Origin of the sequence: Streptomyces sp. MB09-01 (genome assembly GCF_033794505.1) — a bacterium.
Lineage (GTDB): Bacteria > Actinomycetota > Actinomycetes > Streptomycetales > Streptomycetaceae > Streptomyces.
In genome coordinates this window covers 1-43048 of sequence record NZ_JARAYQ010000036.1, presented here as the reverse complement: position 1 = coordinate 43048, position 43048 = coordinate 1, and the positions used below count along the sequence as shown (strand labels likewise).

Genomic DNA, 43048 nt, shown 5'->3' with positions numbered 1-43048 from the left:
GCTACGATTTTTCTGCCTTTTTTGTTGGCTGGGAGATGTGTATAAGCGACAGTGCGCAGGTTGCTTCTTACTCACTCCAGCAGGGTAGCGGCGGGCCCCCTCCGGGGCCCGGGGCCCGCCGCTACCCTGCTGGAGTGAGTAAGAAGCAGCCTGCGCAGGCCCCCGCCCCCACCGCCGCACCGCCCGCCGGGCTGCCCGGCCGGCTGACCGCCGCCGCCGCGCTCACCGCGCTGGAAGGCCTGGCACTGGCCGGCCTCGGTGTCTACATGCTCTTCGTGGGCATCGCCGGCGACCCCGACTCCCCGCAGCAGGCCGAGACGGGCGGGCTCACCCTGCTCGCCCTCGCCGCGCTGCCCCTGATCGCGGCCCGCGGGCTGCGCCTGGGCCGACGCTGGAGTCGCGGCCCGGCGCTGATCACGCAGCTGTTGGCGCTGCCGGTGGCCTGGACCCTGTACAGCACCGGCGGTGCGATGATCGCCGCCGCGGTGGCGCTGGCCGTGGCCGCGGTGGCCGTCGTGGCGCTCCTGGTGAACCCGACGGCGACCGAGGCGCTCGGTATCGGGCCCGACGGGCAGGCCCGATAACCGGACGTCCGGCGTCTGGTCCTACTCCTCCACCAGCAGCTTCTCGCGGAGCTGGGCCAGGGTGCGGGCCAGCAGCCGGGAGACGTGCATCTGGGAGATGCCGACCTCCTGGGCGATCTGGGACTGGGTCATGTTGCCGAAGAACCGGAGCAGCAGGATCCGCTTCTCCCTCGGCGGCAGCCCCTCCAGCAGCGGCTTGAGCGACTCGCGGTATTCGACGCCCTCCAGGGCCTCGTCCTCCGCGCCCAGGGTGTCCGCGACCGCCGGCGACTCGTCGTCGGTGTCCGGGACGTCCAGTGAGAGCGTGCTGTAGGCATTGGCCGATTCCAGCCCCTCCAGCACCTCCTCCTCGGAGATCCCCAGCCGTTCGGCCAGTTCGTGCACCGTGGGGGAGCGGCCGTGCTGCTGGGAGAGCTCGGCCGTGGCCGTCGTCAGCGAGAGCCGCAGCTCCTGCAGGCGCCGGGGCACCCGAACGGCCCACCCCTTGTCACGGAAGTGACGCTTGATCTCGCCGACCACCGTGGGCGTGGCGTACGTGGAGAACTCGACTCCGCGGTCGGGGTCGAACCGGTCCACCGATTTGATGAGGCCGATCGTGGCGACCTGGGTCAGGTCGTCCAGCGGCTCGCCGCGGTTGCGGAAGCGCCTGGCCAGGTGTTCGACCAGCGGCAGGTGCATCCGTACGAGCCGGTTGCGCAGCTCCGCCTTCTCCGCCGACCCGTCGGGCAGCGCCCGCAGCTCGATGAAGAGGGCCCGTGCGCCGCTGCGGTCGCGCGGATCCGGCAGCGCCGGGGTCACCGGGAACACCGGCGCCGCCGGCGCCACGGGGGCCGTGGCCTCCGGTGGCTGTGGTTGGTCGTGCTGGTTCTCGCTCATAGGGCCCGCCCGTCGCTCCGCCGAGTCCAAAAAGCCGTCTTCCGCATCCGCGTCAGCCGGGTGCGGCCGGGCGTGCTGCTGCTCCGGGATGCCACCGTCGACCTCGTGCCGTACCGGGGGCCGATCCCCGCCCCGCACCGGGATCTCCCCGCCGCTCACGCCGGGCCTGGTCCCGCGCCGCGCTGTTTGTAGAGGCTGATGCTCACCGTCCGGTTCTCCTCGACCGTGGCCTCGACCTTGCCGGCCAGCGCCGACAGGACCGTCCACGCGAACGTGTCACGCTCCGGTGCGCGCCCGTCGGTGGTCGGCGCCGAGACGGTCACCTCCAGCGAATCGTCGATCAGCCGGAACACGCAGCTGAGGACGGAGCCCGGCACGGCCTGCTGGAGCAGGATCGCGCAGGCCTCGTCCACCGCGATGCGGAGGTCCTCGATCTCGTCGAGGGTGAAGTCCAAACGTGCTGCGAGACCGGCCGTGGCCGTGCGCAACACCGACAGGTAGGCACCCGCAGCGGGCAGCCGGACTTCCACGAAGTCCTGAGTCCCGGGCTCGCCTGCGATCTGGGACACCCTCACCTCCAAGGTGGTACGAGCTCTGTTCGCCGGTGACGCTATCGCGATCCGGGCGATCGTGTCGCGGCACCCCTCTTGGCGCCCGCTTGGACACCCGCCTACGGCCAGTGACTGATGGTAAGCCCATGGGTACGCACAGTGGCTAGGGGTCTGCGGGGCCCAAATCAGGGGAACCGGCGGAGGGTTGACCTACCCCGCCTCAGACGATCGAACCGTCGACAAAACACCATCGCCAGGTCTCGCCCGGTTCGAAGCTCCGCATCACCGGGTGACCGGTCTCCTGATGGTGCGCGGTGGCGTGCCGGAAGGGGGAGGAGTCGCAGCAGGCCACGTGTCCGCACCCGAGACACATCCGCAGTTGCACGGGATGGCTGCCGAGCGCCAGACATTCGGGACAGGTCTGTGCAGAGGGGACCGGCTCGGGGCGCGGCAGTTCGGCAACATGGATGCACTCGCTCATGATGACCAGCGTAGAGCCGCGCTGCGGGCACGCGACGGATGAGGTGGATCTTCGATGGAGGTATTGCCGCTGGTGGCGCTCGTCGCGGGCAGCGCGGCCGTCGCGGGGCTGGCCCGCCGTACGCCCGTGCCCGCGCCGTTGCTGCTCGTCGCCGCCGGCCTGCTGGCCGCGTACCTCCCGGGCGTGCCCTCGTACGCCCTCGACCCGCACATCGTGCTGCCGCTGCTGCTGCCGCCCCTGCTGCACACGGCCGCCGTCGACAGCTCGTACCTGGACCTGCGTGCCAACATCCGGCCGATCGCGATGCTCTCGGTGGGTTACGTGCTCTTCGCGACGCTCGCCGTCGGGTACGCCGCGTACCTGCTGGTGCCGGGGCTGTCCATGCCGGTGGCCCTGGTCCTGGGCGCGGTGATCGCGCCGCCCGACGCGGTCGCCGCGACCGCGATCGCCCGCAAGCTCCGGCTGCCGAACCGGATCACGACGATCCTGCAGGGCGAGTCCCTGGTGAACGACGCCACCGCGATCACCGCCTACAAGGTGGCGCTGGCCGCCGCGGTCGGGGTGGGCGCAGGCTGGGCGGGCGGGATCGCGGAGTTCCTGCTGGCCTCGGTGGGCGGGATCGGCGTGGGCCTGCTGCTGATGGTGCCGATCCACCACCTGCGCACGCGGCTCAAGGAGCCGCTGCTCCAGAACACCCTCTCGCTGCTGATCCCCTTCGTGGCGTACGCGGCGGCCGAGCGGGTGCACGCCTCCGGAGTGCTGGCCGTGGTCGTGGTCGCGCTGTACCTCGGACACCGGAACTGGCAGGTCGACTTCGCCACCCGCCTCCAGGAGGAGGCGGTGTGGAAGGTGGTCGCCTTCGTGCTGGAGTCGGTGGTCTTCGCGCTGATCGGGCTCCAGCTGCCGGTGGTCCTGAAGGGACTGGGGGAGTACGAGGGACTGCACGCGGCCTGGTACGCGATCGCCGTGTTCCTCGCGGTGGTGGTGTCCCGGTTCCTGTGGGTGTTCCCGGCGACCTTCGTGCCGCGCTGGATCTCCCCGCGGATCCGGTCGAGGGAGCCGGACACCGACTGGAAGGCCCCGGTGATCGTGGGGTGGGCCGGGATGCGCGGAGTGGTCTCGCTCGCCATCGCCTTCTCCGTGCCGATCTCGGTGCCGCACCGGAACCTGATCCTCTTCCTGACCTTCACGACCGTCATCGGGACCCTGGTGGTGCAGGGGCTGACGCTGCCGCCCCTCATCAGGCTGCTGAAGCTGCCGCCCAAGGACGTGCAGGCCGAGACGCTGGCGGAGGCGCAGGCCCAGAGCGAGGCCTCGCGGGCGGCGGAGGAGCGGCTGGCGGAGCTGCTGGAGGAACCGGAGAACAGCACCCTGCCGCCGCCGCTGGCGGATCGGCTGCGGACGGTGCTGGAGCGGCGGCGCAACGCGGTGTGGGAACGGCTGGGCGAGGTCAACCCGCTCACGGGGGAGTCGGCGGACGACGTCTACCGCAGGCTCGCGCGGGAGATGATCGAGGCGGAGCGGGAGGTCTTCGTCGCGCTGCGGGACCGCCGGCGGATCGACGACGAGATGCTGCGGGCCCTGCTGCGCAGGCTGGACCTGGAGGAGGCGGCGGCGTACCGCGAGGCGACCTGACGCGTCCCCCGCCGGCCCCGTGCGGCTCCCGTGCCGGGTTGCCCGGCGGGGTGCGGGCCCGCTGAGCCCCGCACCCCCTGCGGCGGCGGCCGCCCGGTCCCGTGTGGGGCCGGCCCTCGGGGAGAGGGTCCGCCCGGTCCCGTGCGGGGCGGCCTCTGCAGACGGCCCGCCCGGTCCCGTGCGAGGCCGGCTGCGCCCCTTCTCCGCGGGCCGGGCTCCGCCCGGAGCGGCATGGGGCGCCGGCGGTGCGCAGCGGCTAAGGGCGGCCGGTGATCACCGCGGCCAGGGTGGTGCCGTGCGGGAAGGTGCCGGAGGCGGTGAGGGCGGTGAGGGCCCACAGGAGCTTGGCCACGTAGATCCGCTCGACCGGGAGGCCGTGCCGGGCCTCGAAGTCGGCCGCGAAGGCCTCCAGGGCGGCCGGGACGCGGGCGTAGCCGCCGTGGTGGAAGTCCTCGGCCAGGGACCAGTCGCCGACCGGGCGGCCGTAGGCCTCGGTCTGGAGGGAACGTATCTCCTCCGACAGGAAGCCGCCCGCCAGGACCGGGACGCCCAGCGCCCGCTGGCCGGGGGCGAGGCCCGCGGCCAGGCCCGCCAGGGTCCCGCCGGTGCCGCAGGCCACGGCCACCACGTCGGCCGCGCCCCGCAGCTCGTGACCCAGCTCCGCGCAGCCCGCCAGGGCGAGGGCGTTGCTGCCGCCCTCCGGGACGACGTACGCCCCGCTCGCGCCCGCCTCGTCCAGCAGCAGCGCCAGCGCCTGCGGGTCGGCCTTGGCGCGGTAGCGCGACCGGGACACGAAGTGCAGCCGCATGCCGTCCGCCGCGCAGCGGGCGAGGGAGTCGTTCAGGGGCCGGCCGGCGAGCTCGTCGCCGCGCACGACGCCGACGGTCCGCAGGCCCAGCAGCCGCCCGGCGGCCGCGGTGGCCCGCAGGTGGTTCGAGTACGCCCCGCCGAAGGTGACCAGCGTGTCGTGCCCCGCCTCCACCGCGGCCCGGAGGTTCGGCGCGAGCTTGCGCCACTTGTTGCCGGGCAGCTCCGGATGGACGAGGTCGTCCCGCTTCAGGAGAAGCTGCACGCCGTGCGCCGCGAACCGCTCGTCCGCCGCCCCGACGAGCGGGGACGGCGGGCGCGGCTGCAGGAGCACGTCGAGGTTCGCGGGCCGGTTCACCCGTCCATTGTGGGGCGCCCCTCCCCGCGCCGCCGCGTGTCACGGCACGGCCGGGCGCGCTCCGGCGCCGAGAGGTTCTTCACGTGCCGTGGGCGATCGGTGATGATGGGTCGTCATATCCGTGCTGACGGTGGGGGATTCATGGGCAGCAGCAGTGATGCGATTCCGTTCGGCGTGGTGGGGCTGTTGGTCATCGTCCTGGCCTATTTCATTCCGACTGCTGTCGCGTTCGGCCGGGGGGTGCCCAACAAGGGCTCCGTCCTGGTGGTCAACCTGTTCCTCGGCTGGTCCGTGGTGGGGTGGGTGGTCGCCCTCGCCATGGCCGCGCGCAGCAGGTAGCCACGCTCCGCCGTCGCCCCGGCACGGCGCCGGGGACGACGGCCGGGAGCCGCGCCCGGGGCCGGCTACTTCAGGCGCTCGCCGATGCGCCGGCGCAGGGATTCCATCGTGAAGCCCCGGGGGTCGACCTTGCCCGGCTGCCATTCGCGGTGGCCGATCACCGAGCGGGCGGTCCACCCGTGTACCCGGCAGAGGGCCGCCGCCGCGCGGGTGACGGCTTCCAGCTGGACCGCCGGCCAGGGGTCCTCGCCGTCGCCGAGGTTCTCGCACTCGAAGCCGTAGAAGTGGCGGTTGCCGTCGGTGTCGGCCTGGTTGTCCGGCGGGAGCCGCTTCTCCGCGATCACCGCCGCCAGGACGTCGGAGTCGCCGAGGCCGGCGTGGTTGGCGCGGCCGTAGCCGACCAGGTGGACCCGGCCGTCCTTGGCGATCACGCCGTGGCAGAGCGGGCCCGGCAGGGCGCTGTGGCCCTCCCGGCAGAGCTGGACGGTGTACGGGGTGCCCCGGGTGACGGTGTGGTGGATCATCACCCCGTGCACCGGGCCCCAGGGCCCCTTGTGGTTGCGGTTGTGGGTGCGCCAGGCGCCGACCTCGACGACGGTCAGACCCTCGCGCCGCAGTGCGTCGATGAACCGGTCCGCGGACATGGGTGCGGCCATGGCCGCCTCCTTCGTTGCGGTGCGGGACGGGCACCCTGCGTGGCCGTCCCATCACGCTACGGTTTAGTGGAGGCGACCCTTCCGCGCTAGTGCTTTCGTACGGCGAGCGAGCCGATTCGGACACGGCTCACGCGGAAGCGAGCCACAGGTCGGGTCCGAACACCTCGTAGTGGATGTCGGCCGCCGGCACGCCCCTGGCGATCAGCTGCTCGCGCACGGACCGCATGAACGGCAGCGGCCCGCACAGGTAGGCGTGGGTGCCGGGGGCGATCGGGAGGGCCGAGAGGTCCATGCGGCCCTCGCCGTCGCCCGGCTCCGCCTCCTCCTCGTACCAGAACCGGGCCGAGGCGTCGGCCAGTTTGTGCGTCAGGGCCCGGTGGTCGTCCCGCAGCGGGTGGTCGGCGGGGGAGCGGTCGGCGTGCAGCACCGTCACCGGAGCGGCGTGCCCGGTGTCGGCCAGGTGCTCCAGCACCGAGAGCATCGGGGTGCAGCCGATCCCGGCCGAGGCGAGCAGGACAGGGGCCGCCGAGTCCCGCAGGACCAGGTCGCCGTACGGGGCCGAGACCCGCAGGGTGTCGCCGGTGCGGACGCGGGCGTGCAGGTGGTTGGAGACCTCGCCGTCGGGGCCCGCGGCGGCCGGGCCGTGGACCCGCTTGACGGTGATCGCGCGGGTGGGGGAGCCGGGCGCGCTCGACAGGCTGTACTGGCGGATCTGGCGGGCGCCGTCCGGGAGTTCGACCTGGACGGACACGTACTGCCCAGCCTTGAACCCGGGTGCGGGGGCGCCGTCAGCGGGGGCCAGCCGGAAGGTGGTGCAGTCGGCCGTCTCCTCCACCCGGCCGGTGACGGTCCACTCGCGCCACACGTCCCCGGCGGTGACCTGCTGCTCCGCGTAGAGGCGCTCCTCGACGGCGACGAGGGCGCCGGCCATCAGCCAGTAGACCTCGTCCCAGGCCCGGGCGACCTCGGCGGTGACGGCCTCGCCGAGGATCTCGGCGATGGCCGCGAAGAGGTGCTCGTGGACGACCTCGTACTGCTCGCGGGTGACGCCCAGGCTGGCGTGCTTGTGGGCGATGCGGCCGAGCATCGCGTCGGGGCGGGTGTCCGGGTGCTCCACGAGGTGGACGGCGAAGGCGGCGATGGACCCGGCGAGGGCCTGCTTCTGGAGGCCGGCGTTCTGGTTGCCGCGGTTGAAGAGGTCCCGGATCAGCGCGGGGTGGGCGGCGAAGAGCTTCGTGTAGAAGAGCTCCGTGATCTCGCCGATCGCCGCCCCGACGGCGGGCAGGGTGGCGCGTACGGTCGCGGTCGACTTCTCGGAAAGCATCGTGGCTCCTCGCCTGAGTGAATTGGTATGTGAGATGCGTATTTATGGTCGCGGAAATGTGCTGCCGGTGGGGGCGTGAGTTCGTGCGGACTTCTGTTCGGAGGTTCGGCGGGGCCGGCCCGTCGGGTCGCCCGTGCGGCGGGAACCGGCCATCCGGCCGGGGTGGTCAGGGTCCGTCGGCCCCCGTCGGCGCCCGGCCGGAAATGCCCAGCAGGAGCGGTCCGGTCGGGGCCGCCACCAGGTCGTTCACCGTCAGCGGGTCCAGTGCGGCGAAGAAGGCCTCCTGGGCCCTGCGCAGCGCCCCGCGCAGCAGGCAGGCCCCGCGCAGCGGGCAGGGAGTGGTGCCGTCGCAGTCCACGACGTCGCCCGCGCCCTCCAGCTCGCGCACCACCCCGCCCACCGAGGCGGCCCGCCCGGCGGAGGTCAGGGCGAGTCCGCCGCCGCGGCCGCGCCGCGCCTCGACCAGCCCGAGATGCTGCAGCCTGGCGACCACTTTGGCCGTGTGCGTGTAGGGGACCTCCATGGTCGCCGCCACGTCACGGGTGGTCGGGAGTTCGCTCTCCTCGACCGCCAGGCGCATCAGGACGCGCAGCGCCAGGTCGGTGAATCGGGTCAACCGCATGGGCGCACCGTAGAAAACTTGCATCGCAAGTGCAAGTTAAGCGTGCGTGCGGGCTGGCTGTGGCCGAAATGGGTGGGGTGCGTGGGGCTCGCGGGACGCCTGGGAGAGGGGGGAGACCCGAAAGGGTGCCCCGCGCTCGGACGGAGTAGTCCCACCCTTTTGTGTAATGGTCCCATCGCGTTCTGTGCTGAAAGGCTGATCCCGCAGATCCATGGAGTGATCGAAAGGGAAATACATGTCGGTCCAGGCAGGTTCCGAATCCGAGGCCCAGGCGCCACAGCGCAGTCTCGGGACCACGGCCGCGCGGAACTTGGCAACCACGACCAAGTCCGCGCCGCAGATGCAGGAGATCACCTCGCGGTGGCTCCTGAAGATGCTGCCGTGGGTGTCGGTCCAGGGCGGCACGTACCGCGTCAACCGCCGGCTGAGCTACTCGGTCGGCAACGGCGTCGTCGAGTTCATCAAGACCGGTACCCAGGTCCAGGTGATTCCCGCCGAGCTCGGTGAACTCCCGCTGCTGCGCGACTACGAGGACCTCGACGTCCTCGGCGAACTGGCCCAGCGGTGCCGCCAGATCGACTTCGAGGCCGGCCAGGAGCTGACCGCCTTCGGCAGCCCCGCCGACGAGGTGTTCCTGCTCGCACACGGCCGCATCGACCATATCGGCCCGGGCCCCTACGGCGACGACGCGGTCCTGCAGACCGTGGCCGACGGCGCGTACTTCGGCGAGGACTCCCTCGTCGATGAAGAATCGATTTGGGAGTACACCGCCCGCGCCGCCACCGCCGGCACAGCACTGGTCCTCACCCGCCAGGACTTCCAGCTGCTCGCCGACCGGGTCGACTCGCTGCGCGAGCACCTGGAGAACGTACGGACGCTGCCCGCCCAGCGCACCAACAAGTACGGCGAGGCCGCGATCGACCTCTCCGCCGGCCACCAGGGCGAGGCCGTCCTCCCCGGCACCTTCGTGGACTACGAGGCGCGCCCGCGCGAGTACGAGCTCTCCATTGCACAAACGGTCCTGCGGGTGCACAGCCGCGTCGCGGACCTCTACAACCACCCGATGAACCAGACCGAGCAGCAGTTGCGGCTCACGGTCGAGGCGCTGCGCGAGCGCCAGGAGCACGAGATGCTCAACAACCGCGACTTCGGCCTGCTCCACAACGCCGACTACGACCAGCGCATCCAGCCCCACGACGGCGCGCCCAGCCCCGACGACATGGACCAGCTGCTCAGCATGCGGCGCGGCTCCAAGCTCTTCCTGGCCCACCCCAAGGCGATCGCCGCCTTCGGCCGCGAGTGCAACAAGCGGGGGCTCTACCCGGAGTCGGTGGAGGTCAACGGCAACCGGGTGCCGTCCTGGCGCGGGGTGCCGATCTTCCCGAGCAACAAGATCCCGATCAGCGACGCCCGCACCACGTCCATCCTGTGCATGCGCACCGGCGAGGACGAGCAGGGCGTGATCGGCCTGCACCAGCCGGGCATCCCGGACGAGATCGAGCCGAGCCTGTCGGTCCGCTTCATGGGGATCAGCGAGCAGGCGATCATCTCGTACCTGGTCACCGCCTACTTCTCCGCCGCTGTGCTGGTGCCGGACGCGCTCGGCGTGCTGGAGAACGTCGAGATCGGCCGCTGGCGCTGAGTACGGTGAACGCCACGGCGACCGGTGAGGGCCAGGAGGCCGCCGCACTCCTGGAACGGACGAGGGAAACGGTCAACCCGGAGCTGCGCCGGACGGTCGAGAGCCTGCCCGGGGGGATGCGCCGCGTGGCGATGTACCACTTCGGCTGGGAGTGCGAGGACGGATCCCCGACCGAGGGCAACGCCGGCAAGGCCATCCGGCCGGCCCTGGTCCTGGCGGCGGCCCAGGCCCTTGCCGGGCCGGGGAGGGGCAAGGGCGACGAAGCAGTGCGGGCGGCGGTGGCCGTGGAGCTGGCGCACAACTTCACGCTGCTGCACGACGACGTCATCGACAACGACGTCCGGCGGCGCGGCCGCGCCACCGCCTGGACCGTCTTCGGCATTCCGGACGCGATCATCACGGGCGACGCCATGATGGCGCTCGCGCTGCGGCAGCTCGCGGAGGATCCGCATCCGGCCTCGGCGGCGGCCTCGTCCCGGCTCGCCGCGTGCGTCATCGAGCTGTGTGCCGGCCAGCAGGCGGACTGTGCCTTCGAGCAGCGTCCGGACGTCTCGCTCGACGAGTGCCTGGCCATGGCCACGGCCAAGACCGGAGCGCTGCTGGGCTGCGCGTGCGCGCTCGGCGCGCTCTACGCAGGGGCCGGGCCGGACGAGGTCGATGCCATGGACGCCTTCGGCCGGGAGGCCGGGCTGGCCTTCCAGCTGATCGACGACCTGATCGGCATCTGGGGGGATCCGGGGCACACCGGCAAGCCCGCCGGGGCCGATCTGATCGCCCGCAAGAAGTCCCTCCCGGTCGTGGCCGCCCTGACCTCGGGCACCGCGGCGGGGGAGGAGCTGGCCGCCCTGTACGCGGGCCCCATGACCGGGGACGACGTGCGCGACGCGGCGGACGCGGTGGACCGGGCCGGCGGGCGCGACTGGGCGCAGGCCCACGCCGCGGACCGGATGGGGCGGGCGGTCCAGCAGCTGTCCCGCGCCGTACCGGACCTCGCGGCGGCGGGCGGGCTGCTGGCACTCGCGGAGTTCGTGACGCGCCGCACGCGGTGAGCCCGGAGCGATCGGCAGGACACGACCGAGGCCTGTTCCGGCACGATGCCGGAACGGGCCTTACCGCGGCTCGGCGTCAACTCTAGGATCGCTCAAGGTTGTTGACGCGTGAGCGAAGGGTGTGACCAGTGGCGCTGGAGATACGTCAGGCGGATCAGTCGGACCGGGACGCGGTGGCACGGCTGCTCGACGAGGCCTTCCGCACGGACCCGGTGAGCAGCTGGGTCTTCCCGGACCCGGAGCACCGGGCCGCGGTGCACGGGAAGTTCCTCGGCGTCTTCGTGGACGTGGCGCTGGCCGAGGGCCGGATCGACTACGCGGTGGACGGCTCGGCGGCCGCGCTGTGGCTGCGGATCCCGGCCGGCGAGCCCGAGGGGGAGGACGAGGTTCCTGCGCGGATGCGCGCGGTGGCCGACCCGGACAACGAGCGGTGCGAGCTGGTCGGCCGGCTGACGGGCGCGGTGCACCCGACGGCGGAGGAGCACGAGTACCTGCTGATGATCGCGGTGGCCCCGGGCCGGCAGGGGCAGGGGCTGGGCGGCGAGCTGATGCGGCCGGTGCTGGAGCGCTGCGACCGCGAGGGCGTGCCGGCGTACCTGGAGGCGAGCAGCGAGCGCAGCAAGGGGCTGTACGAGCGGCTCGGGTGGGAGTTCACGGGGGAGGCGGTGCGGCTGCCGGACGGGCCCCTGATGTGGCCGATGTGGCGCAAGCCGCGCGGGTAGGCGGGCCGGGGCGCGCGGGGATCGTCCCGGAAGCGCGCCGGATCGCACCCGAGGCGCGTGGAGGCTTGCATAACCACTTCAGATGAAGTACTTTCCTTGACGTGTCTCCGGGGCGGGGGCACGGTCGAACGGAAGAGAATCGCTTGCGCAAGCTCACGTACTTCATCGCCACGTCGGTCGACGGCTTCATCGGGGCCCCGGACGGCGACGGCGATTTCTTCTACGCACACCTCGATGCCGAGTTCATCGACTTCCTCAAGGTCGAGTACCCGGAGACCATCTCGGCCCAGGGTCGTGCGGCACTGGGGCTGGCCGATGCCGAGCCGAAGCGCTTCGACGCGGTGCTCATGGGGCGCAACACGTACGAGCCCGGCGTCAAGCAGGGCATGACCAGCCCCTACGGCCACCTGCCCGGGCAGTACGTCGTCTCCCGCACCCTGACCACCCCGCCGGACCCGACGGTCGAGCTGATCTCCGGGGACCTCGCGGCCGAGGTGCGCGAGCTCAAGGCCCGGGACGGGCTCGACATCTGGCTCTGTGGCGGGGCCGACCTCGCCGCCCAGCTGATCGACGAGATCGACGAGTTCATCGTCAAGACCTATCCGATCTTCCTGGGCACCGGCATGCCGATGTCGCGGGCCGGATTCGGGGTGCGCCCCCTGGAGCTCACCGGGGTCAAGGTCCTCGGCGGCGGCCAGACCGTCACCTCGTACGCCGTCAAGCGCTGACCCCCGTCGGCCCGGGCCTCTCCGGCCCCAAAAGCGCCGAACCGGCCTACCGTGGAGGTATGGCCGGTGAACAGCAGCAGCGCGCACACGAGACGGTCGCCCCGCAGGCCGGGCACGAACAGCAGACGTGCCCGGCGTGCGGGCGCCGCGTAGACACGGTGGTCCGACGGCGCAAGTCGCTCGGGATCTTCATTCCGGTGTGGGGCCGCGGCCCCTGCCGCAATCCGGAATGCCCCGATTACGTGGACCCCGAGGAGCGGTGACTCAGCTCTTGGAGGCGAGTTCCTTCGCGCCCAGGCCGGAGGCGAACCCGTTGGCCCAGAGCTGGTTGACGCGCGCCCGCTCGGTGGAGTTCGGGGTGGCGTTCTGGCACGAGGTGCCCGGTCCGCCGCCCGACATCAGCTCGGAGCACGGGCCCGAGTAGTGGTCCGGAAGGCCCAGCACGTGGCCGGTCTCGTGCGCGGTCACCCGGGTGGAGTTGTACTGCTGGTTCTGCCGGTAGTCGAGGAAGATGTAGCCCCGTCCGTGCCCGTCCGTGCTCGCGTACGAGCCGCGCGAGTCGTTGCCCTCGCGGTACGAGAAGTTCCCGCCGGAGGACACCTCCTGCAGTCTGACGTTGGTCACCGAGCTGTTCCAGATCTGCGTGGAGCGGGCTATCTGGCTGCGGAAGCTGGGCGCGTTGCGGGTGTTGTAGGTGACGGTCACGGCCAGGACGCCGGGGTTCGCGGCGCGCTGCTCGGCGACCGAACGCTGCACGGCCTCGAAGAAGGCGCGGTTGGCGGCCTGGTTCTCCTGCGAGCCCGCGTACGCGGCGTAGCCGGCGGCATTGCCGACGGGGGCGGGGGCGGCGCTGGCGGCGGGGGTGACACCGAGGGCGGCGGCGAGGCCGAGGCCGACGGTCGTGGCCAGAACGGCCTTACGGGAGTGGCGCATGTGGGGGAGCTCCTACTCGTCCGGTGCGGTGGGGGGTGGGTCGTTCGGTACCGGAGTCTGCGGGAGTTCACTGGCCCGGCGGATGATGTCACTCCCCGATAGCGCCGGCCTATCGGGAAGATTTCGACAGCCCAACTAGCGTGAGAATGGCGGGATTCGGGGGGCTATCAGTGGCTGGTGCGGTCCACCGGGACCGGCCTACTCTCGGGTCATGGAGCTTGAGGTCAGGCACCTGCGCGCGCTGTGCGCCATCGCCGACGCCGGCAGCCTGCACAAGGCCGCCCGGCAACTCGGCGTGAGCCAGCCCTCCTTGACGACCCAGCTGCGCCGCATCGAACGGGCCCTGGACGGCGAGCTGTTCCTGCGCGAGCGGACCGGCTGCCGGCCCACCCCCTTCGGCCGGACCGTACTGGGCCGGGCCCGGCCGCTGCTCGCCGAGATGGCCGCGCTGGTGGCCGAGGCCCGGGCGCAGGCCCGCGGACCGCGGCTGCGCATCGGCTCCACGGCCAGCCGGGCGCTGCCGGGGTGGCTGAGGCGGCTGCACCGGCGGATGCCGGACACCGAGACCTCGCTGGTGGTGGACGTGTCCGCCAACGCGCTCCTGCGGATGGTGGCCTCGGGGCAGCTCGACGTGGCGTTCGTGCACGAGGTGGAGGGCAGCCCGCTGCGGGTGCCGCCCGGGCTGCAGATGCACGTGCTGATGGAGCGGGAGCCGCAGTTCGTCTCGATGTCCCGGGACCATCCGGCCGCCGGGCAGTCGGTGGTCTCCTTACGGGACCTGGCCGCCGACCGGTGGATGGTGGACCCCTCGGTCGACGGCGAGTGGGACGGGCTGCGGCGGGTCTTCGCCGGAGCCGGGCTCGACCCGCCGGTCCTGCACGCCGACTACCACACGGCGACCTCGCTGATCATCTCCGGTGAGGCGGTCGCGCCCTGCCAGCCGACGTCGGGGCCGCGCGAGGACATGGCGATCCGGCCGCTGTCGGGGGACCCCCTCGCCGTCCGCCTGCTGCTGGCGACCCGGCCCGGCGCCCACGCGGAGGTCTACGAGGACCTCCGCGCCGCCTATCGCGAGGCGGCCCTGCGCACGCCCTGGTACCGCGACTGGCTCCACCACCACGCCAGCCCCCTGCTGGCGGCCTGACGGACCCCGGGGCTCCGCTCCGACCGGCCCCCGGACTCCGTCCGGGGGCTCCGCCCCCGCCGAACGCCGGCGCAGCCGAACACCCGGCCGCGCCGGCGTTTCTGCGTGCCCGCGCACGCGCTTGACTTCCCTTGGCCGCGATATATCGTGTTCTTCAGAAGACGCGATATGTTGCGTGCGTCGAGCCCGGTCCGTGAACGCACGAGGAGGATCAGCACCATGGCAGAGCAGTCGTCCCGGCCGTCGCCTTCGCAGTCGACCTGGCACATCACCGAACCGCGGAAAGTCGCCTTCGAGGCGCCGGTGACCGAGCTGCGCGTTCGCGTCGTGAGCGGCACGGTGAACGTGGTCGCCGCCGAGGAGGGCCCGGCCCGCCTGGAGGTGACCGAGGTCGACGGACCGCCGCTGTACGTGGTGCAGGACGGCGACACCCTCACCGTCTCCTACGAGGACGTGCCCTGGAACGGCTCCCAGGGCCTCAAGCAGTGGTTCGAGTCCAAGCCCTGGAAGGCCTGGTCCTCCGGTTCCGCCGCCGGCCGCAAGGCCTGGGAGCGCAGCGCCGCGATCACCCTCACCGTCCCCGCCGCCACCCGGGTCCATGTGGCCGCGGTCGACGCAGTCGTCTTCGTCTCCGGCGTATCCGGCGGCACCGATGTCGCGGGGGTCTCCGGCGACGCCACGCTGGTCGGGCTCTCCGGCCGGGTCAGGGCGCAGACCGTCTCCGGCGGCGTCGAGGCCCAGTCGGTCACCGGTGACCTCCGCTTCCACTCGGTGTCCGGCGGCCTGACGGTCGTCGACGGCGCGGGCGTGAGCGTACGGGCCGACTCGGTCAGCGGTGACATGCTCCTCGACCTGGACCTCGGCCCGGCGGCCGCGCGCCCCGTGGACATCGCGCTGAACTCCGTGTCCGGCCAGGTCGCGATCCGCCTCCCGCACCCCGCCGACGCCCGCGTGGAGGCCAACACCGCCACCGGCGGCGTCTCCAACGCCTTCGAGGACCTGCGGGTCTCCGGCCAGCTGGGCGCCAAGCGGATCACCGGCACGCTCGGCTCCGGCACCGGCACCCTGCGGGCCACCACCGTCTCCGGCGGCATCGCGCTGCTGCGCCGCCCCCAGACCGACGCAGGCGCCGACGCCCCCGCACCCGCCGCTCCCCTCACGCTCGACAAGAAGGTGCTCTGACATGCCGCCCGTCTTCGCCCACGGCCGCCTCCGCCTCTACCTCCTCAAGCTGCTGGACGAGGCCCCGCGCCACGGGTACGAGGTGATCCGGCTGCTGGAGGAGCGCTTCCAGGGCCTGTACGCCCCCTCCGCGGGCACCGTGTACCCGCGGCTGGCCAAGCTGGAGGCCGAGGGCCTCGTCACGTACGCCACCGAGGGCGGGCGCAAGGTGTACTCCATCACCGAGGCCGGCCGCGCCGAGCTGGCCGACCGCAGCGGCGAACTCGCCGACCTGGAGCTGGAGATCCGCGACTCGGTCACCGAACTGGCCGCGGAGATCCGCAACGACGTCCGGGGCGCGGCGGGGGACCTGCGGCGCGAGATGCGGGCGCAGGCCTCGGCGTCCGCGACCCAGGTCGAGGACGAGTCCTGGAAGGCGGCCAAGGAGGAGCTGCGCAAGGCGAGGCAGGAGTGGAAGGAACAGGCGCGCCGGGCGAAGGACGAGAGCCGCCGGGCCCGCGAGGAGGCGCAGCAGGCCCGCCGCCAGGCCAAGGAGGCCCAGGAACGGGCCCGCGAGGAGGTCCAGCGCATAGCGGTCCAGCTGCAGGAGCAGTTCGCCAAGTCCGGCGGCGTCCTGGGCAGCCTGGCCGGTGCGTGGCTCGGGGGCGGTGCGACGCAGGCCGGGCCGTCGGCCGCGCCCGCCGCCGAGCCCGCCGCCGGGCCCTCGGCCGCGCCGTCGGCCCCGGCGGCGGATGCCGAGGCCGATGCGCACTGGGCCGAGGATCTGGCGCCCAGCGGTGATCCGGCGCGCGATCTGGACCGGCTGCTGGACCGCTTCCGCGACGAGGTGCGGGATGCTGCGCGGGACTACGGGGTGAGCTCGGCGCAGGTGGCCGGGGCCCGTGTGGATCTGGCGGCCGCGGTGGCTCGGCTGAGGGCGACGCTGCGGGCCGGGTAGGGGGCTCGGCTGACGCGCCCCCCGGGGGGCGCGTCAGCCGAGCCCCCGGAAGGATCGGGGCTCCGCCCCCGGCCCCGCGCCTCAAACGCCGGCGGGGCTGGATGGTGCGGTGGGGCTGGGTTGTTCCTGCCGGGCCGGGTGTGTCAGGCGGCCAGGCCCGTTTCGGCTGTTCCGTAGGTGATGCCGTGGTCCATCAGGACCTCGGACACCGTGCCGGGGCGGGAGAGGAGGGCCAGCAGGAGGTGCAGGGTGCCGATGTGGTTGTCCTTGCGGGCCAGGGCGATGCGGAGCGACTGTTCCAGGATCTTCTTCGAGCCCTCGGTGAAGGGGACCCGGTAGCTGCCGGCGCGGTCGTCCGGCTCGGCGCGGCCGAGGACCGAGCGGAGCGAGGCGCGCAGGGCCCGCCTGCGCGGCCCCGGGGTGGCGAGCGCACCCTGGCCATGGGTCTCCTCGATGCGGGAGACGATCTCCGTGAGGTCGATGCCGAGTCCGGCCAGTGCCTCCTCGTCCGCCCGGGACATGCCGCCCCGGCGGCGGGCCGCCGCCAGGTCGGCTGCCACCGCCGCGCGGTCCACCCGCAGCCGGTCCAAGGCCCCCAGGTCCAGCAGGGAGAGCAGCAGGTGCTCCTCGGTGACGGTCGCGGCCCCGGCCCGCCGGGCCTCGGTCACCGCCCCCGTCACGGTGTTCCGGGCGTCGGTCGTGAAGCGTTCGAACATCAAAGCCTCCCGTATTTCTTGTGCACGGCCTGCCGGCTCACGCCCAGCTCGGCCGCGATGTCCTGCCAGGACCACCCCTGCGCGCGGGCACTGCGTACCTGTACCGCCTCCAGCTGCTCCAGCAGCCTGCGGAGGGCGGCCACGGCACGCAGGCCCACGCGCGGGTCGCGGTCACCGGCCCGCTCGGCGAGATCGGTTGCTTCCGTCATGACTGTCAATTTAGGTTGACGCGGGAGGTGTTGTCAACCTTGATTGACGCATGCGTGCCTACGGTTTGAGGACGATCTTCCCGAAGAGGTCGCCCGCCGCGAGCTTCTCGAAGCCCTCGCGCGCCCGGTCCAGCGGCAGCACCTCGTCGATGACCGGCCGGAGCCCGGTCGTGGCACAGAACGACAGCAGGTCCTCCAGCTCGTCCTTCGAGCCCATGGTCGAGCCGACCACTTTCAGCTCCAGGAAGAAGATCCGGGTCAGCTCGGCGTGCGCCGGGCGGTCGCCGCTCGTGGCGCCGGAGATCACCAGGGTGCCGCCGGGGCGCAGGGACTTCACCGAGTGGGACCAGGTGGCCGCGCCCACCGTCTCGATCACCGCGTCCACCCGCTGCGGCAGCCGCGCGCCCGGCTCGTACGCCTCCACCGCACCCAGTTCCACGGCCCGCTTGCGCTTGGCCTCGTCCCGGCTGGTGGCGAAGACCCGCAGGCCCGCCGCCTTGCCGAGGGCGATCGCGGCGGTCGCCACCCCGCCGCCGGCGCCCTGGACGAGCACGGAGTCCCCGGGGCGGACCCCGGCATTGGTGAACAGCATCCGGTACGCCGTCAGCCAGGCCGTCGGCAGGCAGGCGGCCTCCTCGAAGGTCAGCTCGGCGGGCTTGCGCAGGACGTTCCACGCGGGGACGGTCACCTGCTCGGCGAAGGTGCCCTGGTAGCGCTCGGTCAGGATCGAACGGGGCTCGTCGGGACCGACCCCGTGGCCGCTCTGGCCGATCACGGAGTGCAGGACGACCTCGTTGCCGTCCTGGTCGATCCCGGCGGCGTCGCAGCCGAGGATCATCGGGAGTCTTTCCTCGCCGAGGCCCACCCCGCGCAGCGACCAGAGGTCGTGGTGGTTGAGGGAGGCGGCCTTGACGTTCACGGTCACCCAGCCGGGCCGGGCCTGCGGTGCCGGGCGGTCGCCCAGTACAAGGCCGTTCAGCGGCTGGTCACGGTTGATTCGGGCGGCGTAGGCAGCGAACATGCCGCGACGCTACCGCTCGGTAGGGCCGGGTTCCAGCCCTCTCGCGGCCGTGATGGTGAGGCCTTCGTCGCACCGTCGCGGCAAAAGGAAAGGCCCGGCCGGAGGGATCCGGCCGGGCCTCTGCCCGTACAGCTCGCGCGGCGGTCAGGCCAGGCGGGCCACGCCGTCGGCCTTCGCGGCGGCGGCGACGGCCGTGGCGACGGCCTCCGCGACGCGCTCGTCGAACGGCGACGGGATCACGTAGTCGGCGGCGAGCTCGTCACCCACGACGCCGGCGATGGCGTCGGCGGCGGCGATCTTCATGCCTTCGGTGATCCGGGTGGCGCGCACCTTGAGGGCGCCCGCGAAGATGCCCGGGAACGCCAGCACGTTGTTGATCTGGTTCGGGAAGTCCGAGCGGCCCGTGGCCACGACCGCCGCGTACTTGTGCGCGACGTCCGGGTGGACCTCCGGGTTCGGGTTGGCCATGGCGAAGACGAAGGCGTCCTTCGCCATCGAGGCCACCGCCTCCTCCGGGACCGTACCGCCGGAGACGCCGATGAAGACGTCCGCGCCGGCGAGGGCCTGCTCCAGGGAACCGGTCTGGCCGGTCTTGTTGGTCAGGCCCGCGATCTCCGCCTTGACGTCCGTCAGGTCGGAACGGTCCGCCGACACGACGCCCTTGCGGTCGGTGACGCACACGTCGCCGATGCCCGCGTCCACCAGGATCTTGGCGATGGCGATGCCCGCCGCGCCCGCGCCCGAGATCACGGCGCGCAGGTCGCCGAGGGTGCGACCCGTGAGCTTCGCGGCGTTGCGCAGCGCGGCCAGCGTCACGATGGCCGTGCCGTGCTGGTCGTCGTGGAAGATCGGGATGTCCAGCGCCTCCTGGAGGCGCCGCTCGATCTCGAAGCAGCGGGGGGCCGAGATGTCCTCCAGGTTGACCCCGCCGAAGGACGGGGCGAGCCGGATGACCGTCTCGATGATCTCGTCCGTGTCCTTGGTGGCGAGCGCGATCGGAACCGCGTCCACACCACCGAACTGCTTGAAGAGAATGGCCTTGCCCTCCATGACGGGGAGGGAGGCCTCGGGGCCGATGTCACCGAGTCCGAGCACGGCCGTGCCGTCGGTGACGACGGCGACCACGTTGGACTTCCAGGTGTACTCGTTCACCAGCTCCGGCTGCTCGGCGATGGCGCTGCACACCTTCGCCACGCCGGGCGTGTACGCGAGGGACAGGTCGTCCTTGTTGGTGACGGGCACCGTGGCCTGGATGGCCATCTTGCCGCCCCGGTGCAGCGCGAACACCGCGTCCGGGTTGTTGTCCGTGACGCTGTCGCTGCGAGGGTTGATGATCTCCGCTGCCACTGTGTGTGACCCCTTAAGTCCTTTGAATCGTTGAGGGTGGCCACTCCTGGTTAAGGGGTGGGCGGGCACCGCGTCCGTACTCCGCATCGACGGTTGGCCCGTCTCCGCGGAGGGGAGGTTCGTACGCGCGGGCGCGCCGCACGCGCGCCCTGAGCCCCGGATGAGGGGTGTAAGGATCTGTTCTACCCGAAGAACGCTCGCCCAGACGAGTCGATTCCCGCTCAATCGTAGGTCGCTTGCCCCGCTTTTGGCGAAAAGTCCAAACCTTGTCGTCCGATGGGCGAGACGCCCCGGAGAAACTGCGGTGAAAAGGCCAGGTCACGGCAGTATCTGCGGCATCGAACCCGCTTCTCCGCAGTCCTGTTGGGTCACCCCCGCCGCCCGTTATGCGATTTTGACCTGACGGGCACCCTGAATGTCTCAGTCCGAATGGCAAGATGCCGTAATCACACAAGGTCGCGACACTCGATGGTGCGTGTCCGACCGTTTTTCGATGCTTTTCCACCACTGCCGGAGGAACCAAGCCATGACCGCTAGCACCACCCGTCGTACGACCGCCGCACGGTCCCGGATCGCCGCGGTCGGCGCGATCGCGGTCGCAGGCGCCCTGATCCTCACCGGTTGTGGTGACCAGACCGACAAGGCGTCCACCAGCCCGTCCGGTGAGGCGAACAACAGCAGCGCCCCGCTCTTCTCGAAGCTCCCGAAGAAGATCCAGGACGCCGGCGTCATCAAGGTCGGCACGGACGCGACCTACGCGCCCATGGAGTTCACCGAGGGCGGCAAGATCGTCGGCGTCGACCCCGACGTCGCGGCGGCCCTGAGCAAGCAGCTCGGCGTGCAGTTCAAGTTCGAGTCGGGCACCTTCGACACCCTGATCGGCAGCATGCAGACGGGTCGCAGCGACCTGGTCATGTCCTCGCTCACCGACACCAAGGCCCGTCAGGAGGGCCTGGACGACAAGGGCGCCAAGACCGGTGCCGGTGTCGACTTCGTCGACTACTTCTCCGCCTCGACCGGCATCCTGGTGAAGAAGGGCAACCCCGACGGCATCAAGACCCTCGACGACCTGTGCGGCAAGACGGTCGCGGTGCAGCGCGGCACCACGTACGAGGAGTCGGCCAAGACCCAGGCCGAGAAGTGCAAGACGGACGGCAAGGGCGAGCTCAAGATCGAGTCCTTCCCGACCGATGCCGAGGCCCAGACCCGGGTGAAGGCCGGCGGCGCCGCCGCGGACCTGAACGACTCCCCGGTCGCCGCGTACATCGCGCAGACCGCCGGTGGCGGCAACGAGTTCGAGGCCATCGCCAACCCGACCGACGCCGGCCTCTTCGGCATCGCGGTGGACAAGAAGAACACGCAGCTGCGCGACGCGCTCAAGGAAGCCCTCGACGCGGTCATCAAGGACGGCACGTACAAGGCTGCCCTGGACAAGTGGAACGCGGGCTCCGGCGCCGTGACCGAGGCCAAGATCAACGCAGGTTCCTGACCTCCGCGTACCACCGCAGCACACTGAAGGGCAGTCACTGTGACTGACAAGCTCGACAAGGTCCCGGGCCCGGCGGACACCCCGCCGGCCGGGGCCGTACCCCCCGAGGCGATCCGCGCCATCCCGGTCCGCCACTACGGCCGCTGGATCAGCGCCGTGGTCGTCATCGGCCTGGTCGTGGCGCTCGTGGTCGCCTTCTCGCAGGGCAACGTGCGCTGGGCGACCGTGCCGGAGAAGCTGTTCGATCCGACCATCCTCCGCGGTGTGGTCAACACGGTCTGGATCAGCATCACCGCCATGGCCCTGGGCCTGGTGCTCGGTGTCCTCTTCGCCGTCATGCGGCTCTCGAAGAACCCGGTCACCAGCACCATCGCCTGGTTCTACATCTGGCTGTTCCGCGGCACCCCGGTGTACGTGCAGCTGCTCATCTGGTTCAACCTCGCCCTGATCTTCCCGATCCTGAACCTCGGGTTCTACAAGGACGAGATGACCCAGGTCATGACGCCGTTCCTGGCCGCCCTGCTGGGCCTCGGCCTCAACGAGGGCGCGTACATGGCGGAGATCGTCCGGGCCGGCATCCAGTCGGTCGACGAAGGCCAGACCGAGGCCTCGCACGCGCTCGGCATGACCCGCACGCAGACCATGCGCCGGGTCGTGCTCCCGCAGGCCATGCGGGTGATCGTGCCGCCGTCCGGCAACGAGTTCATCAACATGCTCAAGACCTCGTCGCTGGTCGTCGCCGTGCAGTACTTCGACCTGCTGCGCGCGGCCCAGGACATCGCGTCCACGTCGTTCGCGGTGATGGAGATGTTCTTCGTCGCGTCGATCTGGTACCTCGCCCTGACCAGCGTGTTCAGCGTCGGCCAGTACTACCTGGAGCGCCGCTACGCCCGTGGTGCGCTCCGCTCGCTGCCGCCCACGCCGATGCAGAAGATCAAGGCGAAACTGTCCAGCTTCTCGAACCGCAAGGCGGTGGCCTGATGACGACTGCCATGGTGAAGGCCGAGGGCGTCCACAAGTCCTACGGTGCGGCGCACATCCTCAAGGGCATCGACCTGGAGGTCGCCCCGCGTGAGGTCTTCTGCCTGGTCGGCCCGTCCGGCTCCGGCAAGTCGACCTTCCTGCGGTGCATCAACCACCTGGAGCAGGTCAACGCCGGACGGCTGTACGTCGACGGGCAGCTCGTCGGCTACCGCCAGAAGGGCGACAAGCTCTACGAGCTGAAGGACAGCGAGGTCGCGGCCCAGCGCCGGGACATCGGCATGGTCTTCCAGCGCTTCAACCTCTTCCCGCACATGACGGCCATAGAGAACGTCATGGAAGCCCCGGTCATGGTCAAGGGCGAGTCCAAGGCGGTGGCGCGCGAGCGCGCCATCAAGCTGCTGGACCGCGTGGGCCTCGGCGACAAGGGCGGGAACTACCCCACCCAGCTCTCCGGCGGCCAGCAGCAGCGCGTGGCGATCGCCCGCGCGCTGGCCATGGAGCCGAAGCTGATGCTCTTCGACGAGCCCACCTCGGCGCTCGACCCGGAGCTGGTGGGCGACGTCCTGGACGTCATGCGGGACCTGGCCGAATCGGGCATGACCATGATCGTGGTCACGCACGAGATGGGCTTCGCCCGCGAGGTCGGCGACAACCTCGTCTTCATGGACGGCGGCGTGGTCGTCGAGTCGGGTCACCCCCGCGACGTGCTGGGCAACCCGCAGCACGACCGCACGAAGGCGTTCCTGTCCAAGGTGCTCTAGCGCTCCGGCGCTCGGGCGCCCCGGTCGCACCGGCGGACAGGTGAGGGGCGGTACGGGATTCCCGTACCGCCCCTCACACGTGCTCAAGTCCCTACTTCAGACCTAGGACCAGCGCGTCCGAGGGGGAGCGCCAGACGGTACGGGCCTCCGCGAAGCCCGCTCCGAGCAGGGCGGCGGTGTGCCAGGCCTCGGGCGGGGTGTCGCCGTCCGCGTGCTCCCCGTAGATCGCGAAGCGCTGCTTCACCGGCTCCGCGAGGACCGGGTCCGCGGCGGCCAGGTCCCACCACTCGCGCCAGTCCAGCGCGCCGGCCGTCCTGGCCCGGTCCATCCCGGCGTGCCGGTGGGCGTGCTCGGCGGCGTCGATGCGGGGGGTGGCCGGGTCGGGCATGTGGTCGGCGTTCATGAACACCCCGCCCGGGGCCACCAGCGGCGCGAGCTGCCCGTACAGGACGGAGAGGTCCTCGCTGTGCAGCCAGTGCAGGGCGGTGGCGGTCAGGACCGCGTCGTAGGAGTCGTGGGGGAGGGCGGCGCGCCAGTGCGGGTCCTTGAGGTCTGCGGTGACGAAGGTGACCCGCTCGTCCCCGGCGAAGTGGCCCTCGGCGATGGCCAGCAGCGCGGGGTCGAGATCGACGCCCGTGCCGGTGGCTCCCGGGAACCTCTTGAGGACGCGGTCCGTGATACTTCCCGTACCGCACGCGAGATCCAGCACCCGGGGGGTGGGGTCCCACCAAGGCCTCGACCATGTCCAGCATCACCCGGAACCGCTCCTCGCGGTCGGGCATGTACCACTCCTGCTGCCGGTCCCAGCTGTCCTGCCAGGCCTGCCAGTACCCCGCCCCGGTGGCCGTATCTGCCGTATTCGCCGTATTCGCCATCACGAACCCCTCCATACGTAATACCCTCGAAGACGTCTCAGCCGTTACCGGAGACGTTAATCCGCAGCCGTAAGGACTACAAGTGGAACTGGCCCATTACTCGGACTTCGCCGTGCGCCTGGTCAACACCGAGGAGCCGGCCCGCAACAAGGACGAGCTCACCTCCGTGGACGCCGTCCGTGCCCTGTTCGGCGCAAGCGTGCAGATGGCCCGCCGCGTCACCGACACCGACGTCACCCGCTTCCGCAACGTACGGGCCCGGCTGCGCGCCGTCTTCGAAGCCGCCGACGGCGGTGACCACGTCCTCGCGGTCGACCTGCTGAACTCGCTGCTCATGGAGTTCCCCGTCAGCCCCCAGGTCTCCGGGCACACGACCATCGGCGAGGACGGCCGCCCCGACTGGCACATCCACCTCGCCGAGCACCCCTCGAACGCATCGGCGGGCTACGCCGCCATGGCGGCCATGGGCCTGGCCTTCGCCCTCACCGAGCACGGCCCCGACCGCCTCGGCCTGTGCCAGGCCGCGCCCTGCCGCAACGCCTACCTCGACACCTCCACCAACCGCTCCCGGCGCTACTGCTCCGACCGCTGCGCCACCCGCGCGAACGTGGCGGCCTACCGCGCCCGCAAGCGGCTGGAGGCCGAGACGTCCGCCCGCAGGGGGCGCAGCGCCGAGGCCGCCCAGGACAGCCGGGCCCTCAGCGAGCGCTGATCCTCCTCGCGCGGCCGGAAGCGCAGCACCGCGGTCGCCAGCACCAGCTCGCCGGGCACCGGCCCGTAGACGGTGCTGTCGCCGGTCTGGTTGTACGGGTTGTCGCCCAGTACCCACCAGCCGCCCGGCCGCCGCTCCACCGCACGCTTGATCACCAGCAGGTCCTGCTGGAAGGGATGGCGCAGCACCACCACGTCACCCGGGCGGACGGCGGCCCCGTAGCGGACCACCACCTGGTCCCCGTTGGTCAACGTCGGCACCATCGACGCCCCCGTCACCTCCACCACCCCGAACCGCTTCCGCGGGCGCCCGTTCTCCACCATGCGTGTCCTCCTCGTCACCCCCGCATGCTGCCGCACCGGTCCGTACATTCGCTCACCGCTCCGGCCGAGCCCCTGGACTTTTGTCCTAAGCCCATGGGGGCGCCCGCGAAATCCGGTTGTTCAGCGAGTAATCTCCCCCTTGAGAAGACGATCACGAGGAGGACACACTCCATGCTTTCCCGCCTCTTCGCCCCCAAGGCGAAGGTCTCCGCCCACTGCGATCTTCCGTGCGGCGTGTACGACCCTGCCCAGGCCCGCATCGAGGCCGAGTCCGTCAAGGCCGTGCAGGAGAAGTACCAGGCCAACGAAGACGCCGACTTCCGCGCGCGCGCCATCACCATCAAGGAGCAGCGCGCCGAGCTCGCCAAGCACCACGTCTCGGTGCTGTGGAGCGACTACTTCAAGCCGCCGCACTTCGAGAAGTACCCCCAGCTGCACACCCTGGTCAACGACACCCTGAAGGCCCTCTCGGCCGCCAAGGCGTCCAACGACCCGGCGACCGGCGCGAAGGCGCTCGAGCTCATCGCCGAGATCGACCGCATCTTCTGGGAGACCAAGGCCGCCTGATCCGGCGCCCGACGACTCCGACGAGAACGGCCCGACTGCCTGTGGCAGCCGGGCCGTTCCCGTTCCCCGCTCCGGGGCCCCGCGTCCTGCGGGTACGCGCCGTGCTCACTCGTCGGCGTCGTCGTCCTCGTCGTCCAGGCGGGCCAGCCAGGTGGCCAGGCGTTCCACCGGGACCTCGAAGTCGGGGTTCAGGTCGACGAAGGTGCGCAGCTGCTCGGCGAGCCACTCGAAGGTGACCTCCTCCTCGCCGCGCCGCTTCTCCAGCTCCTCGATGCCGCGATCGGTGAAGTACAAGTCGGGCTCCGTGCCGTGATGTGGGTGTGCAGGGGGTGTTTCCCGCCAGGATAATCCGCGGGGCCGAAGAGGCCTCCCGCCCGTGGCGTCCCCGGGGCTAGCCTGGATGCCCAACGAGCGGGGGGTGCGGATGAGGGACGGGCGCACGACCGGCTCGGCGCGCGCCTTCGAGCTCCTCGAGCCCCTCCTCCAGGCCGCGACCGTACGCGTTCACGCCCCGCCGGGCGGGTATGACAACCCCGGCAGCCATCGGACCGGTCCCACGTGGGGGAGCGGTTTCTTCATCGCCCCCGGCTGGGTCCTGACGTGCGCGCACGTGGTCGGCGAAGGGGGTGCTGCGGTGCGTCTGACAGGACGCGAGGTCGGCATCACCTTCTCCTCCGGGGCCCACGGGGCGACCGGGACGGTCACCGGGCGCGTGGAGTGCGTACTGCCCGAGCGGCTGGAGGAGCGGCGCCCCCGCCGGGGCGCCCTGTGGGACCTGCCCGACCTGGCGCTGCTCAGGGTCCTGGCCCCGGTGTCGCACGCCTGCGTCTGGCTGACCGACCGGTCCAGACCCCGCTTCGACGAGGTCGCCTACTTCGGCTGCACCGAGGACCTCGGCACCCCCGAGATCACCGGCCGCACCACCCGGCTGCGCGGCAGCGCAGGGAACGGCGCTGCCATCCGGCTCGGCGACGACGACGGGATCGACCCCGGCATGTCCGGCGGCCCCGTGGTGGACCTGGCCCGCGGGGAGGTCGTCGGGGTGCTCAAGGCCCGGCGGCACGGGGCGGGCGGCGGGCTCGCCGTGTCCGTCGTGCAGCTGCGCACGCTGCCGATGCCCGCGCGCGGCCAGGTCGGGCTCTACCGCCGCGTCATGCAGGCCCACGACCTGCACCACTACGACCAGCACCTCAGCGATCTCGACAACCGCCGCACCTGGACGGACGTGCACGGCGAGCTCCCGCCGGAGGACGGCGCCCCGTACGGCGGCCGCGGCCGGCTCACCCCCGGCGAGCGCACCACCCTGTGCGGGCTGCTGGCCGAACTGCCCCCTCCCGGCTCCTCCGAGGTCGTACGGGCCCTGGTCGAGGCGGCCCGCGGGGAGGAGCCGGACCCGCAGCCGCCCGCCCCGCTGAGCTGGCGCGACGGGCTGGGGCTGCTGCACGACCCGCCCGGCGGGACGGCGGAGGCCGCGGCCATGCTCCGGTACGCGACGGACGTGAGCGTGGCCGACTACCGGGAGCCGCCGACCCCGGGCGCGGACGAGGAGCTGTGGGACTGGATCCGGGCCACGGCCGAGCGGCTGTGGCGCCCGCTGCGGCGGGAGCTCGGCGAGCGCCACGAGCGGGGCCTCGCGGAGCGGGAGCGGCGCCGGCGGGCCTCGGCCGGCCGGGCGGTGGGCGGCCCCGCCCGCCGGGCCGGCGGGCTGCCGCCGGGGGCCTCGGTGCTGCTGGAGGTGTGGGCGCACGGCTGGGAGGACGTCTACGACTGGCGGGTCTCCGTCCTGGCCGGCCCGGCGCACCCCGGGCGGGTGACCCCGGTGGACTCGGGCGTGCGCGCCACCCTGGCGGGTCTGCCGGAGGCGTTGCGGGTCCCGCTCGCCGAGGCCTTCCGGCGCTGCGACACCCACGAGGCGGCGGCCCTGCTCGAAGTGGCCGTGGCCCCGGAGCTGTTCGGGCTGGCCGTGGACGAGTGGGTGGTGGCGGGCGGCGTACCGCTGGGCGTGCAGCGGCCGGTGGTGCTGCGTCATCCCGGCGGGCGGGCCGGAGCCGGGCACCCGGCGGATCCCGGGCAGACGGCGGATCCCGGGGATCCGGCGGGCCGCGCGCACCCCGCGGATCCCGAGGGCCCCGAGGGCCGCGGGCACCCCGGGGCTGCCGCCCGGTGGGCGCGGGTGCAGGCGGGGCCGCTGCTGGACGAACGGGCCGACTGCGCAGGGGGGCGCCCGCGCAGCCCCGCCACCGAGTGGCTGACGGGACTGCCCGACAACACCGTGCCGGTGCACTGCCGGGCGGCGGACCAGGAGCCCACGCTCGGCTCGCTGCACGCGGTGCGGGAGGCCGGGTACGGGGTGGTGGTGACCCGGCGGCCCCCGTCGGATCCGGCGGCCTCCTGCGCGCCGTTCCACCGCGGCCTGCGGGAGGAACTGGCCGACGCCGGGCGGGCGGAGGCGCTGCCGCTGCGGCTGCAGGCACTGCGGGGGCGGGCGCACGGGGCGGACCCCGACGCGTACTGGGCGGCCGGGACCGGGCTGGTGTGGGAGGACCCGGCGCGGCCGCTGCCGGACGACGAACCGCTGCAGGGCGACCTGTGACGGCACCGGGCCCGGCCGATCCGAGTGAGGGAGGGGCAATGAACGACGAGTGGCTCATATACCGGGGGGTCGGTGAGCCCCATGACGGGATCGACGCCCTGCCCGACCCGCCGCCCTGGCGGGACTTCGACGGCGGGCCGGTGGCCGAGCCGGGCGGGCCCGCCGCGGCCGCCGACGCCAACGTGGCCCGGCGGCTCGGGGCGCACCGGCAGGCCGCCGAGCTGCACCGGCCGGAGCCCGAGGAGCTGGAGGCCGTCAACGCGGCGCTCTACCTGCGGCGGCCGCTCCTCGTGACGGGCTTCCCCGGAACGGGTAAGTCCACGCTCGCGCACGCCGTCGCCCACGAGTTGAAGCTGGGGCGGGTGCTGCGCTGGCCGGTGGTGTCGCGGACCGTGCTGCAGGACGGGCTGTACCGGTACGACGCCCTCGCGCGGCTGCAGGACGTACAGCTCGCGGCGAGCGCGAGCGCGAGCGGGGGCGCGGGAGCGGGAGCGGGGCCGGCCGACGGGTCCCCGGGCGCGGCACCCGGCATCGGGAAGTACATCCGGCTCGGACCGCTGGGAACGGCCCTGCTGCCCACCGGGCGGCCCCGGGTGCTCCTCATCGACGAGCTCGACAAGAGCGACATCGACCTGCCCAACGACCTGCTGAACGTGCTGGAGGAAGGGGAGTTCGCGCTCCCCGAGCTGGAGCGGGTCGCCGACACCGAGCCCGAGGTGCAGGTGCTCACCGACGACGGGACCAAGGTGACCGTCCGCGGCGGCCGGGTCCGCTGCCGGGAGTTCCCCTTCATCATCCTGACCAGCAACGGGGAGCGGGACTTCCCGGCCGCCCTGCTGCGGCGCTGCATCCAGCTCAAGCTCGGGCAGCCCGGGGAGAAGCGGCTCGCCACCCTGGTCCGCGCCCACCTCGGGGAGGAGGCCGCCCGGCTCGGGGCGGACCTGATCCGGGAGTTCCTCAGCCGCTCCCAGACCGAACTGGTCGCCGCCGACCAGCTGCTCAACGCCGTGTACCTGACCCACCACGCCTCCCCGCCCACCCGGGAGGACCTCGCGGACCTGCTCATCCAGCGCCTCGACCGCCCGAGGTGACGGGCCGTGCCGCCCGCCGCACCCGAACCCGGATCCCGCCGGACCGTCCCCGGCGCCCCGGCCGCCCCGGCCGCGCCGGGCGTCCGCGAGCTTGCCGCGCTGCTGCGCGCCGCCGGCCTCGACCCGAGCGCCGAGGAGCTCGCCGATGCACTGTGGCTGGCCGGGCACATCCGCGGGCCGGGGCCGGCCGCACCGGGCGCGCGCGGGCCGGACCCGGACCAGGACGCCGCGGATCCGGCCGGCAAGCCCGTGGAGCCCGAACGGGAAGAGGCGGACGCCGATGATCCGGTCCGGCTCTACGCATCCGGGGCACGCCGCGCCGGAGGCGCCGAGGGGGACCGGCCGGAGGAGTCGCCCGAGGAGTACGGAGTGCCCGTACGGGTGCCCCGGGCCGCCGCGCTGCCGCGCATCCTGGACATCCAGCGGGCCCTGCGCGCCCTTCAGCGGCACCGGCCGCCCGCCCCGCCCACCCGGCTGGTGATCGACGAACCGGCCACCGCCGAGGCCAGCGCCCGGGCCCTCGGCCTGGTCATCCCGGTGCTCCGGCCGGAGCACCGGCGCGAGGCGACCGTCAGGCTGGTGATGGACGCGTCCCCGTCGATGGCCGTCTGGCAGGACATGTTCGACGAACTGCGCTCGGTGTGCGAGCGGTTGGGGGCCTTCCGGGACGTCCAGGTGCACTACCTGCACCGCCTCGCGGACGGTACGGCGGTCCTCGGGCGCAGCTCCGTACCCGGCTCCGGGCTGCGCTCCGGCGACCAGGTGCGGGACCCGACCGGGCGGGCCCTGACCATGGTGGTCTCCGACTGCGCCGGGCCGCTGTGGCGCGAGGGCGCCGCGCAGCGGCTGCTGTACCGGTGGGCCGGGTGCACCCCGTGCATGGTGGTCCAGCCGCTGCCGCAGCGGCTGTGGGGCCGCAGCTGGCTGCCGACCGAACGGGGCACGCTGACCCGGCTGGAGGGCGGCGGGCAGCAGCTGAAGTTCCGGCCGGACCGGCCGCTGCCGCCCGGACGGCTCACGGGCGGGCTGACCGTGCCCGTGCTGCCGCCGAGCCCGACCGCCCTCGGGGCCTGGGCCCGGCTCGTCGCCGGACTCGGCACCGGGCCGGTACCGGCCGAGGTGGGCCGGGTGCTGGCCGACCATCCGGCCGCACCCGTGCCGCCGCCGCGCGCGGTACGGCCGCCGCGCGAGCTGGTGGCGCGGTTCCGGTCCTCGGCCGCGCCCCGGGCCGTACAGCTGGCGGTGTACCTGTCGGCGGCGCCGCTGACGCTGCCCGTGATGCGGCTGGTGCAGCGCACGATGCTGCCGGACTCGGAGCCCTCCGACCTGGCGGAGGTCCTGCTGAGCGGGCTGCTGCGGCGCAGCGGGCCGGGGCCGGGGCACTGGTACGAATTCGTCCCCGGGGTGCAGGACGTGCTGCTGGGGCCACTGGGACGGGACGAGGCCGCCCTGGTGCTCAAGCACTGCTCGGAGTACGTGCTGGCGCACTTCGGCCGGGGCGTACGGAACTTCCCCGCGCTCGCGGTCTCGCAGCTCACCGGGGTGCCGCCGACGGCGGTCGACCCCGGGCCGCAGGAGGCCGAGCGGGTGCCCGAGGGGCGGCTGCCGCAGGCCTTCGCGCAGGTTTCGGCCAAGGTCGTACGGCGCTACCTGCCCGGCATGCCGGAGCAGGGAGCGGGCCGGCGCGAGCCTCCTCCCGCCCCCGTGCTCGGGCGGGCCGGGGCGGTGCGCGCCGCGCGGGACCGGCTCGCGGACGCGGCCGCCGACGGGGGACCGGACGGCGGTGCGCGGGCCCTGCACGAGGCCGTTGCGGTGCTGCGGCGGGCGGTGACGGCCCCGGTGGCGCCCGGCGACCCGCCGGAGGAGGCGGAGACCGAGCTGGCGGGCGCGCTGCTGCGGCTGTGGGCGGCCCAGCGGGACCCGGAAGTCCTCGCCGAGGCGGAACGTGCCGTGACCGGGCTGCGGACTCCGGCGGCGCGGGCCGCCCTCGGCCGGGTGCTGTACGAGCGGGCACTGGCCCACGGCCCCGACGCGGAGCTGCTGGCCGAGGCGGACCGGGAGTTCGCGGCGGCGGGGGCCACGGCAGACCCGGCGCTGCGCAGGGACTGCGCGGTGCGGCGGGCCGAGACCCTGATCCGGCTGAGCGGGCTGCGCGCGGACGCGGGGGCGCTCCGGGAGGCCCGCGCGGCCCTGGAACCCCTGGCGGGACCCCCGGCCACCCCCGGCGGGGCCCTCGACGCGGACCCGGACGCGTCCCCGGATCCCTCGGAGCCCGGGCCGGACCCCGAGCTGCAACGGGCCCTGGGCCGGGTCCTCCTGGCCCTCCTGCCCCGTACGGAGAACCTGGCCGAGCGCACGGCCCTGGCCGAACAGGCCGCGGCCCGGCTGGCCGTGCCGGGCGCGGGCACGGGCACCGGCCCGGCCGCGGGCACGGTCGGCGAGGCCCGGGTGCGGGTGGACCTGGCCGGCGCGCTGCGGTACCTGCCGGCGCGGCTGGAGGAGGCGGCCGGCCAGCTGACCACGGCCCTGGAGCGGGCCGGCGGGGACCCGGAGCTGCGGGTGGCCGCCCTCGTGTGCCTGGCCCGGGTGCACCGGGAGCGGTACGCGAGGGACGCCGACCCGGCGGCGCTGGAGGAAGCGGCCGAGGCCTACGGCCGGGCCCGGCGGCTGATCCCCCGCGACGGGGAGGCCTTCGGGGAGGTGCTGCCCGAGTGGGGCGAGGTGCTCCTGGAGCGGGCCCGCGCCGCCGACGGGCGGCGGTTCACCGGGGCCGCCGTGCGCGTGCTGCGCGACAGCCGGGCCGCGGTCCCGCAGTCGGACCCGGGAGCCGCGCACCGGCTGGTGCGGCTGGCCACCGGGCTGCGGCTGCGGCACGCGTACGAGGGCGACCCGGTGGACCTGCGGGAGGCGGAGTACCTGCTGGAAGTGGCCGTCCGGCACAGCCGCAGCCCGCTGGAGCGGGCCCGGGCCTGGCGGGACCACGGCGACGTGCAGCAGGAGATCCACGGTCACACCCGGGCGGTGGAGCGCCTCGACCGGGCGGCGGACTCCTACCGGCGGGCCTGGCGGGCGGCCCTGGAGGCCGACCGCGAAAGCCGTGACGGCCACGAAGGCCACCAGGCCGCTGCGGCCCCTGCGGGAAGCGAGGGCGACATCGGCACGGCCGTCCGGCTGGCGGCCCGCGCACAGGAGTCGCGGGGAGAGGTGCTGGAGCTCCTCGCCCGCCCCCGGGCGGCCCTGGACGCCTACCGCTCCGCGCTGGAGCTGTGGGCGCGGCCCGGCGCGGGTGCCGGGGCCGCGGCCGAGGCCGAAGGGCGGACGGAGGCGCTCCGCGCCCGGGTGCGGACCCTGGAAGCCGGGCTCTGACGGTGGCGGCCGTGAGCGGGGCGCGCTGTTTCCGCGGACCGGCCGGAGGGAAAGGGCAGTGGACCGTCCGGTCCGCGACGCGACAGGGGGAGCAGCGGCACATGGTGACGAAGCGGCAGGAAGTGGAGGCGGCGACCCCGGCGTGCCCCGGGCGCCTGCCCGACCTCTCCGGGCTGGACCTGGCCGCGCTGCGCGGGATCGACCATCCCGTGCTGGCCCAGGTGATCGAGGGCATGGTCGAGCGGGTGACGCATCCGGCCGAGATCCTCAACGCCTTCGACTCCGGGGTGACCTGACCGGAATGCGTCTGATCCGCCCCACCTTGAAAGCGAGTTGACCACTTTCCGCCGTTAGCCGGGACCGTCCGAAGGGCAGGGATGGACCGTCCGCCGGGGGTTGCCTCCCGGAGGCACGGGGGAGGGAGGCAGGGCGATGAGGCGAGCGGTCACGAGCGACTCCGTGCTGCCCGCGCCGCCCGCGCGCGGCGGCGCCGGCTCCGCCCCGCACCAGGACCCCGCCCAGTCGAAGCCGGACCCCGCCGTGGCGCAGCGGCTGCGCCACGCCCGGTACGCGCCCTGGCCCTATGCCCGGCTCGACGTGGCCGCGGAACGGGCCGCGGGCCACCGGCCGCATCCGATCCGGCAGTTCGTGCTCAAGACGCGCAGCCGCTGCAACCTCGCCTGCACCTACTGCTACGTCTACGAAATGGCCGACCAGAGCTGGCGCGGCCAGCCGTCCGCCATGACCGCGGCCACCGCCGCCCGCGCCGCCGAGCGGATCGCCGAGCACGCCGCCGCCCACGCCCTGCCCCGCGTCGACCTGGTGCTGCACGGCGGCGAACCCCTGCTCACCGCCCCCGCCGCGCTGGCCGGGCCCGTCGAGGCCGTACGGGCCGCCGTGGCCCGGGCCGCCCCGCGCACCCGGGTCACCGCCACCGTCCAGACCAACGGCACCCTGCTCACCCGAGGCCGCCTCACCGCGCTCGCCGCCGCCGGGATACGCGTCGGCGTCAGCCTCGACGGCGGACTGCCCGCGCACAACGCCCGGCGCGTGGACCACGCCGGGCGGCCCGGCTTCGGGGCGGCCGCCCGGGGCCTACGGCTGCTGGCACGGCATCCGGACAGCTACGCCGGGGTGCTGTGCGTCGTCGACCTCGGCCAGGACCCCGTGGAGACCTACGAGTCCCTGCTCGCCTTCGCCCCGCCCAGCGTCGGGCTGCTGCTGCCGCTCGCCAACTGGAGCACCCCGCCCCCCGGCCACCACCCGGGCCTGGCCCCGTACGCCGACTGGCTGCTCGCCGTCTTCGAGCGCTGGTGGCACGACGGGGTGCGGCGCACCCGGATCCGGCTCTTCGAGGAGATCATCGCCCTGCTGATCGGCCTGCCCGCCGCCACCGAGACCCTCGGGCTCGCGCCCGCCGCCACCGCCGTGATCGAGACCGATGGCTCCATCGAACAGGCCGATTCGCTGAAATCCGCGTACGAGGGCGCCGCCGCGACCGGCATGAGCCTCGACACCCACAGCTTCGACGAGCTCCTCGACCACCCCGGCCTCGCCGCCCGCCAGCTCGGACGGGACGCGCTCGCCGCCGGATGCCGCGCCTGCGAGCTGGTCGAGGTGTGCGGCGGCGGGCACTACCCGCACCGCTACCGCGCCGGCGAGGGCTTCCGGCAGCCGTCCGTGTACTGCGCCGACCTCCAGGTCCTGATCCGGCACATCGCCGCCGCCGTCCACCGCGCCGCGCAGGCCCCCGCGACCACCTCCCGGCCCACCGCGCAGACCGTCACCGGGCGAGCCGCCCAGGCCGCCCCGGCCGCCACCCGGCGAGCCGCCCGGGCCGCCGCCGCCCATCCGCCGGCGGTCGCCTCATGACCACCGCCCTCACCGCCTTCACCGTCTCCTCCCGCACCCTGCGCGCCCTCGCCTCCACCGAGCCCTCCACGGAAGGCACCCGCCTGGTCCGCGACGTGCGCCGCTCCAAACGCCTGCTCCTGCTACGCGCGGTCCTCGACGCCGCCCCCGGCGGCCCGTCCGGGGAGGCCGCCGACCACTGGGCCCTGCTGGAGGAGGCCGAGCGCCGCGACGCGGGCGCCGTGCGCGACGTACTGCACTACCCGGCCACCGGGGTCTGGGCCGAGGAGACCCTGCGCCGGCTGCACGCCTCCTACGGCCCCCCGCCCGACCTCGGCCACCTCGGGGCCCTCGCCGTCGCCGCCGCCCTGCGCGCCGGCATCGCCTTCACCCACACCCTGCGGCCCCAGCACGGCCGGCTCGTCCTGCCCACCCTCGGACTGCTGCGCCCGGACCGCCCCGGCCCGCTCACCCTCACCGAACGCTCCTGGGACCCCGACGACCCCGCCAGCGTGCCCCTGCACGCCCTGCCGGGGGGCCGGACCGCCCTCGACGACCTCGACCCCTATCGGGCGCCCGGCCCCGCGCAGCCCGCGCCCGTCCGCCCCGCCCGCCGGCTCACGCCGAAGGGGCACAAGCGCTGGGACACCCAGTGGTCGGGCGCGCTCACCCTGCTCCTGCGGTACGACACCGTCCGCGCGGAGGAAACGGGACAACTGCTGCGCTCCGTCGTACCGCTCTCCGGCGGCTCCCGCTCCAACGGCGCCACCCTGCCCGCGGCCGCCGGCTCCGTCCTGGCCCGCGCGCAGGCCCCGCCCGCCCTGGCCGCCACCCTCGTCCACGAGGTCCAGCACGGCAAACTCGCCGCCCTCGCCGACGTCCTGACCCTGCACACCGCCGACCGCACGCCCCGCCACTGGGCCCCGTGGCGCGGCGACCCCCGCCCGTTGGAGGGACTCCTGCACGGCGCCTACGCCCACCTGGCCCTGGCCGGGTACTGGCAGCGCGCCGCCCTCTACGGGGCGCGCGGCGCCTGGGCCCAGCACGCCCGGATCCGCGCCCAGGTGGCCGCCGTCCTGCCCGCCCTGCGGGCCCACGACCGGCTGACCGCCGCGGGGCGGGAGTTCACCGAGGCGATGGCGGCCGCCGAGCGGGCCATGGACGAGCTGCCGCCGCCCGGCGACCAGCACGCCGCGGCCCGCCGGGCCGTCGACCGGGAGCGGCGCGCCTGGTGCGAGGCGCACCCCGAACTCGCCCCGTTCGCCCGCGGTTGAGGGGCCGCGCCCGCCGGCACCGCTGCGGTACCTTTTCAGTCCCGTCCACTGCCCGGAGCCCAGGGAGACGGCGCATGACCACCGGTAGTCGGCAGGACCAGGGCACCACCCCGCACCCGTACCCGCACGCGCAGCCGCAGCGCTTCGTCATCAGCTTCGCCGGGTTCAACCGCCCCTGGGCCGTGTGGATCGGCCACCGCCTGGAGGAACACGGCCACCGCGTCGCCCTCCAGCGCTGGGACCCGCAGAACAGCCCCGGCATCGCCCAGGCCCTCGACGACCTCGCCCGCTCCGGCAGCCGGGTCCTCCTGGTCCTCAGCGAGCGCTACTTCTCCGCCGGCACCCACGCCGACGAGGAGTGGAACACCGCCCTGCGCGCCGTCACCGACCGCCACCCCGACCGGTTCGCGGCCGTCTGCCTCACCGACGCCCCGCTTCCCAGCGCCGTCGCCGTGCTGGAGAAGACCGACCTGTGGGGCCTGGACGCGTACGAGGCCGAGTACCGCGTGCTGCGACGGCTGGAGCTGCCCACCGACCGGATCGGCACCGAGACCGGCCGCCGCGGACCCCGCTTCCCGAACGACCCGCCCGAGATCTGGGGCCGGGTCCCGCGCCGCAACCCGCGCTTCACCGGCCGCAACGACGTCATCGGAACCCTGCGCGAAGCCCTGACCGAGGCACCGGCCGGCGCGTCCACCGTCACCCTGCTCGGCCTCTCCGGCGTCGGCAAGACGCAGGTGGCCACCGAGTACGCCTACCGCTTCGCCTCCGAGTACGACGTGGTGTGGTGGGTCCCCGCCGAGGACCGGCCCACCCTGCGCGAACGCCTCGCCGACCTCGCCCCCGCCCTCGGGCTGCCCCGGGGCGCGGGCAGCTACGGCGAGCAGATCCGGGCCGTCCTCGAAGCGCTGCGGCGCGGATCCCCGTACGGCCGCTGGCTGATGGTCTTCGACGGCTGCGACAACCCCGACGACCTCATCGACCTGCTGCCCTCCGGCGCCGGCGACGTGATCATCACCTCCCGCAACCGCGAATGGGCCGCCCGGCACACCAGCCTCGTCGAGGTCCCGCTCTACGCCCGCCCCGAGTCGATCACCTTCATCCGCCGCCGGGCCCTGCGCCTGACCGCCGACGAGGCCGACCAGCTCGCCGAGGCCCTGGAGGACTACCCGCTCGCCCTCGACCAGACGGCCGGCTGGCTCGCCGACTCCCCGCTCCCGGTGGGCGACTACCTCACCCTGCTGCAGCGCCGGATGGACTCCCACGAGGCCGTCACCGTCTCCGAGGACTACCCGCTGCCCTTCCCCACCGCCCTCGCCATACTCCTCAACAACGTCCGGGAGAACTTCCCCGACGCCCTCGCCCTGCTCCGGCTGTTCGTCTTCTTCGCCCCGGGGCCGGTGCCGCTGCGGCTGCTGCGCGAATTCCCCGCCGACGACGTGCCCGAAGAGCTCGCCGGGCTGATCAACGACCAGATCCGGTGGAACGCCGCCCTCAACAAGCTCGTCCAGTTCTCCGTCGTCCGGCTCGAGTACTCCGACCTGCCCCTGGAGGAGGGCGGCGGCGGACTGGAGACCGTGCAACTGCACCGCATGGTCCACGGCATCGTCCGCGAGAACCTCTCCGAGGAGGAGGCCGAACCGCTCGCCCGGGCCGTCCGGCAGGTCCTCGCCGCAGCCGACCCCGGCGGGCCCTCCGACTCCCGGCTCTGGCCCCGCTACGCCGAACTCGTCCCGCACCTGGCCCCCTCCGGGGTGCTCACCAGCGGCAACCCGCGCATCCAGAACTTCCTGCTGCGCTGCCTGCGCTACCTGATCCTCGCCGGGGAGTACCGCACCTGCCTGAGGCTCTCCGAGGAGACCGACCTCATCTGGCGGGCCGTGCTCGGCGAGGACCACCCCAAGGTGCGCGAGCTCAGCTACCAGTACGGCAACGCCCTGCGCAACCTCGGCCTGTTCCGGCGGGCCGAGACCCTCACCAAGGCCGTGTCCGGCCGGCTCACCGCGGAGCGCGGCGACCGGGACCTGGAGAGCCTGCGCGCCACCAGCGCGTACGGCGGCGTCCTGCTGTGCATCGCGAAGTTCGAGCCGGCCCGGGAGATCTTCGAGCACTGCCTGAGCACCTACCGGGAGCTGCTCGGCGAGGACGACTCCGTCACCCTGGACGCCCAGAACAACCTCGCCGCCACCTACCGGCTGCTCGGCCGCTACCAGGACGCCTACGACCTCGACCTGGACACCCTGCGCCGCCGCGAGCGGGTCCTGAAGCCCCTGCACATCTCCACCCTCGCCTCCGGCATCGCCTGCGCCATGGGCCTGCGGCTGATGGGCCGCTACCGGGAGGCGCAGACCCGGCAGGAACAGGGGGTCAAGCTGAACACGCAGGTGCTGGGGCTGGGCCACCCGCAGACCCTGCGCGCCGAGCACAACCTCGGGATGTGCCTGCGCCGTTCCGGGGACATCCCCGGCGCGGGCCTGCGGCTGCGGACCGTGTGGGAGCGGGCGACGCGGGTCTTCGGGGTCGACTACCCGTGGACCCTGATGGTCGCCTCCGACTACGCCACCTACCTCAGGGAGTACGGGGACATCGGCGAGGCCCGCCGGATCTCCGAGGACGTGGTCCGCGGCTACCAGTCGCAGCTCGGCCTCGCCCACCCGTACAGCATCGGCACGGTCGGCAACCTCGGACTGGTGCTCCGCGCCCAGGGCGAGCGCACGGAGGCCCTCTCCCTGGCGGAGCAGGCCCTCGTCGGCATGCGGGGCGCGCTCGGCGACCGCCACCCGTGGACCCTGGGCTGCGCCCTGAACGCCACCGGCCACCGCAACATCACCGGCCGGCTGGAGGACGCGCTGGACCTGAGCCGGGACACCCTGCGCACCGCCGAACAGGTGCTGGGCCCGGACCACCCGATGACGCTGAGCGCGCAGATCGCGCTCGCGGCCGACCTCCGTTCCGTACGGGAGCACACGGAGGCCGCGAAACACGAGGACGCGGGCATCAAGGGCCTGACCCGCACCCTGGGCGCCCAGCACGTCCACACGATCTCGGCGAAGCAGCAGACGAGGCCGTACTGGGACTTCGAGCCGCAGCCGTAGCGGGTCCGGTAACGCCTCCGGGGCCCACTAGTCCGGCACCGGGATGAGGTTGGGGCCGTTGTCGAACACCTGGTCCTTGAACCTGGCGCGTTCCTCCGGCGTGACGCACTTGACGTCGCCGTCCCACATCTCCCGCCATACGTAGCCGGGCATGCAGGTGGACGGCCCGTAGGCGCCGCCGCCGGGCTGGCGGTGGGGGTTCTCCGCGTGGGCCCGGTCGCGGATCTGCGGCGTGACGCAGAGGGAGTCCCCGTCGAAGCTGTCACGCCAGACGTAGCCGGGCAGACAGGTGTACGGCCCGTAGGCGCCGCCGTCGGGCTCCTGGTGGGGGTTCGGGAAGACGTCGGAGCGGACGCCGGCCGCCGACTGCGGCGGCTGGGCGACCGCCGCCGACGCCGGCAGCACGACGGCTCCGCAGATGAAGGCGGCCGAGGCGACGGGCATCACGAAGCGGGCGATCCGCCGCTTGGGCCGGGTGGGGGTCGAGGTGTGGACGTCGTAGGACATGGGGGCTCCTCCAAGGCGGGGGTCCGGCGGCGGGGGGCGCCACGGGATCTCTGTCGGGTCCGTGGCCCCGCGGCCGTCGCCGCGCGATCACGTCTCCAGTAGAGGTGCCGGTACCGGTCCCGGTCATGTCCCGGAGGGGCGTGGCTTGACAGGACGGAGCAGAAGTACGGGGCGACCCAGAGGAGGCACCGGCCCGGAATCCGGGCCCGCTACGCCGGAAGGCCCGGCCCCCTCGGGGGGCCGGGCCTTCCGTACCGCTGGAACCGGGGCGGGTTACGCCTCGAAGACCTCGTTCAGCAGGAGCTGCTGCTCCGCCTGGTGGCGCTTCGCGGAGCCGACCGCCGGCGACGAGCCGTGCGGGCGCGAGATGCGCCGTAGGCGCTCGCCCGCCGGGACGTCCGCGCCGACCGCCAGGTCGAGGTGGTCGATCAGGTTCAGCGCGATGAACGGCCACGCACCCTGGTTCGCCGGCTCCTCCTGCGCCCAGATGTACTTCGCCGCGTTCGGGAACTTGGCGATCTCCGCCTGGAGCTCCGCACCCGCGAGGGGGTACAGGCGCTCGATGCGGATGATGGCGGTGTCGGTGATGCCGCGCTTCTCGCGCTCGGCCTCCAGGTCGTAGTAGACCTTGCCGGCGCAGAAGACGACCTTGCGGACCGCGTTCGCGTCCACCGTGGTGTCACCGATGACCGGACGGAACGAGCCGGTCGTGAACTCCTCCGCCTTCGACGCCGCCGCCTTCAGACGCAGCATCGACTTCGGGGTGAAGACGATGAGCGGCTTGTGGTGCGGGTTGTGGACCTGCCAGCGCAGCAGGTGGAAGTAGTTCGACGGCAGGGTCGGCATCGCGACCGTCATGTTGTCCTGCGCGCACATCTGGAGGAAGCGCTCGGGACGCGCGGACGAGTGGTCCGGGCCCTGGCCCTCGTAGCCGTGCGGGAGGAGCAGGGTGACGCCGGAGGTCTGGCCCCACTTCTGCTCGGCCGAGGAGATGAACTCGTCGACGACGGTCTGCGCGCCGTTGACGAAGTCACCGAACTGGGCCTCCCAGAGGACCAGCGCGTCCGGGCGGGCCAGCGAGTAGCCGTACTCGAAGCCCATGGCCGCGTACTCGGAGAGCAGCGAGTCGTAGACGTTGTAGCGGGCCTGGTCGTCCGACAGGTAGAGCAGCGGGGTGTAGTCCTCGCCCGTCTCCCGGTCGATGAGGACCGCGTGGCGCTGGCCGAAGGTGCCGCGGCGGGAGTCCTGGCCGGACAGCCGGACCGGGGTGCCCTCCATCAGCAGCGAACCGAAGGCCAGGGTCTCGCCCATGCCCCAGTCGATGGTGCCCTCGTCGATCATCGCCGCGCGGCGCTGCAGCTGCGGCAGCAGACGCGGGTGGACGGTGACGCCCTCGGGGATGGTGACCTGGGACTCGGCGATCCGCTTGACGACGTCCTGCGAGATCGCGGTGTTCACGGCGACCGGGAACTCCTGCGCGGTCTGCGCGGGTGTCACCGGGGCGCCGGCGGCCGGAGCCGCGGCGGCCTCGCGGACCTCCGCGAAGACCTTCTCGAGCTGGCCCTGGAAGTCCTGGAGCGCCTGCTCGGCCTCTTCCAGCGTGATGTCGCCGCGACCGATGAGGGACTCGGTGTAGAGCTTGCGCACCGAGCGCTTCTTGTCGATCAGGTCGTACATCAGCGGCTGCGTGAAGGCCGGGTTGTCGGACTCGTTGTGGCCGCGGCGGCGGTAGCAGATGAGGTCGATGACCACGTCCTTGTTGAACGCCTGGCGGAACTCGAACGCCAGACGGGCAACGCGGACGACCGCCTCCGGGTCGTCGCCGTTCACGTGGAAGATCGGGGCCTCGATCATGCGGGCCACGTCGGTCGCGTACATGGACGAACGCGAGGACTCCGGGGCGGCGGTGAAGCCGACCTGGTTGTTGATGACCACGTGCACGGTGCCGCCGGTGCGGTAGCCGCGCAGCTGCGACATGTTCAGCGTCTCGGCGACGACGCCCTGGCCGGCGAAGGCCGCGTCGCCGTGGAGCGCGAGCGGGAGGACCGTGAAGTCCGTGCCGCCCTTGTTGATGACGTCCTGCTTGGCGCGGGCGACACCCTCCAGGACCGGGTCGACCGCCTCAAGGTGCGAGGGGTTCGCGACGAGCGAGACCTTGATCTGCTCGCCGTCCAGGCCGGTGAAGGTGCCCTCGGCGCCCAGGTGGTACTTGACGTCGCCGGAGCCGTGCATGGACTTCGGGTCGAGGTTGCCCTCGAACTCGCGGAAGATCTGCGCGTACGACTTGCCGACGATGTTCGCCAGGACGTTCAGGCGGCCGCGGTGGGCCATGCCGATGACGACCTCTTCGAGGCGGGCCTCGGCGGCCGAGTCGATGACGGCGTCGAGCAGCGGGATGACGGACTCGCCGCCCTCCAGGGAGAAGCGCTTCTGGCCGACGTACTTCGTCTGCAGGAAGGTTTCGAAGGCCTCCGCCGCGTTGAGCCGGCGCAGGATGCGCAGCTGCTCCTCGCGCTCCGGCTTGGTGTGCGGGCGCTCGATGCGGTCCTGGATCCAGCGGCGCTGCTTCGGGTCCTGGATGTGCATGAACTCGACGCCGGTGGTGCGGCAGTACGAGTCGCGCAGCACGCCGAGGATGTCGCGGAGCTTCATCATCGACTTGCCGGAGAAGCCGCCGACCGCGAACTCGCGCTCCAGGTCCCACAGGGTGAGGCCGTGCTCGGTGATGTCGAGGTCGGGGTGCTTGCGCTGCTTGTACTCCAGCGGGTCGGTGTCGGCCATGACGTGGCCGCGGACCCGGTAGGAGTGGATCAGCTCGAAGACGCGGGCGGCCTTCGTGACGTCGTCGTCGTGGCTGGCGTCGATGTCACGGTTCCAGCGGACCGGCTCGTACGGGATGCGCAGCGACTCGAAGACGGCGTCGTAGAAGCCGTCCTCGCCGAGCAGCAGGTTCGCGACGATGCGCAGGAACTCGCCGGAGGCCGCGCCCTGGATGACCCGGTGGTCGTAGGTCGAGGTCAGGGTCATGACCTTGGAGATGCCCAGCTTGTTCAGGGTGTCCTGCGAGGTGCCCTGGAACTCGGCCGGGTAGTCCATGGAGCCGACGCCCATGATGACCGACTGTCCGGGCATCAGGCGGGGCACGGAGTGGACGGTGCCCAGGCCGCCGGGGTTGGTCAGGGAGACCGTCACACCGGTGAAGTCGTCCATCGTCAGCTTGCCGACGCGGGCGCGGCGGACGATGTCCTCGTAGGCCTGCCAGAACTCGAAGAAGTTGAGGGTCTCGGCCTTCTTGATGCCGGCGACGACGAGCTGGCGGTCGCCGTTGGGCTTCACCAGGTCGATCGCGAGGCCGAAGTTGATGTGCTCCGGCTTGACCAGGGTCGGCTTGCCGTCCTTCTCCGCGAAGGAGTAGTTCATGCCCGGCATGGCCTTGATCGCCTGCACCATCGCGTAGCCGATCAGGTGCGTGAAGGAGATCTTCCCGCCCCGGGCGCGCTTGAGGTGGTTGTTGATGACGATGCGGTTGTCGAACAGCAGCTTCACCGGCACGGCGCGGACGGACGTGGCCGTCGGCACTTCCAGGGAGGCGTTCATGTTCTTGGCCACGGCAGCCGACGGGCCGCGGAGCGTCACCAGCTCGGGGCCCGCGGGGGCCTCGGTGGCGGGCGCGGCCTTCTGGGGGGCTACGGCGGAG

39 protein-coding genes and 1 pseudogene are annotated in these 43048 nt (G+C 73.0%); 23 read left to right on the top strand and 17 right to left on the bottom strand.

The genetic code is table 11. From position 1 onward, the window contains the following. Positions 1–134 precede the first annotated feature (134 nt). A complete protein-coding gene (locus PV721_RS11045; RefSeq protein WP_319722826.1) occupies positions 135–584 on the top strand; it encodes a hypothetical protein in 450 nt (149 codons plus the stop codon). Between the two features lie 21 nt (positions 585–605). Here the strand turns inward: PV721_RS11045 and PV721_RS11040 are convergent, their stop codons facing one another. The 3 genes from PV721_RS11040 to PV721_RS11030 all read right to left on the bottom strand — a co-directional run bounded on the left by PV721_RS11040 (position 606) and on the right by PV721_RS11030 (position 2492). Then, complete coding sequence (locus tag PV721_RS11040) at positions 606–1604, bottom strand: RNA polymerase sigma factor SigF (RefSeq protein WP_416371073.1); 999 nt, start codon at positions 1602–1604, stop codon at positions 606–608. Positions 1605–1615: 11 nt separating this feature from the next. After that, positions 1616–2029, bottom strand: coding sequence for an anti-sigma regulatory factor (locus PV721_RS11035; RefSeq protein ID WP_030012703.1), 414 nt, complete (start codon positions 2027–2029; stop codon positions 1616–1618). Between the two features lie 202 nt (positions 2030–2231). Continuing rightward, positions 2232–2492 carry a UBP-type zinc finger domain-containing protein gene (locus tag PV721_RS11030; protein WP_319722823.1) on the bottom strand — a complete coding sequence of 87 codons (261 nt, stop codon included), beginning with the start codon at positions 2490–2492 and terminating at the stop codon, positions 2232–2234. Positions 2493–2546: 54 nt separating this feature from the next. Between PV721_RS11030 and PV721_RS11025 the strand changes: the two genes are divergently transcribed. Continuing rightward, entirely contained in the window at positions 2547–4127 is a 1581-nt protein-coding gene (locus PV721_RS11025; RefSeq protein ID WP_319722821.1) for a Na+/H+ antiporter, read from the top strand. Between the two features lie 256 nt (positions 4128–4383). Here PV721_RS11025 and PV721_RS11020 read toward each other — a convergent pair whose 3' ends face one another. Then, the gene (locus tag PV721_RS11020; RefSeq protein ID WP_319722819.1) at positions 4384–5292 is read right to left on the bottom strand and encodes a 1-aminocyclopropane-1-carboxylate deaminase/D-cysteine desulfhydrase; all 909 of its coding nucleotides are present in this window, start codon (positions 5290–5292) and stop codon (positions 4384–4386) included. Positions 5293–5433: 141 nt separating this feature from the next. Between PV721_RS11020 and PV721_RS11015 the strand changes: the two genes are divergently transcribed. After that, positions 5434–5631, top strand: coding sequence for a superinfection immunity protein (locus PV721_RS11015; protein WP_319722817.1), 198 nt, complete (start codon positions 5434–5436; stop codon positions 5629–5631). A gap of 65 nt (positions 5632–5696) precedes the next feature. Here the strand turns inward: PV721_RS11015 and PV721_RS11010 are convergent, their stop codons facing one another. From PV721_RS11010 to PV721_RS11000, 3 genes are all read right to left on the bottom strand, one after another. Beyond that, positions 5697–6287, bottom strand: a complete 591-nt coding sequence (locus tag PV721_RS11010; RefSeq protein ID WP_319722815.1) for an N-acetylmuramoyl-L-alanine amidase — start codon at positions 6285–6287, stop codon at positions 5697–5699. 127 nt (positions 6288–6414) lie between these two features. Further along, entirely contained in the window at positions 6415–7611 is a 1197-nt protein-coding gene (locus PV721_RS11005) for a globin domain-containing protein (RefSeq protein ID WP_319722813.1), read from the bottom strand. Positions 7612–7777: 166 nt separating this feature from the next. Continuing rightward, positions 7778–8233: an RrF2 family transcriptional regulator gene (locus PV721_RS11000; RefSeq protein ID WP_319722811.1), complete on the bottom strand. Its 456-nt coding sequence runs from the start codon at positions 8231–8233 to the stop codon at positions 7778–7780. A gap of 235 nt (positions 8234–8468) precedes the next feature. Between PV721_RS11000 and PV721_RS10995 the strand changes: the two genes are divergently transcribed. The 5 genes from PV721_RS10995 (at position 8469) to PV721_RS10975 (ending at position 12637) form a co-directional block, all read left to right on the top strand. Beyond that, complete coding sequence (locus tag PV721_RS10995; protein ID WP_319722809.1) at positions 8469–9875, top strand: family 2B encapsulin nanocompartment shell protein; 1407 nt, start codon at positions 8469–8471, stop codon at positions 9873–9875. Further along, positions 9872–10924: a family 2 encapsulin nanocompartment cargo protein polyprenyl transferase gene (locus PV721_RS10990; RefSeq protein ID WP_416371072.1), complete on the top strand. Its 1053-nt coding sequence runs from the start codon at positions 9872–9874 to the stop codon at positions 10922–10924. Before PV721_RS10995 ends, PV721_RS10990 begins: the two co-directional genes overlap by 4 nt. Before the next feature lie 128 nt (positions 10925–11052). Further along, entirely contained in the window at positions 11053–11646 is a 594-nt protein-coding gene (locus PV721_RS10985; RefSeq protein WP_319722807.1) for a GNAT family N-acetyltransferase, read from the top strand. Between the two features lie 143 nt (positions 11647–11789). Beyond that, positions 11790–12374, top strand: coding sequence for a dihydrofolate reductase family protein (locus tag PV721_RS10980; protein ID WP_319722805.1), 585 nt, complete (start codon positions 11790–11792; stop codon positions 12372–12374). Positions 12375–12433: 59 nt separating this feature from the next. After that, the gene (locus PV721_RS10975; protein WP_319722803.1) at positions 12434–12637 is read left to right on the top strand and encodes a hypothetical protein; all 204 of its coding nucleotides are present in this window, start codon (positions 12434–12436) and stop codon (positions 12635–12637) included. Between the two features lies 1 nt (position 12638). Here the strand turns inward: PV721_RS10975 and snpA are convergent, their stop codons facing one another. Further along, the gene (gene snpA, locus PV721_RS10970) at positions 12639–13307 is read right to left on the bottom strand and encodes a snapalysin (protein ID WP_319722801.1); all 669 of its coding nucleotides are present in this window, start codon (positions 13305–13307) and stop codon (positions 12639–12641) included. A 211-nt stretch (positions 13308–13518) separates the two neighbouring features. On the opposite strand from snpA, the gene PV721_RS10965 reads away from it, so the two are divergent. From PV721_RS10965 to PV721_RS10955, 3 genes are all read left to right on the top strand, one after another. Then, positions 13519–14451 (top strand): LysR family transcriptional regulator, encoded by a 933-nt coding sequence (locus tag PV721_RS10965; protein WP_319722799.1) that lies wholly within the window; start codon positions 13519–13521, stop codon positions 14449–14451. A 219-nt stretch (positions 14452–14670) separates the two neighbouring features. After that, positions 14671–15633, top strand: a complete 963-nt coding sequence (locus PV721_RS10960) for a hypothetical protein (RefSeq protein WP_319722797.1) — start codon at positions 14671–14673, stop codon at positions 15631–15633. A gap of 1 nt (position 15634) precedes the next feature. Then, entirely contained in the window at positions 15635–16570 is a 936-nt protein-coding gene (locus tag PV721_RS10955) for a PadR family transcriptional regulator (RefSeq protein ID WP_319722795.1), read from the top strand. Positions 16571–16713: 143 nt separating this feature from the next. Here the strand turns inward: PV721_RS10955 and PV721_RS10950 are convergent, their stop codons facing one another. The 4 genes from PV721_RS10950 to PV721_RS10935 form a co-directional block, all read right to left on the bottom strand. Further along, positions 16714–17286, bottom strand: a complete 573-nt coding sequence (locus PV721_RS10950; RefSeq protein WP_319722793.1) for a Clp protease N-terminal domain-containing protein — start codon at positions 17284–17286, stop codon at positions 16714–16716. After that, positions 17286–17495: a helix-turn-helix domain-containing protein gene (locus tag PV721_RS10945; RefSeq protein ID WP_319722791.1), complete on the bottom strand. Its 210-nt coding sequence runs from the start codon at positions 17493–17495 to the stop codon at positions 17286–17288. Before PV721_RS10945 ends, PV721_RS10950 begins: the two co-directional genes overlap by 1 nt. A 58-nt stretch (positions 17496–17553) precedes the next feature. Further along, the gene (locus tag PV721_RS10940) at positions 17554–18516 is read right to left on the bottom strand and encodes a zinc-binding dehydrogenase (protein WP_319722790.1); all 963 of its coding nucleotides are present in this window, start codon (positions 18514–18516) and stop codon (positions 17554–17556) included. Positions 18517–18660: 144 nt separating this feature from the next. Next, on the bottom strand, positions 18661–19863 hold the full coding sequence (locus tag PV721_RS10935) for an NAD(P)-dependent malic enzyme (protein ID WP_319722788.1): 1203 nt from the start codon (positions 19861–19863) through the stop codon (positions 18661–18663). Positions 19864–20389: 526 nt separating this feature from the next. Here PV721_RS10935 and PV721_RS10930 point away from each other — a divergent pair. The 3 genes from PV721_RS10930 to PV721_RS10920 are packed head-to-tail and all read left to right on the top strand — an operon-like array spanning position 20390 to position 23097. Continuing rightward, positions 20390–21352, top strand: a complete 963-nt coding sequence (locus PV721_RS10930; protein WP_319722786.1) for an ABC transporter substrate-binding protein — start codon at positions 20390–20392, stop codon at positions 21350–21352. A 39-nt stretch (positions 21353–21391) separates the two neighbouring features. After that, a complete protein-coding gene (locus PV721_RS10925) occupies positions 21392–22333 on the top strand; it encodes an amino acid ABC transporter permease (RefSeq protein ID WP_416371071.1) in 942 nt (313 codons plus the stop codon). After that, positions 22333–23097: an amino acid ABC transporter ATP-binding protein gene (locus PV721_RS10920; RefSeq protein ID WP_319722785.1), complete on the top strand. Its 765-nt coding sequence runs from the start codon at positions 22333–22335 to the stop codon at positions 23095–23097. Before PV721_RS10925 ends, PV721_RS10920 begins: the two co-directional genes overlap by 1 nt. 91 nt (positions 23098–23188) lie before the next feature. On the opposite strand, the pseudogene PV721_RS10915 reads toward PV721_RS10920, so the two are convergent. Next, positions 23189–23972, bottom strand: a pseudogene (locus PV721_RS10915) (class I SAM-dependent methyltransferase). 82 nt (positions 23973–24054) lie between these two features. Here PV721_RS10915 and PV721_RS10910 point away from each other — a divergent pair. After that, positions 24055–24684: a CGNR zinc finger domain-containing protein gene (locus tag PV721_RS10910; protein ID WP_319722783.1), complete on the top strand. Its 630-nt coding sequence runs from the start codon at positions 24055–24057 to the stop codon at positions 24682–24684. Here the strand turns inward: PV721_RS10910 and sodX are convergent. After that, positions 24588–25007, bottom strand: coding sequence for a nickel-type superoxide dismutase maturation protease (gene sodX / locus PV721_RS10905; protein ID WP_319722781.1), 420 nt, complete (start codon positions 25005–25007; stop codon positions 24588–24590). The genes PV721_RS10910 and sodX overlap by 97 nt on opposite strands. Positions 25008–25178: 171 nt before the next feature. On the opposite strand from sodX, the gene sodN reads away from it, so the two are divergent. After that, entirely contained in the window at positions 25179–25574 is a 396-nt protein-coding gene (gene sodN / locus PV721_RS10900) for a superoxide dismutase, Ni (protein ID WP_030009413.1), read from the top strand. Between the two features lie 105 nt (positions 25575–25679). Here sodN and PV721_RS10895 read toward each other — a convergent pair whose 3' ends face one another. Beyond that, positions 25680–25868 (bottom strand): DUF6104 family protein, encoded by a 189-nt coding sequence (locus tag PV721_RS10895; RefSeq protein WP_030709801.1) that lies wholly within the window; start codon positions 25866–25868, stop codon positions 25680–25682. Between the two features lie 106 nt (positions 25869–25974). On the opposite strand from PV721_RS10895, the gene PV721_RS10890 reads away from it, so the two are divergent. The 7 genes from PV721_RS10890 to fxsT all read left to right on the top strand — a co-directional run bounded on the left by PV721_RS10890 (position 25975) and on the right by fxsT (position 38844). Then, positions 25975–28167: a trypsin-like peptidase domain-containing protein gene (locus PV721_RS10890; RefSeq protein WP_319722776.1), complete on the top strand. Its 2193-nt coding sequence runs from the start codon at positions 25975–25977 to the stop codon at positions 28165–28167. A 38-nt stretch (positions 28168–28205) separates the two neighbouring features. Then, positions 28206–29258, top strand: a complete 1053-nt coding sequence (locus tag PV721_RS10885) for a MoxR family ATPase (RefSeq protein WP_319722774.1) — start codon at positions 28206–28208, stop codon at positions 29256–29258. 6 nt (positions 29259–29264) lie between these two features. Continuing rightward, positions 29265–32624: an SAV_2336 N-terminal domain-related protein gene (locus tag PV721_RS10880; protein WP_319722772.1), complete on the top strand. Its 3360-nt coding sequence runs from the start codon at positions 29265–29267 to the stop codon at positions 32622–32624. 101 nt (positions 32625–32725) lie between these two features. Next, on the top strand, positions 32726–32920 hold the full coding sequence (gene fxsA / locus PV721_RS10875; protein WP_319722770.1) for an FxSxx-COOH cyclophane-containing RiPP peptide: 195 nt from the start codon (positions 32726–32728) through the stop codon (positions 32918–32920). A 136-nt stretch (positions 32921–33056) separates the two neighbouring features. Further along, positions 33057–34496, top strand: a complete 1440-nt coding sequence (locus PV721_RS10870; RefSeq protein WP_319722768.1) for an FxsB family cyclophane-forming radical SAM/SPASM peptide maturase — start codon at positions 33057–33059, stop codon at positions 34494–34496. After that, positions 34493–35749 carry an aKG-HExxH-type peptide beta-hydroxylase gene (locus PV721_RS10865; protein ID WP_319722766.1) on the top strand — a complete coding sequence of 419 codons (1257 nt, stop codon included), beginning with the start codon at positions 34493–34495 and terminating at the stop codon, positions 35747–35749. Before PV721_RS10870 ends, PV721_RS10865 begins: the two co-directional genes overlap by 4 nt. A 74-nt stretch (positions 35750–35823) precedes the next feature. Then, entirely contained in the window at positions 35824–38844 is a 3021-nt protein-coding gene (gene fxsT / locus PV721_RS10860; RefSeq protein ID WP_319722764.1) for an FxSxx-COOH system tetratricopeptide repeat protein, read from the top strand. Between the two features lie 27 nt (positions 38845–38871). Here fxsT and PV721_RS10855 read toward each other — a convergent pair whose 3' ends face one another. Both PV721_RS10855 and PV721_RS10850 read right to left on the bottom strand, forming a co-directional pair. Then, positions 38872–39351 (bottom strand): hypothetical protein, encoded by a 480-nt coding sequence (locus PV721_RS10855; protein ID WP_319722762.1) that lies wholly within the window; start codon positions 39349–39351, stop codon positions 38872–38874. A 273-nt stretch (positions 39352–39624) separates the two neighbouring features. Then, positions 39625–43048 (bottom strand): multifunctional oxoglutarate decarboxylase/oxoglutarate dehydrogenase thiamine pyrophosphate-binding subunit/dihydrolipoyllysine-residue succinyltransferase subunit (locus tag PV721_RS10850; protein WP_319722760.1); only part of this gene is annotated, 3424 nt, incomplete at its 5' end.

What these genes read in the sequence shown, in the direction of transcription:
- PV721_RS11030 (WP_319722823.1), bottom strand. Translation starts at nt 2,492, where the DNA reads ATGAGCGAGTGCATCCATGTTGCCGAACTGCCGCGCCCCGAGCCGGTC.
- PV721_RS11025 (WP_319722821.1), top strand. Translation starts at nt 2,547, where the DNA reads ATGGAGGTATTGCCGCTGGTGGCGCTCGTCGCGGGCAGCGCGGCCGTC.
- PV721_RS11015 (WP_319722817.1), top strand. Translation starts at nt 5,434, where the DNA reads ATGGGCAGCAGCAGTGATGCGATTCCGTTCGGCGTGGTGGGGCTGTTG.
- PV721_RS11010 (WP_319722815.1), bottom strand. Translation starts at nt 6,287, where the DNA reads ATGGCCGCACCCATGTCCGCGGACCGGTTCATCGACGCACTGCGGCGC.
- PV721_RS11005 (WP_319722813.1), bottom strand. Translation starts at nt 7,611, where the DNA reads ATGCTTTCCGAGAAGTCGACCGCGACCGTACGCGCCACCCTGCCCGCC.
- PV721_RS11000 (WP_319722811.1), bottom strand. Translation starts at nt 8,233, where the DNA reads ATGCGGTTGACCCGATTCACCGACCTGGCGCTGCGCGTCCTGATGCGC.
- PV721_RS10995 (WP_319722809.1), top strand. Translation starts at nt 8,469, where the DNA reads ATGTCGGTCCAGGCAGGTTCCGAATCCGAGGCCCAGGCGCCACAGCGC.
- PV721_RS10975 (WP_319722803.1), top strand. Translation starts at nt 12,434, where the DNA reads ATGGCCGGTGAACAGCAGCAGCGCGCACACGAGACGGTCGCCCCGCAG.
- snpA (WP_319722801.1), bottom strand. Translation starts at nt 13,307, where the DNA reads ATGCGCCACTCCCGTAAGGCCGTTCTGGCCACGACCGTCGGCCTCGGC.
- PV721_RS10965 (WP_319722799.1), top strand. Translation starts at nt 13,519, where the DNA reads ATGGAGCTTGAGGTCAGGCACCTGCGCGCGCTGTGCGCCATCGCCGAC.
- PV721_RS10960 (WP_319722797.1), top strand. Translation starts at nt 14,671, where the DNA reads ATGGCAGAGCAGTCGTCCCGGCCGTCGCCTTCGCAGTCGACCTGGCAC.
- PV721_RS10955 (WP_319722795.1), top strand. Translation starts at nt 15,635, where the DNA reads ATGCCGCCCGTCTTCGCCCACGGCCGCCTCCGCCTCTACCTCCTCAAG.
- PV721_RS10950 (WP_319722793.1), bottom strand. Translation starts at nt 17,286, where the DNA reads ATGTTCGAACGCTTCACGACCGACGCCCGGAACACCGTGACGGGGGCG.
- PV721_RS10945 (WP_319722791.1), bottom strand. Translation starts at nt 17,495, where the DNA reads ATGACGGAAGCAACCGATCTCGCCGAGCGGGCCGGTGACCGCGACCCG.
- PV721_RS10940 (WP_319722790.1), bottom strand. Translation starts at nt 18,516, where the DNA reads ATGTTCGCTGCCTACGCCGCCCGAATCAACCGTGACCAGCCGCTGAAC.
- PV721_RS10930 (WP_319722786.1), top strand. Translation starts at nt 20,390, where the DNA reads ATGACCGCTAGCACCACCCGTCGTACGACCGCCGCACGGTCCCGGATC.
- PV721_RS10920 (WP_319722785.1), top strand. Translation starts at nt 22,333, where the DNA reads ATGACGACTGCCATGGTGAAGGCCGAGGGCGTCCACAAGTCCTACGGT.
- sodX (WP_319722781.1), bottom strand. Translation starts at nt 25,007, where the DNA reads ATGGTGGAGAACGGGCGCCCGCGGAAGCGGTTCGGGGTGGTGGAGGTG.
- sodN (WP_030009413.1), top strand. Translation starts at nt 25,179, where the DNA reads ATGCTTTCCCGCCTCTTCGCCCCCAAGGCGAAGGTCTCCGCCCACTGC.
- PV721_RS10890 (WP_319722776.1), top strand. Translation starts at nt 25,975, where the DNA reads ATGCCCAACGAGCGGGGGGTGCGGATGAGGGACGGGCGCACGACCGGC.
- PV721_RS10885 (WP_319722774.1), top strand. Translation starts at nt 28,206, where the DNA reads ATGAACGACGAGTGGCTCATATACCGGGGGGTCGGTGAGCCCCATGAC.
- fxsA (WP_319722770.1), top strand. Translation starts at nt 32,726, where the DNA reads ATGGTGACGAAGCGGCAGGAAGTGGAGGCGGCGACCCCGGCGTGCCCC.
- PV721_RS10870 (WP_319722768.1), top strand. Translation starts at nt 33,057, where the DNA reads ATGAGGCGAGCGGTCACGAGCGACTCCGTGCTGCCCGCGCCGCCCGCG.
- PV721_RS10865 (WP_319722766.1), top strand. Translation starts at nt 34,493, where the DNA reads ATGACCACCGCCCTCACCGCCTTCACCGTCTCCTCCCGCACCCTGCGC.
- fxsT (WP_319722764.1), top strand. Translation starts at nt 35,824, where the DNA reads ATGACCACCGGTAGTCGGCAGGACCAGGGCACCACCCCGCACCCGTAC.
- PV721_RS10855 (WP_319722762.1), bottom strand. Translation starts at nt 39,351, where the DNA reads ATGTCCTACGACGTCCACACCTCGACCCCCACCCGGCCCAAGCGGCGG.